We start from the raw sequence: 57,671 nt of genomic DNA on the forward strand, positions 1-57,671 counted from the left end.
AGCCAGTAGTGGGAGTGCACCACCTGGTACCAGCCCGGACGACGGGCCGCCTCCGACCGGAGCACGCCGGCGGTCATGCCGCACAGCATCCCCGGCAGGTCCCGCTTGTCCAGCCGCTCGAACGGGCCGGCCGGCACGTGGTGCACCAGCACGGGTGGGGTGACACCTGCCGGCACGTCATCGGCCAGGAGCACGGCGCGGCGGTCCTCCCGGGACAGCGGGGCGCCGTGCTCGTCGGTGCCGCCGAGCACCACCGTCTCCGGCAGCTCGGACGATGTGGCGCGCGTGAAGATCTCCACCCGGGCACCCCGGGCCGCCAGCGCCCGGGACAGCTCCAGCACGTAGACGTTCATCCCCCCGGCGTCGCCGGTGCCCGGCTGGTCGAGCGGGGACGTGTGCACCGAGAGCATGGCGACGCGCGGTGCGTGCTCGAGGGTCACCGGGTCATTCTCACCTTCGGTGCGGACGAGCGCGGGTCGGCGTGACGCGTCACACGGTTCCGGCCGCGGTGCCACCGACCGGGTCGACCGGAGGCTCGACGACCGGGGCGACGACGGGGACCACGCACGCCGGCACCGGCAACGACCGGGTGCACACCACGCCGCCGTCGCCGTCCAGCACGGTCAGCGCGCTGGAGTCCTGCTCGGCGACGATCGTCCAGCCGTCCACCACCTCGTGGTCCCGGGGGGTGCGGCCCGGCAGCGCGTCGTCGGCGCGGTGCGTCAGCAGCCCGTCGGAGTGACGCGTGAACCGGGACAGCACCTCCGTGCCGCGCACGCCGACCACCACCTCGTCGCCGTCGATCAGCACGTGCGCCGGCTTCACCTCCGCGCCCGGGCGGGCGGGGGCCGCGGTGGCCGGCAGCACCTGCACGGACGTGCCGGTGTCGGTGGCGCCGTCCCACGCGAGCACGTGCACCGACGCGTCCAGCTCGCCGGTGACGTAGGCGAACCGGCCGTCCGGGCTGAAGGCGAGGTGCCGGGGACCGGTGCCGGGCGGGAGCGTGGCGGCGACCCCGGCCGGGACCAGCCGCCGGCCGGCGACGTCCCGCGCGTAGCGGCGCACCTGGTCGGCACCCAGGTCCATCACCAGCACGTGGGCGCCGGACGGGGTCATGACGACGTAGTGGGCGTGCGGCCCCTCCTGGCGGTCGGCGCGCGGGCCGTGGCCGTCGCCGGGCAGCCGCTGCGCGGGCTCGTCGTCGGCGAGCGTGCCGTCGGCCGCGAGGCGCAGCGCGCCGAGCACCCCGTCGGCGTAGTTGGCGACGTAGAGCAGGGCGGCCTCGGCATCGAGCAGCAGGTGGCACGGGGCGGAACCGCCCGACGGCACCGTCGCGGTGGTCACCAGCGCGCCGTCCCGCACGGCGAAGGAGCTGACGGCGCCCGGCGAGCTCTCGTCGACGGCGTAGACCGTGCGGCCGTCGGGGTGGGTCGCGACGAACGACGGTGCCGGCGTGACCACCACCTGGTGCGGGATGCCGAGCATCCCGTCGAGCGCGTCCAGCTCGACCTGCCACACGCCCTCGCCGCGGCCGGTCGGCATGCCGAAGCCCGCACTGGGGTACGTGCCGACCCAGAGCATCGTCATGCCGGTCCTCCCGCCGCGGTGGCCGCGGCCGCCACCGTCGTGGTGGTCGCCGTCGTGGTGGTCGTGCTCCGATCCAGCCACGCCGACGGCTGCTGCACCAGTCGACGGAGCGCCGCCAGCGCCCCACCGGTCATCGCGGGGAACTCCCCGGCCCGCGCGGCACCCACGGTCACCGGCGACCACGGCGCCGTGATCACCAGCTCGTCGAGCGCTCGCGCCACCTCGTCGCGCACGTAGCCGTACAGCTGGCCGAACGTGCCGCCGAGCACCACCTGGTCGACGTCCACCACGTGGACCACGCCCGACAGGGCGATACCGAGGGCCCGCCCCGCACCGGCGACCGCCGCCAGGGCCCGGGTGTCGCCCGCAGCGCACGCGGCGACCAGCCGGTGCACCGGCGCACCGTCGGGGAGCCCGGCCACCCGCAGCATCGCCTCCTGCCCGGCACGCGCCTCGAGGGTGCCCAGCCGAGGCCCGCCCGGCATGCACGGGTCGACGACGACGTGCCCGATCTCGCCGCTCCAGCCGTGCTGGCCGCGGAACAGCTCGCCGCCCAGCACCACGGCGCCACCGATGCCGACCTCGCCGGACACGTACACGAAGCTCGGCTGCGGGGTGCCGCGACGCACCCGTGCCTCCGCCAGCGCGGCGAGCTTCGCCTCGTTCGCCAGCTCCGGCGGCAGGCCTGCCAGGGCCGGGTGCCGCACCAGCCGGCCGACCACGTCCACGTCGCGCCAGCCGAGGTTCGGTGCGACGCGCAGCGGCCCGGTGCCGGCGTCCACCAGGCCGGGCAGCGCGAGCGAGGTGCCGACCACGCGCACGCCCTGGCCGACGAGCCGGCCGAGCACACCGGTGACCAGCTCGGCGAGCCGGTCGAGCGTCTGCTCCGGCGACCGCGTCCGCTGGTCCCCCGCCTCGACCCGCTCGGCGAGCACGGTGCCGGCCAGGTCGACCGCCCGCAGGCCGAGGTAGTCGACGTTCACCTCCATGCCGATGCCGGCGAACGTGCCGCGCGCGGGCGCCAGCGGCACGGCGGGGCGCCCGGCACGCAGCGCCGGCCGCGGCAGCAGCTCGCGCACCATGCCGCCGCGGATCAGCTGCTCCACCAGCGAGGTGACGCTGGGACGGGCCAGCCCGGTCACCGCGGCCAGCTCGGCGCGGGACGGGGGCTCGCGCGCGTCGAGCACGTGCGCGAGCGCCACGGACAGGTTGTGCTCGCGCAGGTGCTCCTGACGGGCGACGCCCGAACGGGCGCCGCGGGACTGCGAGGCCCACGGGTCGGCTGCCGGCACGGGCTTGACCCTACCGCCCGGCCTCGATAAATTCATGGCGGGAACTAATACGCCCGGCAACTCGACGAGGAGCACTCCCCCATGACGCGTACCCCCACCCGTGACGACCACTTCTCCTTCGGTCTGTGGACCGTCGGCTGGGCCGCGCAGGACCAGTTCGGCAGCGCCACCCGCCCGTGGCTCGACCCGGTCGAGTCGGTGCACAAGCTCGCCGAGCTCGGCGCCGCGCACGTGACCTTCCACGACGACGACGTGGTGCCCTTCGGCTCCTCGGACGCCGACCGCGAGAAGATCCTGGACCGCTTCCGCGGTGCGCTGGCCGAGACCGGCATCACCGTGGAGATGGTGACCACCAACACCTTCAGCCACCCGATCTTCAAGGACGGCGCGTTCACCTCGAACGACCGCCGCGTGCGCCGCTACGGCCTGCGCAAGATCCTGCGCAACGTCGACCTGGCGGCCTCGCTCGACGCCGACACGTTCGTCATGTGGGGCGGCCGCGAGGGCGCCGAGTACGACTCCGCGAAGGACCTGTACGCCGCCCACGAGCGCTACGCCGAGGGCATCGACACCGTCGCCGCGTACATCAAGGAGAAGGGCTACAAGCTCCGCATCGCGCTGGAGCCGAAGCCGAACGAGCCCCGCGGCGACATCCTGCTGCCGACCGTCGGCCACGCCCTCGCCTTCATCGCCAAGCTGGAGAACGGCGACATCGTCGGCCTGAACCCGGAGACCGGCCACGAGCAGATGGCGGGCCTGAACTACACCACCGGCCTGGCGCAGGCGCTGTGGGCCGGCAAGCTGTTCCACATCGACCTGAACGGCCAGAAGTCGATCAAGTTCGACCAGGACCTGGTGTTCGGCCACGGCGAGCTGTTCTCCGCCTTCGGCACCGTCGACCTGCTGGAGAACGGCTTCCCGTCCGGCGGCCCGACCTACACCGGCCCGCGCCACTTCGACTACAAGCCCTCGCGCACCGAGGACATGCAGGGCGTGTGGGACTCCGCCGCTGCCAACATGGCGACGTACCTGCTGCTCAAGGAGCGCGCACAGGCGTTCCGTGCCGACCCCGAGGTGCAGGCCGCCCTCGAGGAGGCCGGCGTGTTCGAGCTGGCCCAGCCGACCATGGCGGAGGGCGAGACGATCGCCGACCTGCTGGCCGACCGGTCCGCGTTCGAGGACCTGGACGTCGACGCCGTCGCGGCGCGCGGCTTCCGGTTCGTGCGGCTCAACCAGCTCGCGCTCGAGCACGCTCTCGGCGCGCGATGAGCCTGGTCGCCGGGGTCGACTCGTCGACCCAGTCCTGCAAGGTCGTCGTGCGGGACGCCGCGACCGGAGCGCTCGTGCGCTCCGGTCGCGCGGCGCACCCGGACGGCACCGAGGTGGACCCGCAGGCGTGGTGGGCGGCCCTCCAGGTCGCGATCGACCAGGCGGGCGGGCTCGACGACGTCGAGGCGCTGGCCGTCGGCGGGCAGCAGCACGGCATGGTCGCCCTGGACGCCTCCGGCGAGGTGGTCCGGGACGCGCTGCTGTGGAACGACACCCGGTCGGCGCCGGCGGCGCGCGAGCTGATCGACGAGCTCGGCGGGCCGCAGGCGTGGGCGTCGGCGATCGGCTCCGTGCCGGTCGCGTCGCTGACGGTGACCAAGCTGCGCTGGCTGCGGGACGCCGAACCGGCGAACGCCGCCCGCGTGGCGGCCGTCGCGCTGCCGCACGACTGGCTGACGTGGCGGCTGGCCGGCGGGTTCGGCGAGCTCGGCTTCGAGGGCCTGGCCACCGACCGGTCGGACGTGTCCGGCACGGGCTACTGGTCGCCGTTCGACGAGGCGTACCGGCTCGACCTGCTGGAACGGGCGCTCGGTTCCGCCCCTGCACTCCCGCGGGTGCTCGGTCCGCACGACGTGGCGGGTCGCACGGCCGCCGGGGTGCCGCTCGGCCCGGGTGCCGGGGACAACGCCGCTGCGGCGCTGGCCCTGGGGCTCGGCCCGGGCGACGTGTCGGTGTCCATCGGCACGTCGGGCGTGGTGGCCGCGGTCGCCGACGCCCCGACCGCCGACGGGTCCGGCCTGGTGACCGGCTTCGCCGACGCCACCGGCCGGTACCTGCCGCTGGCGTGCACGCTGAACGCCTCGCGCATCCTCGACTGGGCGTGCCGGCTGCTCGGGGTGGACTACGACGAGCTGTCCCGGCTGGCGCTGTCGGCACCCTCCGGTGCCGACGGGCTGGTGCTGGTGCCGTACTTCGAGGGTGAGCGCACCCCCGACCGGCCCACCGCCACGGCGTCGCTGCACGGGATGACGCTGACCAGCTCGACCCGGGAGCACATCGCCCGGGCCGCCGTCGAGGGGCTGCTGTGCTCGCTCGCCGACGGCATCGACGCGCTGCGTGCCGTCGGGGTGCCCGTGCAGCGGGCCTTCCTGGTGGGCGGCGGGGCCCGGTCCGAGGCGGTCCGCCGCCTCGCCCCCGGTGTCCTGGGGCTCGACGTGCTGGTGCCGCCGGCCGGCGAGTACGTCGCCGACGGCGCGGCCCGCCAGGCCGCGTGGGTCCTGTCCGGCGGGGCCACTCCCCCGGCGTGGCAGCTCGGTGGCGAGCCGGAACGGTTCACCGGCGATCCCCAGCCGCACGTGCGGGAGCGGTACGCCGCCGCACGCGAGCTCACCCTCGAGCGGGTGCGCTGAGGGTCGCCGGAGCTCGGCCGTTCCCGGCCGGCGGCACGAGCCGGTCCGGGGTCACGACGAAGCGGCCGACGAGAAGGGGCCCGGTCACTCATCGGTGACCGGGCCCCTTCTCGTTCGGGGGTGCGAGCCGTCAGTGGGCGGCCTCGTACGCCGCGCGCACCTCGGCCGAGATCCGGCCTCGCTCGGAGACGTGGTGGCCGTTCGCCTTCGCCCAGTCGCGGATCGCCTGCGCGTCGCCGCGCGAGGCGCGCCCGCGGGGCGCTGCCGACGTCTTCGCGGCGCCGCCGCGGCCGCTCACCTTGCGTGCGTGACCGGTCCACTGCGCGAGCGCGTCGCGCAGCTTGGCGGCATTTTCCGTCGTGAGGTCGATCTCGTACGAGACGCCGTCCAGACCGAACGTGACCGTCTCGTCAGCAGTTCCGCCGTCGAGGTCGTCGACCAGGAGGACCTGGACCTTCTGTGCCATTGCGTGCTCCCGGGGGTCTCGCCAGCGCATTGTGCGCCGACGCGCCAAGGATGACACCCCCGTGAAAAGTCCGTCAAACGGTAGGAGGCCCGTCCACATTTTCTTCGCGGGACTGCTGCCGCTGCTGCGCATCGATTTGCGCCTGCGCACGGCGTTCGTTGCGGTCTGCATTCATCACGGCACGCAGGCCGAACCAGAAGAGCAGGCCGACACCGATCGACGGCAGCACCGCGGCGAGCACGCCACCCCACCCGGACATAGGACCTACCCCTGCGGCTTGACCAACGGAAACAGGATGGTGTCGCGGATTCCGAGGCCGGTGAGCGCGATCAGCAGGCGGTCGATCCCCATGCCCATGCCCCCCGACGGCGGCATCGCGAACTCCATCGCGGTGAGGAAGTCCTCGTCGATCCGCATCGCCTCGTCGTCCCCACGCGCCGCCAGCAGGGCCTGCGCCTCGAACCGGGCCCGCTGCACCACCGGGTCGACCAGCTCGGAGTACGCCGTCGCCAGCTCCATGCCACGTACGTACAGGTCCCACTTCTCCACCAGGCCCGGCTTGGACCTGTGGTCGCGGGTCAACGGAGAGGTCTCCACCGGGAAATCGCGTACGAACGTCGGCGCGACCAGATGGTGGCCGACGTGGTGCTCCCACAACGTCTCGACCATCTTCCCGTGGTTGCGCACCGCGGGGTCCAGCTCCACCTCGGCCTTCTCCAGCAGCTTGCGAAGATGGTCGTCGGAGGTGTCGTGCGTGATCTCCTCGCCGATCGCCTCGGACAGCGAGTCGTACATCGGCAGATGCGTCCACCGCCCGCCGACGTCGTATTCCGTGCCGTCCGCCAACGTCATCACGGTGGTGCCGAACGCCTCCTGGGCGGCGGTCTGCACCAGATCCTGCGTGAGGGCCGCCATGGTGTCGTAATCGCCGTAGGCCTCGTACGCCTCGAGCATCGCGAACTCCGGTGAGTGCGTGGCGTCCACACCCTCGTTGCGGAAGTTCCGGTTGATCTCGAACACGCGCTCCACCCCACCGACGGCGGCACGCTTGAGGAACAGCTCCGGTGCGATGCGCAGGAACAGCGGGATGTCGAACGCATTCATGTGCGTCTCGAACTGACGCGCGGCCGCACCCTCCGGCCGCGCCTGCAGCATCGGGGTCTCGACCTCGAGGAAGCTGCGCCGCCACAGGTTCTCGCGCAGCGAGCGCACGACGGCGGCCCGCGTGCGGACCATGTCGCGGGCGCCCTGCCGCACGATCAGGTCGACGTAGCGCTGGCGCACCCGCGCCTCGTCGGACAGCTCGGCACCCTCGTAGAGGTTGGGCAGCGGCCGGATCGCCTTGGCGGCGATCGCCCACTCGTCGGCCATCACGGACAGCTCGCCGCGCCGGCTGGACACTACGCGCCCGTGCACGAAGAGGTGGTCACCCAGGTCGACGTCGGCCTTGAACGCCGCGAGCCGCTCGGCGCCGACGTTGGCCTCCGAGAGCATGGCCTGCAGCCGCGTCCCCTCACCGTCCTGCAGCGTGACGAAGCACAGCTTGCCGGTGTTGCGCAGGAAGACGACACGGCCGGCGACGCCCACCTCGTCGTCCGTCTCCTGGCCCGGCTCGAGGTCCGGGTGGGCCGCGCGCACCGCCGCGATCGTCTGCGTGCGGGGCACCCCGACCGGGTACGGCGCGACGCCCTCGGACAGCAGCCGCTCGCGCTTCGCCCGCCGGATGGCGATCTGCTCGGGGACGTCGTCGGACGCGGGGGCGGCCGGCTGCGCGCGCTCGACGGGCGCGGCGGGCTGCGACGGGGTGGGGCTGACGGTCACCGCGCAATCCTAGGTCGCGGGGCCGGACGGCCCTGCCGGGCCGGTGCGACGAAGGACAGGTGCGACGTGGGGGCAGGCCGCCGGCGCCGGCCCCGTCAGACCGCCTCGTCGACCACCACGGACTCGGCGGGCCGGTCGGCGGACAGCGTCAGGGCACCGTGCCGGCCCCACGCCGTCACCGTGTAGTCGCCGAGGTACCCGTCGAGCACGAACCGGCCGTCGGCGTCCGTGCGGACGGGCGTGGCGGGCAGCCACCACTCGCCCTTCACCAGGGCGAGCAGCGCTTCGTAGGCCGGCTTGGGGGTGCCGTCGGTGCGGACCAGGCCCGCCGGGGCACCGAGCCACGAACCGTCGTCGGACAGCCCCCAGTACGTGGCCACCTGCACCGCGGGATGGGCGAACAGGGTGCGGTAGTGGCGCACCACCTCGTCGGCCTGCCGCGCCTCGCCCTCGGGGGTCGAGGGCCAGGACGGCACCTGGTAGTCGTTGAGGTCGACGATGTCGGCCGGCATCAGGTCGCCGGACAGCAGCGTGGTCTCGGTGAGGTGCAGCGGCAGCCCGAACCGAGCGAAGCGGCCCAGCACGTCGGCGGTCCTCTGCTCGCCCCAGTAGCCCTGGTGCATGTGGCTCTGCAGCCCCAGCGCGTCGATGCGGATGCCGGCCGCCAGGCAGTCCTCGATCAGGGCCTCGTACCGCGGCGACATGTCGAAGTCGTTGAGCAGCAGCCGCGCCGCCGGGTTCGCGGCGTGCGCCGTCTCGAACGCCAGCCGCGCGGTGGCCACGCGGCCGTCCCGCGCCGCGAGGCGGGTCAGCCCGTTCGGCTCCTTGTCGAACACCGGCATGATCACCACCTCGTTGATGGCGTCCCACGTGTCGATCAGCCCGGCGAAGTCGGTCACCTCGCGGGTGATCCGGGTCCGTACCGCCTCGGTCACCTGGTCCACCGACAGCTCGTCGAGCCACTGCGGGGCCAGCGTGTGCCAGGCCAGCGGGTGGCCCTTGAGCTCGACGCCACGGTCGGCGAACCAGCGGGCGGTGCGCAGCAGCCGCTGCGTGTCCGGCCGGCCGCGCTCGGGCTCGAAACCGCGCCAGTAGAAGGGCAGCGTCGCGGTGTTGAACAGCGCCAGCCACTGCTCGGCCAGCACGGGCAGCAGGTCGGCGCGGGCACCCCCGAACACCGAGCCGCCGGCCTCGACCTCGCCGTTGGCCAGCGGGATCAGGTCGAACCCGATGTTGCCGAAGCCGAAGGCGTGCCGCTGCTGGGCGACCACCACGTCGGCGTCCGCCAGCGGGCGACCGTCCGGGCCGAGGGCCGTGACGACGGTGCGGGCCGTGCGGTGCGCCAGCTCGGCGGGACGGGGGACGACGACGTCGTGCACGGACGCTCCTTCGCGTGGTGGGACGAGGGTCTGGCGGGCGGCACCCGGAGGGGCGCGCGGCCGTGCCGGCTGTGCCGACGGGCCGGTCAGCCGAGGGCGGCCACCTCGGCGGCGGACGGCGCGGGGACGGTGGCGGGGACCGTGGCCGGGACGACGGGGGACGGCACCGGCGCCGTGGACGCGCGCCGCACCAGCGTGGTGGGCAGCCGCACGTGCGTGGAGTCCACCGGGGTGCCGTCGAGCAGGGCGATCAGCAGCTCGATCGCGGTGGCGCCCATCTGCTGGATCGGCTGTCGCACCGTGCTCAGCGGCGGCGTCGTGGTGCGGGACTCCGGGATGTCGTCGAACCCGATCACCGACAGGTCCTCCGGCACCCGCAGCCCGAGCTCCCGTGCCACCTCGATGGTGCTGATGGCGGACAGGTCGTTCGCGGCGAACACGGCGGTGGGCCGGTCCGGCATCGTCAGCAGCTCCGTCGCCGGCCCCCGGGACGTCGGCTTGCGGTAGTCGCCGACCCGGACCAGCGCCGGGTCCACCGCGATGCCGGCGGCGGCGAGCGCCTGCCGGTAGCCCTCCTCACGGAGGCGGGAGGACTCGAGGTCCGGACGGCCGGCCACCAGGCCGATGCGGCGGTGTCCCAGCTCGAGCAGGTGCTCGGTGGCGCGCACGGCGCCGGCGAGGTTGTCCGAGTCGACCGTCGGCAGGCCCGTCGGGCCCTCGTGCGGGTCGATGGCCACCACGGGCACGGTCGACTGCACGTCGACCACCGTCGGGGTGACCAGCACAGCGCCGTCGATCAGCGTGCCGGAGAGCCGGGACAGGTAGCGGCGCTCCCAGCCGGCACCCTCGTTGTGGCGTCCTCCGGTGTAGGCGAGCAGCTCGTAGCCGGTGTCCCCGAGCGCCTCGGCGGCACCCTTGAGGATCTCGGTGCTGAAGGGCTCGAACTCGGCGACCAGGATGCCGATCACGTGCGTCTTGTGGGAGCGCAGGCTGCGCGCCACCAGGCTGGACTCGTAGCCCAGGTGGGCGATCACGTCGCGCACGCGCTCGGACGTCGAGCTCGCGACGCCGTAGCGGTCGTTGAGCACCTTGGAGACGGTGGCGACCGACACGCCGGCGGCCCGTGCCACGTCGGTGATGGTCACCCGGTCTGCCATGCGGATCAGCGTATCGCTACTAAAACGTTATCGATAACGTTTGACAGCCCTGTCGGACGGGTGTCAAAGTCGCTCCTGCGTCCCCCTCTCGAAGACGACGAGGAGTCCACTCGATGAAGAGACCCGACAGCACGACGGTCGCCACCACGATGGTGGTCCTCGCCCCCCGGGGCAGCGACGACGACCGACGTCGCGGCGCCTAGCACCGCACGCACCACCCGCCGGCCCGGACTGACGCTCCGGCACCGGCAGCGCACCGGTTCACCCCTCCGGGGGGACCTGACCACTTGAGTGCAGCTCAACGAAGAGGACAGATCTCATGAAGGCAAGGAAGTCCCTGGCGGCTGCGGCCGTCCTGGCGGCGGGCGCCCTCGTGCTCACCGCGTGCAGCAGCGGTGGCTCGGGCTCCGACTCCACGGCCAGCTCGGCCGGTGGCAGCGGCGCGAAGGTCACCATGACCTTCTGGCACAACTCGACCACGGGTGACGGCAAGGCGTACTGGGAGAGCACCGTCAAGGACTTCGAGACGGCCAACCCGAACGTCACCATCAACATCCAGGCCATCCAGAACGAGGACATGGACGGCAAGCTGCAGACCGCCCTGAACTCGGGCGACGCGCCGGACATCTTCATGGCCCGCGGTGGCGGCAAGCTCGCCGACGTCGTGGCGGCCGGCCAGGCGCAGGACCTCACCAAGTCGATCGACGCGGCCACCAAGTCGGCCGTCGGCGACGGCGCCTTCAGCGCGTTCTCCGTCGACGGCAAGGTGTACGGCATGCCCGTCGCGGTGCTGCCGGGCGGCATCTACTACAGCAAGGACCTGTTCACCAAGGCCGGCATCACCTCGACGCCGAAGACCATGGCGGACCTGAACGACGCGGTCACCAAGCTCAAGGCGGCCGGCATCGAGCCCATCGCGCTCGGCGCCAAGGACGCGTGGCCCGCCGCGCACTGGTTCTACTTCTTCGCGCTGCGCGAGTGCAGCAAGGACACGATGGCCGCGGCCGCCAAGTCCCGCTCCTTCAACGACCCGTGCTGGACCAAGGCGGGCCAGGACCTGCAGACGTTCGCGGCGACGAACCCGTTCAACCAGGGCTTCCTCACCACCTCCGCCCAGCAGGGCGCCGGCTCGTCGGCCGGTCTGGTCGCCAACCACAAGGCCGCCATGGAGCTCATGGGCGCCTGGGACCCGGGCGTGATCGCGTCCCTGACCCCGGACGGCAAGGCGCTGCCGGACCTCGGCTGGTTCCCGTTCCCGGCCGTCGACGGCGGCAAGGGTGACCCGGCGGCCATGATGGGTGGCGTCGACGGCTACTCCTGCTCGGCCAAGGCGCCGAAGGAGTGCGCGAAGTTCCTCAACTTCGCGATGCAGAAGCAGTACCAGGAGGGCTACTCCAAGGCCTTCCAGACGCTGCCCGCCAGCAAGGACGCGCAGAGCGCCGTCACCGACCCCGCCCTGCTCGACATCCTCAAGGCGTACAACAACGCGCCGTACGTCTCCGTCTGGCTGGACACGCTGTTCGGCCAGAACGTCGGCAACGCCCTGAACAGCGGCGTGGTGAACATGCTCGCCGGCAAGGGTGACGCGGCCGGCATCGTCAAGGCCACCAACGACGCGGCGGCCAAGGGCTGATCAGCACCATGAGCGACTCTCTGGGCGAGAACTCGCCGACACTCACGACGTCGCCCGAGGGTCCCTCGGCGGTCGGGGGCGGTGCCCGTACGGCACCGTCCCCGGCCCGCCGGCCGCGGCGAGGCTCCGGGCCCGACTGGCGCAAGCGGCTCGAGATCACGATCCTCGCGGGCCCGGCCATCCTGGTGTTCCTGACCTTCGTCATCTTCCCGGTGCTGATGGCGGCGTACTACGGCTTCTACAAGTGGAAGGGCTTCGGCCGGCCCACCAACTTCGTCGGCCTGCACAACTACGTCGTGATCTTCCAGGACCCGACGTTCCACCAGGCCCTGATGCACAACGGCTTCATCGTGGTGCTGTCCCTGATCATCCAGGGACCGGCGGCGGTGGCCCTGGCCCTGCTGCTCAACCAGAAGATGCGCGGACGCTCGATCATCCGCGTGCTGATCTTCGTGCCGTACGTCATCTCCGAGGTGATCGTCGGCACCGGCTGGTCGCTGATGCTGCAGACCGTCGGCGCGGTGAACGACGTGCTGATGAAGATCGGCCTGATCCACCACCCGATCGACTGGCTGTCCAACCCCAAGCTGGCGATCTGGTCGCTGATGCTGGTCATCAGCTGGAAGTACATCGGCTTCGCCGTGATCCTCTTCCTCGCCGGCCTGCAGTCGATCCCCGAGGAGCTGTTCGAGGCCGCCTCGATCGACGGCGCCAGCTACTGGCAGACGCAGCGGCGCATCACGTTGCCGCTGCTGGGCCCGACCATCCGCATCTGGGCGTTCCTGTCGATCATCGGCTCGATGCAGCTGTTCGACCTCGTCTACATCATCTGGGGCCAGTACGTGTCCTCCACGGCGGGCACCTCGACGATGGCGACCTACATGGTGACCAACGGCCGCAACGCCGGGAACTACGGCTTCGGCAACGCGGTCGCCGTGGTCCTGTTCGTGATCTCCCTGATCGTCGCCCTGATCTACCAGCGCTTCGTGCTCCGACGTGACACCGAGGGCGCGCTCACGGAAGGGAAGAAGTGATGGCGACGACGACCCTTCAGGCGCCGGGCCGGATCGCACGGACCCGGAAGGCCGACAGCGTCGGCTGGGGCAGCCCGCTGACGTACTTCATCGCGTTCGTCTTCGTGGCGATCTGCATCGGGCCGGTCATCTACATCATCATCGGCGGCTTCCGCACGAACGCGCAGATCACCACCGACCCGTCCGGGTTCCCCACGCACTGGCAGGTCAACAACTACCTCGAGGTGCTGCGCAGCAGCATCTTCTGGCGGCAGGTCAGCAACTCCGTGATCACCGCGGTGTTCACCACCCTCGGCGTCGTGGTGCTCGGCGTGATGGCGAGCTACGTGATCGCCCGGTACCAGTTCAAGGGCCGTGGCGCGATGTACTCCCTGTTCGCCGCCGGCCTGATGTTCCCGATGACCGTGGCGATCACGCCGCTGTACATCATGATCAAGAGCCTCGGCCTGATGAACACGCTCGCCGGGATCATCCTGCCGCAGATCGCTTTCGCCCTGCCGACCACGGTGATCATCCTGGTGCCGTTCCTGCGGGCCATCCCCAAGGAGATCGAGGAGGCGGCGTCCATCGACGGCGCCAGCCGGCTCGGGTTCTTCTTCCGGATGGTCGTCCCGCTGTCCGTGCCGGGTGTGGTGACCACCGGCATCCTCGCGTTCATCGCGTCCTGGAACAGCTACATGCTCCCGCTGTTCCTGATGAACAACGAGACGTCGTACACGCTGCCCCTCGGGGTGCAGGCGTTCGCCTCGCAGTACGCGGTGGACACCGCCCGCGTGCTGGCGTTCACGTCCCTCTCGATGATCCCCGCCCTGATCTTCTTCTCGCTGTTCGAGCGCCGCATCGTCGGCGGCCTGACCGGCGCCGTCAAGGGCTGACCCACCTCCTCCTCCCGGTGGCCGCGCCCCTGGCTCACTGCCTCACGAGCCGCGCGGCGCGGCCGCCCTGCCTTCACCTCCGCTGACCAGAGAGAAGTTGTGCCCGTGTCCGAGGACGTCCCCGCCGTGCCGGAGGTCTCGCAGCGCGTCCGCGCCCTGCACGCCCGCATGACGCTCGAGGAGAAGCTGGCCCAGCTGGTGGGCTACTGGCTGGACCAGAACGGCACCGTGGCGCCGATGCAGTCGGAGATGGCCTCGGGCCAGAAGGACTCCGGCCGGCTGAGCGAGATCACGGAGCACGGTCTGGGCCACTACACCCGGGTGTACGGCACCCGGCCGGTGGACCCCGCCGAGCGGGCCGCCTGGCTGTGGGCCGAGCAGCGCCGGCTCAAGCGGGAGACCCGGCTAGGCATCCCGGCGCTGGTGCACGAGGAGTGCCTCACCGGCCTGGCGGCCTGGCAGGCGGCGACCTACCCGACGCCGCTGGCGTGGGGGGCGTCGTTCGACCCCGAGCTGGTGCAGGAGGCCGGCCGGGCGATCGGCGACTCGATGCACCAGCTGGGCATCCACCAGGGGCTGGCACCGGTCCTCGACGTGATCCGCGACCCGCGCTGGGGGCGGGTCGACGAGTGCATCGGCGAGGACCCGTATCTGGTGGGGACCGTCGGCACGTCGTACGTGCGCGGTCTGCAGGACGCGGGCGTGCACGCGACGCTCAAGCACTTCGTCGGCTACTCCGCGTCGAAGGCGGGCCGCAACCACGCGCCGGTCAGCGCCGGGCCGCGCGAGCTGGCGGACGTGTTCCTGCCGCCGTTCGAGATGGCGGTGCGCGACGGCGGCGTCCGGTCGGTGATGAACTCCTACACCGACGTGGACGGCGTGCCGATGGCGGCTAACGCCGACCTGCTGACCACGCTGCTGCGCGACGAGTGGGGGTTCGACGGCGTCGTCGTCGCCGACTACTTCGCGGTGGCGTTCCTCGAGGTGATGCACAAGGTGGCGGCCGACCGCGGCGAGGCCGCGGCTCTGGCGCTGCAGGCCGGCATCGACATCGAGCTGCCGACGGGCGACGCCTACCTGGCGCCGCTGGCGGAGCGCGTGCGGTCCGGGCAGCTCGACGAGGCGTGGGTGGAACGGGCGGTGCTGCGGGCGCTGCGCCAGAAGGAGCAGCTGGGGCTGCTCGACGAGGACGCGTTCGAGGACGAGCCGCCGACGGACATCGACCTCGACTCGCCCCGGCACCAGGCGCTGGCGCGCCGGCTGGCCGAGGAGTCGGTGGTGCTGCTGGCCAACGACGGGGTGCTGCCGCTGAACCGGTGGACCACGACGCCGAGGCGGGTGGCCGTCGTCGGCCCCAACGCGCACCGGTCCGAGGCGCTGATGGGCTGCTACTCCTTCGCCAACCACGTGCTGGCGCACCACCCGGAGCTGCCGCTGGGGTTCTCGATCCCGACGGTGCTCGAGGGGCTCGGGTCCGCGTTCTCGCGGGCCGGCCTGGCGGGCTCCGAGCTGGTGTACGCCCGGGGCTGCGACCCCGAGGGGGACGACACGTCCGGCTTCGCGCCGGCGGTGGAGGCCGTGGCCGGGTCGGACGTGGCGGTCGTCGTCGTCGGCGACCAGGCGGGGCTGTTCGGGCGCGGGACGGTCGGCGAGGGCAACGACGCCGAGTCCCTGGAGCTGCCCGGCGTGCAGCGGCAGCTGGTCGAGGCGCTGGTCGCCACGGGCACCCCCGTGGTCCTGGTGATGCTGACCGGTCGGCCGTACGCGGTGGACTGGGCGTTCGACGGCGGTCCGGACGGCGGTGCGGTGCCGGCGGCCGTGCTGCAGGCGTTCTTCCCCGGTGAGGGCGGCGGCCTGGCGATCGCCGACGTGGTGACCGGCCTGGTCAACCCGTCGGGACGGCTGCCCGTCTCGCTCCCCCGGTCCACCGGTGCGCAGCCGTACTCCTACCTGCACCCGGTGCTCGGCGGGCCGTCCGACGTCACGTCGGCCGACTCGACGCCGCTGCGGCCGTTCGGCTTCGGGCTGTCGTACACGGACTTCGCGTACGACGACCTCGTCGTGGAGCCGTCCGTCGAGGCGGGCGGCACGTTCACCGCCGCCGTCACGGTGCGCAACACCGGCACCGTGGCGGGCAGCCACGTGGTGCAGCTGTTCGGGCACGACGTGCAGGCGACGATCACCCGCCCCGTGGTGCAGCTGCTGGGGTACACCCGCGTCGAGCTGGACCCCGGCGAGGCCGTCCGGGTCACCTTCCTGGTGCCGACCACGCGGTTCGCGTTCTCCGACCGGCGGCTGGTGCGCGTCGTCGAGCCCGGTGACGTCGAGGTGTGGGTCGGTGCCCACGCCGCTGCCTCCGGTGCCGGCGCGCGGACCGACGAGGCGACCGGCGGCGTGATCGCCAACGAGAAGGCGGTCGCACGCCGCACCCTGCCGGGCACCGCCACCGACCGTGCCGTCCTGGCGGTCACGGGCGACGTGCACCGGGTGAGCGGGGCCGACTCGCGCTGGGTCGAGGTCAAGCTGGCCGGGGCCTGAGCCGGCGCATGAGCACCGTGCACAACCCGCTGCTGCCGGGCTGCCACCCGGACCCGAGCATCTGCCGCGTCGGCGACGACTACTACCTGGTCACGTCCACGTTCGAGTACTGGCCCGGCCTGCCGGTGTTCCACAGCCGTGACCTGGTGTCGTGGGAGCAGATCAGCCACGTCGTCGACCGGCCCGGACAGCTGGACTACGACGGCATCGCGTCGTCCGGCGGCCTGTACGCACCGACGCTGCGCCATCACGACGGGCTGTTCTGGCTCGTCTGCACCCTCGTGGACCAGAAGGACACCACCCGTGGTGGCAACTTCCTGGTGACCGCCACCGACCCGGCCGGGCCGTGGTCCGACCCGGTGTGGCTGGACGCCGACGGCATCGACCCGTCGGTCTTCTTCGACGACGACGGGCGCGCGTGGCTGCACGGCACCCGGCTGGCGCGCGAGCCGCAGTGGCACGACCAGACGGAGGTCTGGGTCCGCGAGCTGGACCTGGCCACCCGGACGCTGGTCGGCCCGGAGACCGTGATCTGGAACGGCGCCCTCAAGGACGTCGTCTGGGCCGAGGGACCGCACCTGTACAAGGTCGACGGCACCTACTACCTGCTCGCCGCGGAGGCCGGGACGGAGTTCCACCACGCGGTGTCCGTCGCACGCGCCGACGCGGTGACCGGTCCGTACGTCGGCAACAAGGGCAACCCGGTGCTCACCCACCGGCACCTGGGCCACGGCTCCGCCGTGGTCGGCGTCGGGCACGCCGACCTGGTCCAGGCGGCCGACGGCAGCTGGTGGGCGGTGCTGCTCGGCATGCGGACGTACGGCGGCTACCACTACCCGCTGGGCCGCGAGACGTTCCTGGTGCCGGTGACGTGGGAGGACGGCTGGCCCGTCTTCGCACCGGGGCTCGGTCGGGTGCCCGACGAGGTCGACGTGCCGTTCGCCCTCGGGGGGCCGCTGGGTTCCTCGCAGGGTCGGACCTCGGGCGTGGTGCGTCCCGGCGACCTGCGCTGGACGTCCCTGCGCCGGCCGGCGGCGGACTTCGCCGTGCCGAACGAGGACGGCTGGGACCTCACGATGCGGCCGACGACGCTGGCCGACCCGTTCACCCCGGCCTTCCTCGGTGTTCGGCAGCAGCACGTGGACGTGGACGTCCGTGCGGTGCTCGACACCCCCGCCGTGCTCGGCGAGGAGGTGGGCGTGGCGATCCGGCAGTCGGAGGCCGACCACGTCCGGTTCTTCTTCACCGGCTCCACGCACGGCCGCAGCGCGGTCGCCGTGCACCGCCAGGGCGGGGTCGACACGACACTCGGCTCGGCGTCCATCGCCGGCAACGGTGCCGTGACGCTCACGGTGGAGGCGCGGGGCCCGGGGTACCGGCTGCTCGTCGCCACCGACGACGAGGTGCTGGTCCAGGTCGCCACGGCCGACGCGCGCACGCTGGACAGCGTCGCAACGGGCGGGTTCCTCGGCCTGTGGATCGGCGTCTACGCCACCAGCAACGCCCGCCCGACCAGGACGGTGGCCCACGTCCGGCGCTTCTCGTACGACCCCGTCACCGCCTGACGGCCCGCTCGGCGCCAACGCTTCACCTCTCGAGAGGTCTCTCCGGCCTCCACCGACGGCGGTACGCGCGCGCCGTTCCGCGTGCCGCGGGGAGCCGGTGTCCTTCTTTCGCGCTGTACGCCCGGTGTACGTACACCAGGCGTACAGCGCAGGAGGATGCCGACTCCCGCCGCGGCCACGTCCACGGCGGCCGTGGCGCAACGGGGAGCCCGCGGCGTCAGCGCAGGGCGGCGACCACGCGGTCGAGCAGGTCGTCGACCGCGTCCTGGTCGTAGCCCTCACGGAGCTTCGTCGCGGCGAATCGGAGGGCGGTCACGTCGTCGGCCGTCAGCTCGGGGCGCAGGCCGTGGGTCCGCGCGTCGATTGCCCGGACGCACCTGTCGATAGCGGCGTCGACCTGGTCGACGGCGTAGCCCTGCCGCCACCGGACCAGCGGGAGGGTCGTGGAGCGCAGCTCCGCGGCGGAGATGGGGCGGGCGACATCGGCCGGCATGGGGCGATCGTGGCACCGGCCATCGCGTCGCGGAGGGGGTTCGGCGGGTGGACCGTCACGGTCCGCGACGCGGAGCCGTCCGTGACGAGCCGATCCACGGAGCGCCCACGCTCGACGATCCCGCCGGTGCGGTCAGGCGGGGGCGTCGAGGTCCAGGGCCAGGTCGAGGATCGGGGACGAGTGGGTGAGGGCCCCGACGGACAGGTAGTCGACCCCGGTGCGGGCCACGGCGGCCGCCGTGTCGAGGGTGAGGTTGCCGGTGGCCTCGAGCTCGACCCGGCCGGTCTGCGGCTCGCGGGTACGGACTGCGGCGACCACCTCGGTCAGCAGCGGGACCGGCATGTTGTCGAGCAGCAGGAAGTCGGCGCCGGCGTCCAGCGCCTCCATCGCCTGGTCCAGGGTGTCCGCCTCGACCTGGATCGCCACGTCCGGGAACCGCTGACGGACCGCGCGCACCGCCGCGGCCACCCCGCCGGCGGCCACCACGTGGTTGTCCTTGACCATCGCGACGTCGTACAGGCCCATGCGCTTGTTGGTGCCGCCGCCGCACCGGACGGCGTACTTCTCGAGCGCGCGCAGGCCGGGGGTCGTCTTGCGGGTGTCCAGGACGCGGGCGCCCGTGCCGGCGAGCACGTCGGCGAAGCGACGGGTGTGCGTCGCGACGCCGGAGGCGCGGGAGACGAGGTTGAGCAGGGTGCGCTCGGCGACCAGGAGCACCTGCACCGGACCCGTCAGCTCGGCGACGACGGCGCCGCGGTGCAGCGCGGAACCGTCCCGCAGGTGCACGGTCACGGTCGGGGTCGGCAGGGCGAGCCGGTCGGCCACCTGCGCGAGCACGACGGGGACGACGACGACGCCGGCCAGCACGCCGTCGGCCCGGGCCATCAGCCGGGCGGTGCCCACCTCGTCGGGCGGCACCGTCGCCTGCGTGGTCACGTCCCGGCCGGGGGCGACGCCGAGGTCCTCGTCGAGCGCGGCCGCGACCAGGCGCTCCACGGCCGAGCCGTCGGGGCCCGGATCACCGGGGAGGACGCCGATCGGCGTGCCTGCCGCAGCAGCGGGTGTGCCGGCCACGGCGGTGCGCACGTCGGGCGCCGTCACGGGAGGGCCACCGGGGTGACCGTCAGCATGCCGTCCGCGTCGAGCTCCAGCTCCTGACGCAGTCGCCAGGCCTCGTCGGGCACCGGGAAGTCGGTCCGCACGTGGCCCCCGCGCGTCTCCTCGCGCAGCAGCGCCGCGGCGGTGATCGCCGTCGCCACCTGGTGCACGTTGGTCGTCTCCCACTCGGCCGGCTGCGGCTCGGCCACCGCCCGCCCGTCCTCGGGCGGCACGTACGCGTCGGTGCCCACCTGACCCAGCCGGTCGAGCGCCCGGCGCAGGCCCTCGGCGTCGCGCAGCACGCCCGAGCCGTCCGTCGCCACCCGCTGCACGCGTGCGCGGGCGGCGGCCGCGACCAGCGCGGGCTCACCCCGGCGCTGCACCGGCGGCACGACGGTCAGCGTGCCGGACGAGATCGCCTCGGCCACGTGGTTCGCGGCCCGGTGCGCGAACACCAGCCCCTCGAGCAGGGAGTTCGACGCCAGCCGGTTGGCGCCGTGCACGCCCGTGCACGCCGCCTCCCCCACGGCGTACAGGCCCGGCACGGCGGTGCGCCCGTCGAGGTCGGTCACCACGCCGCCGGAGAAGTAGTGCTGCGCAGGGGCCACCGGCACCAGGTCGGTGGTCCAGTCGACGCCGTGGTCGGCCAGTCGCTCGGTGATCGTCGGGAACCGGTGCCGCAGGAAGTCCGCGCCGAGGTGGCGCGCGTCGAGCCACACGTGGTCGGTGCCGGTCGCGGCCATCCGCCGGACGATCGCGTGCGCGACGACGTCCCGGGGTGCCAGCTCGGCGAGCGGGTGCACCTGCGGCATGAACCGCACGCCGTCGGTGTCCAGCAGGCGCGCGCCCTCGCCGCGCACCGCCTCGGACACCAGCGTGAGCTGTCCCTTCACCGCGGAGCCGAGCCACAGCACCGTGGGGTGGAACTGCACGAACTCGACGTCACCGAGCCGGGCACCGGCGCGCAGCGCGGCCGCGATCCCGTCCCCGGTGGCCTGCACCGGGTTGGTGGACGAGCGGTACACCTGCCCGATCCCGCCCGTCGCGAGGATCACCGCCGGTGCGAGCACCGCGCCGACGCCGTCCCGGCTGCCCTCGCCGATCACGTGCACGGTGACACCGGCGACCGGCCCAGGCCGTCCGTCGTCCCCCGGCGCGCCGGTCAGCACGTCCACGACCAGGGCGTGCTCCAGCACCTCGATGCCCGGGTCGTCCCGCACCGCCTCGATCTGCGCGACCAGCGCCCGGCTGACCTCGGCACCGGTCGCGTCGCCACCGGCGTGGGCGATCCGGTCGGCCAGGTGGCCGCCCTCGCGGCCCAGCGAGATGCTGCCGTCGGGCGCCCGGTCGAACACCGCCCCGCGTGCGGCCAGCTCGCGCACCCGCGCCGGGCCCTCGGTGACCAGCACCCGCACCGCTCGCTCGTCGCACAGCCCGGCGCCGGCCACCAGCGTGTCCGCCAGGTGCGCCTCCGGGGAGTCGGTCGGCGCCAGCGCCGCGGCGATGCCGCCCTGCGCCCAGACGGTGGAGCCCGAGGCGAGCACGTCCTTGGTCACCAGCACCACGCGCGGCACCCGGGTGCGCAGCTCCAGCGCGGCGGTCAGGCCGGCGATGCCCGAGCCGACGACGACGGCGTCGGCGTGGGTGGTCCAGCCAGGCTCCGGTGCCGCCAGGTGCGTCGCGACGTGCACACCGGTGCGGGTGGGCGCCGTGCGGGCGCCCGTCTCGGCGAGGGTCATCAGGTCAGCGTCCGATCAGCTCGACGTCGGTGTTGTCGATCAGCCGGGTACCGCCCACCCGGGCGGCCACGGCCAGCACTGCGGTGCCGACGGCGCTGTCGGGGACCTCGGTGAAGGTGTCGGGATCGAGCAGGGCGACGTAGTCGACGGCGTCCACCTGCTCGTCGAGCTGCTCGTCGAGGACTGCCCGGACGACGGCACGCACCTGGTCGGGGGCGCCACCGGCGGCCGCGCGCTCCCGACCGGCGGCCAGCGACCGGGACAGGGCCAGCGCCCGCTGCCGGTCCTCCGGGCCGAGGTACGCGTTGCGGCTCGAGAGCGCCAGGCCGTCGTCGTCCCGGACGATCGGCACGCCGCGCACGTCGACCGGCACGTCCAGGTCGCGCACCATCGCCCGGACCGCGGCCAGCTGCTGGGCGTCCTTGCGGCCGAACAGCGCGACGTCCGGCCTGGTCAGGTGCATCAGCTTGAGCACGACGGTCAGCACACCGTCGAAGTGCCCTGGCCTGACAGCACCCTCGAGCACCGTGCCGATCGGCCCTGCGGACACGCGCACCGAGGGCTCGCCGTCGGGGTACATCACCTGCGGCGTCGGGGCGAACACCACGTCGCCCGCTCCGAGCAGGCCGGGTCCGGACAGCAGCGCGAGGTCGCCGTCCAGGTCGCGGGGGTAGCGCTCGAGGTCCTCGCCCGGGCCGAACTGCAGCGGGTTGACGAAGATGGTGACGACGACGCGGGAGGCGAGCTCCTTGGCGGCGCGCACCAGCGACAGGTGCCCGGCGTGCAGCGCGCCCATCGTCATCACGACGGCCCGGCCGTACGGCGCCGCGACCCGGTCGGGTGCCGACGCGTCGAGCGCCGCCCACAGCTGCGCGACGTCGTGGACCAGCACCGGCGCGCTGTCCGTCATCAGTCCTCCTGCGGGCCGCCGTCGCCGGTCTGGGACCGGCCGTCCGGGGCGCCCGCCAGCACGTCCAGCAGCCGCTGGGCCGCCGCGGCATCCACCAGGCCGGCAGCCAGCGACCGCGCCGTGGCGGCGCGCGCGAGAGCACGGTACCCCCCGACCACGTCGACGGCCCCGGTGCGTCCGCCGAGGGCGGTCAGCTGCGCGAGGTGCTGCTCGACGGTGCCGGCATCACCGCGCCGCACGGGTCCGGTCAGCGCGGTGATCGCCCCGGCGCCGCCTGCCGACTCGGCCCGCAGGGCGGTGTCGAGCGCCGCCTCCAGCAGCGGGCGCAGCATCCGGCCAGGATCGTCCACACCGGCCGCCGCGAGCGCCTGCGCAGCCTGCGCCACGAGCACCACCAGGTGGTTCGCCCCGTGCGCCAGGGCCGCGTGGTACAGCGGACGGGCGCCCTCGGCGAGCACGACGGGCTCGCCGCCCACCTCGACGACGAGCGCCTGACCGATCGGCAGCACGGGCGCGGGTGCCGTCACGGCGAACGGGCAGCCCTCCAGCCGCGCGAGGTCCAACGAGGTGCCGGTGAACGTCATCGCCGGGTGCAGCGCGAGCGGGATCACCCCCGCGGTGCGCGCCGGCGTCAGCACGTCGGTGCCGAACCGGCCGCTGGTGTGCACCACCAGCTGTCCCGCCTGCCAGGCGCCGACCTCAGCCAGCCCGGCGACGAGTGGTGCCAGCGCATCGTCCGGCACCGCCAGCAGCACCAGCTCGGCACGCCGCACCACCTCGGGCACGTCGACCACCGGGACGCCGGGCAGCAGCGCGTCGGCACGGTCACGCGACTCCTGCGAGACGGCGCTCACCGCCACCACGGGGTGTCCGGCGGCCCGCAGGGCGCTGCCCAGCACCGCACCGACGCGGCCGGCGCCGACCACCCCGACCCCGAGCCGACCGGGGCGGGCGGCGGGGTCCACGGGCTGGGCGCTCATACGGTGCGGCTCACGACGTGCCCCGGCGCATCCACTGCTCCGGCCCGGCCGCCTGGCGAGCCTGCCGGGCGCGCGCCGCCTGCTCGTCCAGCAGCGCGGCCGCCGCCTGCTCGGTCAGGTGCTCCGCACGCGGCGACACCGGCCCGGGCGTGGAGTGCACCACGAAGGTCGCGACGCCGAGCGCCCGCTGGATCGGCCCCTGCCGCACGGCCAGCGACTGGGTGCGCTCGTGCGGCACAACCTCGACCGACCTCCACCACCGGCCAGACCGCACCAGCAGCGCCCGGTCGGTCACCAGCACGCCCCGCCGCCGCCAGCCGATCGGGTCCACCCAACGGGCGGCCCGCGGCGACGGCGTGAACCCGCCGTCGTCGCCCCTGCCGGTGAACGCGGCGTCGAGCACCGCCTGCGGGTCCGCGACGCCGAGGTCCGGCAGCACCAGCCACAGGGCCGTCATCGCCTCCTGACGCGTGGCGACGGGGTGCAGCACCGCCTCGTTCTCGCGCTCCTTGGCCTCCGTGCCGTAGCCGGCGACGTTGATCTGCACCCGCCACCAGTCGCGAGACCGCCACAGGAGCGGCTGGTGCAGCCGGACGGCCTGCACCCGGCCCGGCGGGACCGTCTGCGTGCGCGTCTCGGTGAGCCCGTGCCGCAGCCGGATGCCGTCCGGCGAGATGGCGGCGCGGAACGTGGCGGCGCCGTTCAGCCGGGACCACACCCAGCTGACGGCGCCGAGCAGGGCGGGCAGCACACCGAACGCGGCGTCGATGCTGTCGCTCACGACGATGGTGACGGTGATGGCGACCACGCCGAGCACCAGCCAGACGGTGCCGCCGGACAGCAGGATCGAGCCGAGCAGCCGCGGCATCGGCAGCTCGTACACCTGCTGCTCCGGTGCGGGCGCGAACGCCGGGGCGGGTGCGGCGGCTCCTCGAGGCGGCACGGCCGGAAGGCCCGGCGACGCGGACAGCGGGGAACCCGGCACCGCGCCGTCCGGGTCGGACGGGGCAGCCTCGGGCAGCCGGTCGACGACGGGGCCACCTGGTTGCGTGGGCGCGGTCGCCGGCGCCGACGGCCGACGCAGGCCGGCCGCGAGCGCCAGCAGCTCGGCGCGCAGCGCATCGGCCTCGTCCTCCCGCAGGAACGACAGCGACACCGCGGACCCGTGCCCGCCGGCCACCTCCAGCCGCAGCTCCGACAGGCCGACCAGCCGGGCCAGCAGCGGCTGCACCACGTCCACCGCCTGCAGCCGGTCCAGCCGGGCCTGCCGCTGCTGCCGGAACACGATGCCCTGCCGCAGGTGCACCGCCTCGTCCGTGACGGCGAACCGCATCGCACGCCACGCGAACGCCGAGTACACCAACGTCACCACGGTGACCAGCACCAGCACGCCGACCAGCGCCAGCCAGGTGCGCCCACCGAGCACGTGCGCGAGGTTGCGGACGTTGTCACCGGCCTGCGCCGCGAAGATCGCGAGCACGGCGACCAGTGCCTTCCAACCGCGCAGCAGCGGGGTGATCGGGTGCACCCGACGCCAGGCGTAGGCGTCCTCGCCGACCGCCTCTGCCGTGACGGGGGCCGGACCCGCGACCGAGGGCGTCTCGGCGGCGCTCACAGGCCCGCCAGCCGGGCCTCGCCGCGCGAGGCGAGGCGGTCACGCAGCCGTGCGGCCTCCTCGGGCGGCAGGCCGTGGATCGAGGCGTCGGTGTTGGGTGCTGCGGTGTGCAGCTGGACGGCCGCGATGCCGAAGCTGCGGTCCACCGGTCCGGCGTTCACGTCGACGTACTGCATGCGGCCGTAGGGCACCACGACCAGGGTCTTGAACATGATGCCGCGGCGGATCAGCAGGTCCTCCGCCCGCTCGGCGTAGCCGACGGCGCGCACCTGCCGCGGCACCAGCCATCCGAGCCACACGCCGACCGCCAGCACCGCGGCAGGCGCGATCCACGCCGCGGGCGCACCGGCGAGGACCGCCAGCACGACGCCCGCGACGAGGAGCGGGACGAGGACGATCGCCGCGACCGTCAGCCGCGCAGCGGCCAGCCGTGGGGAGACGGGTGTCCAGACGATGTCCGCCGGCTGGAACAGGGCGTCGGTCGAGACAGGGCCGGAGCTGGTCATGAGGCCATCCAAGCATCGGCCGCAACGGCTGCGGCCGGGACCTGCGCCGGTCCGGGTGCCGTCGAGGCCTGCGCCCCGATGCCGAGGCGGCGCCCCGACGTCAGCTCGGCGACGGGTCCGGCTCCGCACCGCCGGACTCCTGGCGCTGCTCGTCCTGCGGTGGCGGGATGCGGCAGAACCACTCCACCACCAGGCCGACCACCGCCATCACCAGCGCGCCGCCCGCGGCGACGCCGGCCGCAGCCGCCCGGGGGCCGCTCCCGGGCAGGTCCCGGGAGAGCAGCAGCGCCACCAGCTGACCGCCGTACCAGCCCACCAGCAGGGCGCCGGTGTAGCACGCCGCCTTGGCCAGCACCGCGGTCCGTGCCGCCCGGATCGGGTCGAGGTCCGGCCGGTGCCCGCGCAGGAACTGCCGCACCGCCCAGCCCATCGAGAACACCACCGCGGAGATCAGCAGCTCCACCACGGCCACCAGCCACGGCACCGTCGGCATGCCGGGTCCGCGACGGGACAGCTCCGTGGTGATCAGCGCGGCCAGCACCCCGACGACGAGCGCGACGAGCAGGAGGCTCTGCCAGCGGGTGCGCCGCATCACGGACCCCACGGCCAGGCGGGTCCCGCGTCGTCGTCGGCCCGGTCCTCGTGGGGTGCCGCCGCAGGGGCCGGCGCCACGGCGGGCCCGTGCGTCGAGGGTCCCTGCGCCGCGGGGCCGTGCCCCGAGACGTCCAGCGACCCGGTGTGCTGCACCGGCGCCGTCAGCCAGTCCAGGGCCATCCACCGCACGCCGTCACGGTCCGGTGCGGTGTCCGCCAGCTGGGCGACCGGGCCGCCGCCGAGCCCCGGCAGCACCGCGGCCGGGTCCACCTGCGCCCACGGCTGCAGCACGAAGGCGCGCTGGTGGGCACGCGGGTGCGGCAGCTCGAGGTCGTCCGTGACGGCCAGCACCGAGCCGTACACCACGATGTCGAGGTCCAGCGTGCGGGGTCCCCACCGCTCCAGCCGCACCCGGCCGTGCCGGTCCTCCAGCAGCTGCAGGGCGTGCAGCAGCTCCCGCGGCGCGAGCGTCGTGCGGGCCAGCACCACCGCGTCGAGGTAGTCCGGCTGCTCCGGACCGCCGACGGGTGCCGTCCGGGCGAGCGGCGAGACCTTGACCACCTCGAGGCCGGGCAGCTGGCCCAGCTCCGCGACCACCTCGCGCAGCGTCTCCTGGGACGGGCCGAGGTTCGAGCCCAGGGCCAGCACCACGTCGACCGGGGCCGCCGGGCGCTGGTCCAGAGTGTCGCCGGGCGCGGGGGCCGCGGGCACGGGTGCGGCCGGCGGCTCCGGTGCGGCCGGCTCGGGTGCGGCCAGCTCGGGTGCGTCGGCTGGCGTGCGAGGCAGGACCGTCGTCTCGGAGACGTCGTCCGGCACCGCCATCACGGGCTCCCACGACGGCACGGCGATCGCGTCGGACGGCTCGGTGGGGGCCGCGGCCAGCTCCGCCGAGCCCATCCCCGGCACGGCCACGGCCGGCATGGCGGCCCCGGGCACCGCAGCACCCGGCGCGGTGGTACCGGGCAGCATCGCGGCCGCGAGGGCGGCTGCCTCGGGACCGACGATGTCGGCGAACGTCGGGATCTCGAGCGGTGAGCTCGGTGCGTGCGGGGCGCGCGCCGAGGACGGTGCGGGCAGCGGGACGCCGGCCGGTGTCTCGGCGAGCGGCAGGGGCGCCGTGCGCGGGTGGGCGTGGGCGGCGGCACGGGTCGCGGCGCTGGCGGTGGGCGGCTCGACCGTCCCCTGCTGCGCGCGGTACGGCTCCGCGGCGGGCAGCTTGCGCCGGTCCCGGTGGATCTCGACGACGACGTCGCCGAAGGGCACGGTGATCGGCGCCTGCGGCTTGTGCACCGCCACGTCGACGGCCAGCACGCCCGGGTGGGCCAGCACGGTGGCGGCGATCCGCTCGGCGACCGTCTCGATCAGGTCGGCCGGCTCGCCGGCGAGCACCGCGTGCACCTCCTGTGCCAGACGGCCGTAGTCGACGGAGTACGTCAGGTCGTCCCGCGCCGCGGCGCGGCGCGTGTCCAGGTGCACGACGACGTCGCCGAGGAACTGCTGACCGTCACGCCGCTCCTCGGGCAGCAGCCCGTGCCGGCCGGTGGCCGTGATCCCGGTCAACCGGATCCGGTCCAGCTCGCGCCCGGCGTCGTCCACCACCGGCTGCTCACCGCTCACCGCGGGCCTCCTACCGTCTCGTCGTGCACGTCATCGTGCCCGATCCCGTCCTTGCCGCCGCCCCGGGCCGCGCGCCACGCCGCGGCGACCCGCACCGCATCGGCCGAGCCCCGGGCCTCGTGCACCCGGACGGCCCACACCCCGGCCGCCGCCGCGAGCGCACTGATCGCCGCCGTCGCCCCGTCGCGTTCCGCGGGCGGCACCGGCTCGCCGTCCGGGCCCGCCAGCAGGTGGCCGAGGAACCGTTTGCGGCTGGCGCCCACCAGCACCGGGAAACCCTCGGCCTGCAGCACGTCGAGGTGCGCCAGCAGCGGCCAGTTGCTCGCACCGGCCTTGGCGAAGCCGAGGCCCGGGTCCAGCACCACCTGCTCGTCCCGCACACCGGCGGCGCGCAGCTCGGCCAGCCGGGTGCGCAGCTCGGCCAGCACGTCGGCCACCACGTCGTCGTACCGGTCGTGGGCGTCCATCACGTCGGCGTGCCCCCGCCAGTGCATCGCCACGTACGCGACGCCGGACCGGGCCACCAGCGCCGCCATCTCGGGGTCGGCCAGCCCGCCGGACACGTCGTTGACCAGCAGCGCGCCGGCGTCCACCGCCTGCTCCGCCACCACCGCCCGCGTGGTGTCCACGCTGACCGTCGCACCGTGCGCCACCAGCTCGCGCACCACGGGCAGCACCCGGGACAGCTCCTCGTCCACCGGCACCCGCGGCGCGTTGGGGCGGGTGGACTCGCCACCGACGTCCAGCAGGTCGGCACCGTCGGCCAGCAGCTGCAGGCCGTGCGCCACCGCCGACGACGTGGTGAACCACCGGCCGCCGTCGCTGAACGAGTCCGGCGTGACGTTGACGACGCCCATCACCAGCGTCCGGTCACCGTCACCCAGGTGCGCGAGGGACGCCGGACCGCTGCGCGCGCCGGTGCTCACGGGCGTCACCCTACGCAGGCCGGTGCACGGGTCAGCGACCCAGCACCAGGGCCATCGCCTCGGCCCGGGTGGCGGCGTCACGCATCTGACCGCGCACCGCGGAGGTGACCGTGCGAGCACCGGGCTTGCGGACCCCGCGCATCGACATGCACAGGTGCTCGCACTCGAGCACCACCATCACGCCACCGGGGTTCAGCACCTCGACCAGGGCGTCCGCGATCTGCGACGTCAGCCGCTCCTGCACCTGCGGGCGGCGGGCGTAGACCTCCACCACCCGGGCCAGCTTGGACAGGCCGGTGATGCGACCGTCCGTGCCGGGGATGTAACCCACGTGGGCGACGCCGTGGAACGGGACCAGGTGGTGCTCGCACGTGGAGTACACGGCGATGTCACGCACCATCACCATCTCCTGGTGACCGGCGTCGAACGTGGTGGTCAGCACGTCGCGCGGGTCCTGGAACAGGCCGGCGAACGTCTCGCGGTAGGCGCGGGCCACCCGCGCGGGCGTGTCCAGCAGCCCCTCGCGGTCCGGGTCCTCGCCGACGGCGATCAGCAGCTCGCGGACGGCGGCCTCCGCACGGGCGGCGTCGAACGGCCGCACCGCGCGGCCGCCGTCCACCAGCGGACCGATCACCGAGCGCTGCTCGGGCGTCTCGTCGTCGGCCAGGTCGTCCTCGACCGGTGCACCCACGGCGCGGTCGCCCATGTCAGAGGCGCCCGGTCGTGTCGGTGGGACCGGGGGTGTCCGGCGTCCGGTTCGGCGGCACCTCGACCACCTCGACCGGCGGGTGCTCGTGGGTCGCGGCGGCGGCCTCGTCCTGCGGCACCACGTCGTGACCGTTCAGCGCGGCCCTCTCCGCCGCCGTCATCACGGGTCCGCGCTCGGACACCGCACGCTCCTCGCTGGACAGCCACACCTCGCGCGGCTCGCGCTTGACGACGTCGTGGAACACCTCGCGCAGCTGCTCGGCGTTCAGCGTCTCCTTCTCCAGGAGCTCGAGCACCAGGCGGTCCAGGACGTCGCGGTACTCGACCAGGATCTCCCACGCCTCGTCGTGCGCCTTCTCCATCAGCGCGCGGACCTCGACGTCGATCCGGCTGGCGACCGACTCGGAGTAGTCCCGCTGGTGGCCGACGTCGCGGCCGAGGAACACCTCGGACGACTCCTGGCCCAGCTTCACCGAGCCGAGCGAGGCGCTCATGCCGTACTGCGTGACCATCTTGCGGGCCACCTCGGTGGCCTTCTCGATGTCGTTGCTCGCACCCGTGGTCGGGTCGTGGAACACCAGCTCCTCCGCGACGCGGCCGCCCATGGCGTAGGCGAGCTGGTCGAGCAGCTCGTTGCGGGTGGTGGAGTACTTGTCCTCCGTCGGCATCACCATCGTGTAGCCGAGGGCGCGGCCGCGGGGCAGGATCGTCACCTTGGTCACCGGGTCGGTGTACCGCAGCGCCGCCGCCACCAGGGCGTGGCCGCCCTCGTGGTACGCGGTGATCTTCTGCTCCTTGACGTTCATCACGCGCGTGCGCTTCTGGGGGCCGGCGACGACGCGGTCGATCGCCTCGTCCAGCTCGCGGTCGCCGATGATCTTGGCGCTGGAGCGGGCGGTCAGCAGGGCTGCCTCGTTCAGCACGTTGGCCAGGTCCGCACCGGTGAAGCCGGGGGTACGGCGGGCCACCGCGGTCAGGTCGACCGCCGGCGCCATCGGCTTGCCCTTGGCGTGCACCTGCAGGATGTGCTCGCGGCCCTTGAGGTCCGGCGGCTCCACCGACACCTGGCGGTCGAAGCGGCCGGGGCGCAGCAGCGCCGGGTCGAGGATGTCCGGTCGGTTGGTCGCCGCGATCATGATGACGTTGGCGTTGACGTCGAACCCGTCCATCTCGACGAGCATCTGGTTCAGCGTCTGCTCGCGCTCGTCGTGGCCGCCGCCCAGGCCGGCACCGCGGTGCCGGCCGACCGCGTCGATTTCGTCGACGAAGATGATCGCCGGCGCGTTCTGCTTCGCCTGGTCGAACAGGTCGCGCACGCGGCTGGCGCCGACGCCGACGAACATCTCGACGAAGTCCGAGCCGGAGATCGAGTAGAAGGGCACGCCCGCCTCACCGGCGACCGCGCGAGCCAGCAGCGTCTTGCCGGTTCCGGGCGGGCCGTACAGCAGCACGCCCTTGGGGATCTTGGCGCCGACCGCCTGGAACTTGGCCGGCTCGGAGAGGAACTCCTTGATCTCCTCGAGCTCCTCGACCGCCTCGTCCACGCCCGCCACGTCGGCGAACGTCACCTGCGGCGACTCCTTGTTCACCAGCTTGGCGCGCGACTTGCCGAAGCTCATCACCCGGTTGCCGCCGCCCTGCATGTTCGACATGAGGAACCAGAAGGCGCCGAGGATCAGCACGAACGGCAGCACGAGGGACAGCAGGCTGCTCCACCACGACGACACGGCAGGCCCGTCGGACGTGTAGCCCTTGGGCAGGTTGGCGCTCTGCACGGCGTCCACGACGGTCGGGCCCTGCGGTGCGACGTAGAAGAACTGCACCTGCTTGCCGAAGTCGTGGTTGTTCTTGTTGAAGTCCTGCGTCAGGGTCATGTCGACGCGCTGGGCGGTGTCGACGATGCGCACCTGGTCCACCGTGCCGCCCTTGAGCAGCGCCAGGCCGTCCGAGGTGTCGATCCGCTGGACGGTCGGGACGCGCAGGGCGCTGAACGCGAAGACGATCAGCAGCAGGGCGATGACGACCCACACGACGGGTCCGCGGGCGAGGCGCTTGAGATTCATGGGCGATCGGGGCCGGGCCCCTCATCCTCCGGGTCGCAGGGCTGCTGGCCTCGACGGTACATGGTGAATCTGACGGTCCAGCAGCCGGGTCCGCCCTGTTCGCGCAGGGCTCAGCGCCCTCAGCGTCGTCTCAGCCGGCGTCTCAGCCGGCGTAGACGTGCGGCGCCAGGGTGCCGACGAAGGGGAGGTTGCGGTACCTCTCGGCGTAGTCCAGGCCGTAGCCGACGACGAACTCCGTGGGGATGTCGAAGCCGACGTACTTGACGGGGACGTCGACCTTCAGCGCCTCCGGCTTGCGGAGCATGGTGGCGATCTCGACACTGACCGGTCCGCGCGAGCGCAGGTTGCTCAGAAGCCAGGACAGGGTCAGGCCGGAGTCGATGATGTCCTCGACGATCAGCACGTGGCGGCCGGTCAGGTCCGCGTCGAGGTCCTTGAGGATGCGGACGACGCCGGAGGACTTGGTGCCCGAGCCGTACGACGAGACCGCCATCCAGTCCATCTGCACGGGCAGGTGCAGGCGGCGCACCAGGTCCGCCATCACCATCACGGCGCCCTTGAGCACCCCGACCAGCAGCAGGTCCTTGCCGGCGTAGTCGGCGTCGATCTGCGCCGCGAGCTCGTCCAGCCGGCCGTGCAGCTGCTCCTGCGTGAGGAGCACCCGCTCCAGGTCGGCTCCCATGTCGGCAGCGTCCACCGCGGCTACTCCTGTCGTGAAGGGGAGGGGGATTCGGTGAGGACGAGCCTGCCACACTCCCGGACGCCGACCATCCCGCCTGGCAGGTGCACGGGCCCCTGCCCGTGCCAGTCGACGAGCAGCGCGTCGAGCGCCAGGACGTGGCGGCGCGTGACGGAGCCGGGCGGGCACCCGGTGCGCAGCGCCGCCGCGTGCAGCGCGGCCCGCCGGACGCCTGGGACGGCCGCCGCGAGGGTGTCGGCGTCCCAGCCGACCGTCGGCACCCCGCGGGACGCCGCCTCGGCGAGCAGCCGGTCGGCGAGCTCGTCGACGGCGTCCGCCTGCTCGCGCAGCTGCTCGGCGGTCCGCGCGAGGGCCGGCACCACCCCGGGGCCGAGCACCCGGACCGCCGCCGGCAGCAGCTGGTGCCGCACACGGCTGCGGCGCGGACCGTCCGGCGCGTCGGCGTTGGTCGGGTCCTGCCACGGCACCAGCCGCTGGGCGGTGCACGCCGCGGCGGTGTCGGTGCGGCGCAGCTGCAGCAGGGGGCGCCGGAACGGGCCGCGGCGCGTCGGCATGCCCGCGAGCGAGCGGGCCCCGGACCCCCGTGCGAGCCCCAGCAGCACCGTCTCGGCCTGGTCGTCGAGGGTGTGGCCCAGCAGCACCGCGGCGGCGCCGGTGCTCCGCGCCACCTCCTCGAGGGCCGCGTAGCGGGCGTCCCGCGCGGCGGCCTCGGGCCCGCCGGAGCCGTCGACGGTGACCGGGACCACCAGCACGGGATCCAGCCCCAGCCGGCGGCACTGCTCCGCGGCGCGCGCCGCCACCGCGGCCGACCCGTCCTGCAGCCCGTGGTCCACCACCACCGCCCCGGCGCGCAGCGGGGGGACTCCCCCGGCCTCGTCCACGTGGCGTGCGGCACGTCCGACGACGAACGCCGTGCCGGCTGCCAGCGCGAGGGAGTCGGCACCGCCCGAGCACGCGACCAGCACCAGCGAGCCGGCCGGCAGGTCCGCCAGCTCGCGGCTGACCGCGAGCCGCACCGCCGCGACGGCGGCCGAGGGGCCGGTCACGCGCTCAGGGCCGGACGCGGGCGACCCACGCCGCGGGGTCGGCGATCTCGGCAGCCGTGGGGAGGGTGTCGGCGGACGTCCAGACGGCGTTGAAGCCCTCCGTGCCGACGCGGACCCGCACCCCGCGCACGAAGGCGGCGCCCTCGCGGTACTGCGCCAGCTTGAGGTCCATGCCGAGCAGCCGGCGGAGCAGCCGCTCGAGGCCACCGGCGGAGGCGCTCGCGTCCCGGCGGGCCTCGAACGCCGTCCGGATCCGGCCGACGGTCGGCACCACCGCCGGCCCGACCTCGTCCATGGTGACGTCGGCATGCCCCTCGAGCAGCGCCATCACGGCGCCCACCTCGTCGAACACCGCCCGCTGCGCCGGTGTGAGCAGGCCGAGCACCCCACCGCCCCGGCCGCCCGCGAGCGCCCGGCCGATCGCCTCGAGCAGCTCCTGCGCCTCCAGCCGACCTGTGCCGGGTGCCAGGTCGCCGAGCAGCTCCTGCGCCCGGCTCCGCAGGTGGTCCGCCAGCCACGGTGCCGCCGCGAACTGCAGGGCGTGCGTCAGCTCGTGCAGGCACACCCACAGCCGGAAGTCGGCGGGCTCCACGCCCATCGCCGTCTCCACCGCGAGCACGTTGGGCGCCACCAGCAGCAGCCGGCCCTCCGGCCCGGTGAACGGGTCGAACTGCCCCAGCACCTTGCCGGCCAGCAGCGCGAGCACGCCCCCGACCTGCGCCGCGGCGGCCTGCCGGGCGGCGGCCGGCACGACGACGGGGCTGCCGTCGGCGTGCCGGGACAGCGGGCCGAGCAGCGAGGCGAACACCTGGGTGTTGGCCAGGGCCCAGCGGGGACGGTCGACGACGAGCACCCGGGCGAGCTGCTCCGCCGGCCGGCCGTCCACCGGACGCATGCCGGTGGTGTCCAGCACCGGGGCGCCGGCGCGCGCCGCCGCATCGCGCAGCTCCGCGACCAGGGCGGTCAGCTCGGCGCGGTCGGCGGTCGGTCCCGGGGGCGCCAGGCGGCCCGCCACCCGGGCGGCGGCGCTCCAGTCGACCGGGCCCGCGGCGTCGTCGTCCACCATGACGCTCACGCTAACCCGGTGCGGCCCCGGGCCGGCCGGGACCGCGTCAGCGACAGCCGCACGCCGCGAGGCCGCTGACGAAGGTGTCGAGCGCCCGGCGCGGCGGGTCCTGCCCCACGGCACCGGTCTGGTCGGCCAGCACCGCGAACAGCAGCTGGCGCCCGTCGGCGGTGATCACCGTGCCGGCCAGCGACGTCACGTTCGGCAGGCTGCCCGTCTTGGCGCGCACCAGGCCGCGCGCGTCGCTCTGCGTGAACCGGTCGAACAGGGTGCCGGTCAGGCCGGCGATCGGCAGCTGCGTGGCGACCTCCGTCAGGGCCGGGTGCGATCCGTCGACCATCAGCTTGAGCAGCCGCACCAGGAGCGTCGGCGGCAGCGCGGAGCCCGACGCCAGGCCGGAGGCGTCCGTCAGGTGCGCGCCGTTGACGTCCACGCCCAGCGTCGAGACGGCGTGCAGCACCGCCTGGGTGCCGCCCTCGAAGCTGCCCGGCAGCGTCTGGTGCAGCGCGACCAGGCGCGACACCACCTCGGTGATCGTGTTGTCCGAGCTGTCCAGGAAGTAGCCGACCACCTGGTCCAGCCGTGCCGACCGGACCTCCCCCAGCACCCGGCCGTTGGCCGGCGCGGTGCCGCGGGACGGCGCCCCCTGCACCGTGATGCCCGCCTCCGTCAGCCGCTGGGCCAGGACGTTGGCGGCGTTCATCGTGGGGTCCGGGAAGCGGACCGAGTACTCGACCTCGGGGTGCACCCGTGCGTCGTGCACCGCGATCGGCGTCACCGGGGCGACGAACCCCTCGGACAGGTAGCTCGGGTCCCAGCCCGGCGATGTCGCCGGACCGCTGAACAGCGAGTCGTCCACCGACAGGTGGACCGCCGTCGTCCCGGTCAGCTTGAGTTCCCGCGCCACCTGCGCCGCCAGGTCGCCCAGGCCGGCGTGCCCGTCGACCGCGTTCGGGTCGCCCGCGCCCGGCGCGAGCAGCATGTCCCCGCCGCCGACCAGCACGATCGAGCCGCCGGCGCCGGCGACCACCCGGGTCGGCAGCGTCGACGCCGGGTCCAGGGTGCCGAGGGCGGCGGCAGCCGTGACCAGCTTGGCGGTGGACGCCGGCACGTGCGGGCTCGCCGAGTCGTGCTCCGCGACGACGTCGCCGCTCGCGGCGTCCGTGACCAGGACACCCACGCTCGGTCCCACCCGGGGGTCCGCGGCGAACGCGTTCACCGCGGCCTGCACGGCGGCGGTCGACGGCACGGGGGCCGCGGAGTCGAGGGCCCTGAGCGGGGCGAGCGACGCCGGGTTCGCCACCGGCAGGAGGGCACCGGGGGCGACGGGGAACGGCGAGGCGGTCGGCCCCGGCGGGGCCAGGGTCAGCACGCCCGGCACCACGTCGTACGCGTCGGCCGTCACGTACGCGGCTCCGGCGAGGACCACCACCAGGATGCTGGTGCCCACCACCCGAGCCGTCCTGGCCATGCTCTCCCGTTGCTCCCGTACGCCGCAGTCACGGCCGCTGCCACGGCAGCGGTCGCGGCCGCTGCCACGGCACCGCGCCTTCGGGCGGGCTGCCCACCGCCGGTGCGTCAGACTACTGTCCTAGAGCCGGGGCGCCACGGCGCCGCGCGACGACTTGTGCACCGACTACGAACCAGCGCCTGCCGCCGGGCGCGCGCGGAGGAGAGCTGTGGAGTTCGACGTCACGATCGAGATCCCCAAGGGACAGCGCAACAAGTACGAGGTCGACCACGCGACCGGCCGTATCCGCCTGGACCGCATGCTCTTCACCTCGACCCGGTACCCCGACGACTACGGCTTCATCGAGGGCACCCTCGGCGAGGACGGTGACCCGCTCGACGCCCTGGTGCTGCTCGAGGAGCCGACCTTCCCCGGCTGCCTGATCCGGTGCCGTGCGCTGGGCATGTTCCGCATGCGCGACGAGGCGGGCGGCGACGACAAGGTGCTGTGCGTGCCGATGGGCGACCAGCGCGCCGCCTGGCGGCAGGACATCGACGACGTGTCGGACTTCCACCGGCTGGAGATCCAGCACTTCTTCGAGGTCTACAAGGACCTGGAGCCCGGCAAGTCCGTGGAGGGCGCCCACTGGGTGGGCCGTGCCGACGCGGAGGCCGAGATCGAGCGGTCGCGCCAGCGGGCGATCGACGCGGGGTACTACGCGCACTGACGCACCCGCACGACGAGCGCTCGAAGGCCCGCACCACCGGACGGTGGGTGCGGGCCTTCGTCGTTCGTGCGCGCTGCCGCGCGGGCGGTGCGTCAGGGACGGCCGGCGAACGGCATGGTGCCCGACCAGCGGATCGAGGTGATCCGGATGGGCACGCCAGGCCTGGCGGCCTCCACCATCTGCCCGCCGCCGACGAACATGGCCACGTGGTAGATCTGGTCGGCGTCCGTGGTGTCGGACGACCAGAAGATCAGGTCACCGGGCCGCATGCTCGAGTAGCTGATCTTCAGGATCTGCTTGTACTGGTCGGCCGCGGTGCGGTTGATCCCGACGCCCGCCGCGGACCACGCCTTCATCGTCAGGCCTGAGCAGTCGAAGCCGTCGGGCCCGACACCGCCCCAGATGTACGGCAGCCCGACCTGGCCCTCGGCCCAGGACACGGCCGACTGACCCTGGCCGGCGGACCCGCGCGAGACGCCGGTGCCCAGGCCGTAGCGGTCGCTGGTCGGCGGGGCGGGCGGCGGGGTCACCGGGTTGGTGACCGGGGCCGTCACGGGGGGCGTCGTCACCGGTGGCGTGGTGACGGGAGGGGCGGTGGTGCCGCCCGACGTGCCGCCGCTGCCCGTGCCGCCCGCCGGCGGCGTGGTGGCCGGCGGGGTGGTGGTGCCGCCGCCCGACGGGGTGCTGGTGGGCGGCGTGGTCGTCGGCTGGGTCGACACCGGGGGCACGCGCGCGGCCTGGGCGGCGGCGTTCTCCCGCTGCTGACGAGCGGCGTCGATCGCGTCCTGGCGGGCGCGCTCCACGGTCGCCGACGTCTGCTGCGCGACGGCCAGGGCGTTGATCAGCTGGTCCCGCTCGGTCGACGCGGCGGCGATCTGCGCCTGCGCGTCGTCGGACGCCTTCTGCGCGGCGCCGAGCGCCTGCTGGGCGGTGTCCTTGGCGGCCGACGCCTCCGTTGCGGCCGCGGCGGCGTGGTCGCGCAGGGTGTCGGCGACGAGCGTCGCGGCGCGGAACCGCTGGACCGTCTCGTCGGCCTTGCCGGTCAGGTGCGTCAGCGTGCTGGTGCGCTGCGCGACGTCCTGGAAGCCGTCGGCGGACAGCACGGCCTCGAGCAGGTCCGCGCCACCGCCGGACCGTGCCATCTGCCGGGCGAGCGCGACGAGGTCCCGCCGGGCGGTCTCCGCGTCGGCGGCCGCCTGCGTGGAGCGCTGAGCGGCCTGGTCGGCGGCGGTCTGCGCGTTCTGCGCGTCGGACAGAGCCTGGGTGTACTTCTCGCCGGCCACCTGCACGGCGACGTCGGCCTGGTCGCCGACCACCGACAGCTCGGCCAGGCGCACCTCCATCTGCGCGACGGACCCCTTGGCCGCCTGCACCGCGGCCTGGGCGCTCTGCACGTCGGCGGCGGACGGGGGGGTCGGCGACGGCGACGGGTCGGCGAGCGCCCCGGACTGGTCGGCGAGGAGGAGCAGGGTCGCCAGCACGGCGGACGTCAGCGCGAGGCGGGATCGCCGGGCGGTTCGGTGGGGCCGCGGTGCGGGTGTCACGGGCTGTCTCGCCTCGATCTGGTGGCGGCCGTGCGGCCGCGCACCGGTGCTCATTCCGGGGGGTGCGTCACGCACGCTACCTGCGCAGATCCCAGAAGTGAACATCTGTCACACCGGCATCAGAAGTCACACGGGTGTGGTTCGGGACGGATCGGACACCGCGGGCTCCAGCTCGGTCCGGTAGCGCGCGCCCAGGCTGACGGCGACCTCGTCGGCCGGTGCCGGACGGGCGATGTGGAAGCCCTGCGCCAGGTCGCAGCCCATCGCCCGGAGCGCCACCATCTGGGCCGCCGTCTCCACCCCCTCGGCGACCACCTGGAGGCCCGCGCTGTGCGCGGCGTGCACGGCGAGGGCGACCAGCTCGCGGGAGCCGACGTCGTCCAGCGCGATCAGGCTGCGGTCGATCTTCAGCGCGGAGGCGGGCAGGTTCCGCAGCTGGCCGATCGACGTGTACCCGGTGCCGAAGTCGTCGATGTGGATGCCGACACCGAGCCGGCGCAGCGTGGTCAGCTGGGCCTGCATCACCGGCGAGCTCAGCGGGACGGTCTCCGTCACCTCCAGCACCAGCCGCTCGGGAGCGATCCCGGCCGCGACACACGCGCCGACCACGTCGTCGACGATCATCGCGGACATCAGGTGCCGCCCGGAGATGTTCACCGACATGTGCACGTGCGGGCGACCCTCGCGGTCCCACGCCGCGGCCTGAGCCGTGACCTCGTACAGCGCCCACCGCCCGATGTCGCAGATCAGCGAGCTCTTCTCGGCCAGCGGGATGAACTCGCTGGGCGGCAGCAGACCGTGGCCCGGTCGCTGCCACCGCGCCAGCGCCTCGTAGCCGACCACCGAGCCGCTGCTCAGCTCGAGCAGCGGCTGGTAGTGCATCACCAGCTCACCGGCGACCAGGGCGTGCCGGACGGCCGCCTCCGCGTCGGCGCGCTCGATCAGCTCCTTGCGCAGCTCCTCGCCGAACACCTGGACGCGCGCCCGGCCCTCGGCCTTCGCCTGGTACGCACCGGCGTCGGCCTCCCGCACCAGGTCGTCCGGGTCGACCATCCCCTCGCGCGAGAAGGCGACGCCGACGGAGGCGGACAGCCACAGCGCCTGCGGCTGACCCTCGAGCCGGAGCGGCCGCTCCACCGCCGCGACGATGCGGCTGGCCATGTCGACCAGGGGGCGCTGGGACGGCACCGCGCGCACCAGCACGACGATCTCGTCGCCGCCGATGCGGCCGACGACGTCCTCGGGTCGCACGACCTCGCGGATCCGGGCCACCACGGAGCGCAGCACCTCGTCGCCCACCACGTGGCCGAACGTGTCGTTCACCTGCTTGAAGTGGTCCAGGTCGACGTACAGCAGCCCGACGGGCGCACCGGGACGGACGCCGGCGAGCGCCTTCTCCACCTCGGCGAGCGTGCTCGCCCGGTTCATCGCCCCGGTCAGCGCGTCGTGCGTCGCCTCGTGCGCCAGCCGGTCCAGGACCACGCCGCGCTCGGCCGCCGCCGTCCTGGCGTCGACCAGCGCCAGCTGGAGCCGTGCGACGGCCAGGGTGGTCAGCACGGCGTAACCGGCGATGAGCGGCCAGGTGTCGTACTCCCGGCCCCTCAGGTGCTCCACGGTCTCGATGCCGGGGGCGACGAGCAGCGCGCCGAGCAGGCCCACCACCCGCCACGTCGACATAGTGGCCGGGCCCTCGGCCGGTTGGGACACCGCCCCGGCGGACCGGTGCAGCGAGGCCGCACCGGCCAGCGCGTAGGACGTGAGCCAGAGGGCGTCCAGCCAGCGGTCGGCGGCCGACGCCGCGGCGCCGAGCAGCGTGTAGGCCACGTCGGCCGTCATCAGCGTCGCCAACGAGCCGAACAGGAGCAGGTAGGCGAAGGGCCGGTGGCCGCCTGCGACGAACAGCCGCGACGCCACCGCGAGCAGCAGCAGGTCGGCGAGCGGGTACGCCAGGGAGAGCAGGGCGGGGAACGTCGAGCCCTGCGCGGCGAGGGTCGGCGCGCCGACGACCACCCACGCGATCAGGCCCAGACTGACCACCACCACGCCGGAGTCGATCCAGCCCGCGCGGTCCCAGCCGGTCCGGCGGCACCGCGCGAGCAGCAGCAGGGACACGGCCAGCACCGGGTACGCGGAGAGGTAGACCCCGTCGGCCGGGGACGGGAACGGGTCGACGTGCTGGACGTCCTGGTACCAGGCGTACATGCCGTCGCCGACGATCAGCAGCAGCTGGCCCAGCGCGAGGACGTACCAGGCACGGTGGCAGCGCGACTGCCGCAGGGTCGCACCCAGCACGACGGCCCCCACCGACACCAGGCCGATCGCCTGGTACAGCACGTCCCGGGCGAGCACGGACGGCACGAGGACCCAGGCCGTCGCCAACGTTGCGACGACCAGCAGGTAGCCCTTCCACCACCGGTCCACGTCCAGAAGATCGGCCTCACGGGCAAGCAGGTGAACAGTTGTCCAGGTGAGGTTCGCCCGCGGGGCCGGAGTTCACCCGGTCCGCCGTGGACGGTCGGAGTCCGAATGATGAGACGTCGGTTTCACGAGCCGGGACGGTGCCCGTAGGCTCCCTGCCATGTCCCGCCGAATGTGTCGCTGACCAGCGCACGTTCGGCTGTGCCCGCGGGCCGGTCGCGCCCCCTCTGGGACGCTCCCCCGCCTCGAGCCTCGGCTCGCACGTGCGCCACACCCCCGAGCACCACCCCGGGACGGTCGTCGGCTGCACTCCCTGTCCCGGGTCGCCCACCCACCCGCAGGACCGAGAGCAGGAGCGAGCACGACGATGAGCAACGAGAGCTGGAACTTCGAGACCCGCCAGATCCATGCCGGCCAGGTGCCGGACCCGACGACGGGCGCCCGCGCCCTGCCGATCTACCAGACCACGTCCTACGTGTTCGACTCGGCGCAGCAGGCCGCCGACCGGTTCGCGCTCAAGGAGCTCGGACCGATCTACACCCGCATCGGCAACCCGACCCAGGAGGTCGTGGAGAACCGGGTCGCCTCGCTCGAGGGCGGTGTCGGCGCCCTGCTGGTCGCGTCCGGCCAGGCTGCCGAGACGTTCGCGATCCTCAACATCGCGGAGGCCGGTGACCACGTGGTGGCCAGCCCGTCGCTGTACGGCGGCACGTACAACCTGCTGCACTACACGCTGGCCAAGCTGGGCATCGAGACGACGTTCGTCGACGACCCGCACGACCCCGAGTCGTGGCGCGCGGCGATCCGCCCCAACACCAAGCTCTTCTACGCCGAGACGATCCCCAACCCGAAGTCCGACGTGCTGGACATCGAGACGGTGGCCGGTGTGGCCCACGAGTACGGCGTCCCGCTGATCGTGGACAACACCGTCGGCACGCCGTACCTGATCAACCCGCTCCAGTGGGGCGCCGACGTCGTCGTGCACTCGGCCACCAAGTACCTGGGCGGGCACGGCTCGGCCATCGGCGGCGTGATCGTCGACGGCGGGTCCTTCGACTATGCGCAGCACCCCGAGCGGTTCCCGAACTACAACACCCCGGACCCGTCGTACAACGGCCTGGTGTTCGCCCGCGACCTCGGCGTCGGTGGCGCGTTCGGCGTCAACCTCTCCTACATCCTCAAGGCCCGCGTGCAGCTGCTGCGCGACCTCGGCTCGGCGGTCAGCCCGTTCAACGCCTTCCTCATCGCGCAGGGCATCGAGACGCTCTCGCTGCGCGTGGAGCGGCACGTGGCCAACGCCCAGAAGGTCGCCGAGTGGCTCGAGGCCCGCGAGGACGTGCTGGGCGTGCACTACGCCGGGCTCGAGTCCTCGCCGTGGCACGCGAACCAGCTGAAGTACGCGCCGCGCGGTGCCGGTGCGGTGCTGGCGTTCGAGATCGAGGGCGGTGCCGAGGCCGGCAAGGCGTTCGTCTCCGCGCTGGAGCTGCACTCGAACGTGGCGAACATCGGTGACGTGCGGTCGCTGGTGATCCACCCGGCGTCGACGACGCACAGCCAGCTGACGCCCGAGGAGCAGGCGCTGTCCGGCGTGACGCCCGGCCTGGTCCGGCTCGCCGTCGGGATCGAGCACATCGACGACATCCTGGCCGACCTCGAGGCGGGCTTCCGCGCGGCGAAGGGCGCCTGACCTCATGTGTGCCGACACGCCTCGCCCGTCCGCCGACCGTGCCCACCGGTCGGCGGGCGGGCGGGCGTCGTCCACCAGCCGGATCCCCCCGGCGCTGCGCCCGCCGGTGCGCGCGACGGCCGCCTGGCGAGAGGGTGACCCGGTCGGCAACCGCCGGTTCGCCGACCTCGGTCCGTTCGCGCTCGAGTCGGGTGGCCGGCTCCCGGCCGTCCGGCTCGCCTACGAGACGTGGGGCACCCTGTCGCCGTCGGGCGACAACGCGGTGCTGGTGCTGCACGCGCTGACCGGCGACTCCCACGTCACCGGCCCGGCCGGCCCCGGTCACCCGACCGAGGGCTGGTGGTCCTCCCTGATCGGCCCCGGTGCCCCGATCGACACCGACCGGTACTTCGTCGTCGCGCCCAACGTGCTGGGCGGGTGCCAGGGCTCAACGGGTCCGGCATCGCTCGCGCCCGACGGCCGGCCGTGGGGCAGCCGGTTCCCGCTGCTCACCGTCCGCGACCAGGTCGCCGCCGAGGTGCGGCTCGCCGACCTGCTCGGCATCGACCAGTGGGCCCTGGTGATCGGCGGCTCGATGGGCGGTCACCGGGCGCTCGAGTGGGCCGTGTCCGCGCGCGAGCGTGTGGCAGCCGTCGCGGCGATCGCCACCTGCGCCCAGACCTCCGGCGACCAGATCGCCGGCTTCCACACCCAGCTCGCGGCGATCACCGCCGACCCGGGGTACCGCGGCGGCGACTACTACGACGCGCCCGACGGTGCCGGCCCGCACGTCGGCCTGGGCATCGCCCGGCAGATCGCGCACCAGACCTACCGGTCGGCGCAGGAGCTCGACGAGCGGTTCGGGCGGATCCCGCAGGGCGGTGAGGAGCCGCTCGAGGGCGGCCGGTTCGCCGTCCAGTCGTACCTCGACCACCACGGCGACAAGCTGGCGCGGCGGTTCGACGCGAACACCTACGTGACGCTGACCCGCACGATGATCACCCACGACCTCGGCCGCGACCGGGGCGGGGTCGAGGCGGCCCTCGCCGGCGTGACCGCGCGTGCCCTGGTGGTGGCCGTCGACTCCGACCGCCTGTTCACACCGGCGCAGTCCGAGCGGATCGCCGCCGGAATCCGCGGTGCCGGCCCGGTGCGGTACGTCCGCTCCGAGTACGGGCACGACGGATTCCTCATCGAGGAGGACCAGGTCGGCGCGCTCGTCGCGGACTTCCTCGGCGACGACGTCCGCGTGCGCTGACCCGGACCGCCGCGCGAGACGGCAGCCTCACACCGGCCCCGAGGCCGACTCGGACCCGCGCCCGGTCGCAGCCCGTCCCCGTCCCGGACCCGCCCGCGGTCCTGTCCGGGACCCGGTCGTGGCCTTGTGCCGGTCGCGGTCTTGTCCGGGTCCCGGTCGCGGCCTTGTCGCGGCGTCGTCCCAGTCCCGGAGAGACATATCGCGGTGTACGCCCGATGTACGTACGCCGGGCGTACACCGCGAAAACACAGGCAGGCCCCCCGCGTCCGCCGGCCCTCGCAGGTCTCGGCCGCCGCACGGGTCGGCCGTCGCAGGTCTCGGCCGTCGCACGTGCCTGCCGTCGCACGTGCCTGCCGTCGCCCGTCCCTGCGGTCGCACCTCCCTGCCGTCGCACACCGCGGCCGGCCCGCGTTCGCGCCATCGCGCGGCCGGACCGTCGCCGGCCCGGGCGGGATCAGGCGTCCGCCTCCACCGCCGCCCCCGCGAACTGCGACTGGTACAGCCGGTAGTACGCGCCCATGGCGGTGATCAGCTCGTCGTGCGTGCCCTGCTCGACGATCGCGCCGTGCTCCATCACCAGGATCAGGTCGGCGTCGCGGATGGTGGACAGGCGGTGGGCGATGACGAACGACGTCCGCCCCTCGCGCAGCGTGGCCATCGCCCGCTGCAGCAGCCGCTCGGTGCGGGTGTCCACCGAGGACGTGGCCTCGTCGAGGATCAGCACCGACGGCTGCGCGACGAACGCCCGCGCGATCGTCAGCAGCTGCTTCTCCCCTGCCGACAGGTTGGCGGCGTCCTCCTCGAGCACCGTGTCGTACCCGTGCGGCAGCGAGTGCACGAACCGGTCGACGTACGTCGCCCGCGCGGCCTCCAGCACCTCCTCGTCGGTGGCGGACTGCCGCCCGTACCGGATGTTCTCGGTGATGGTGCCGGCGAACAGCCACGGGTCCTGCAGCACCATGCCGGTGCGTGCGCGGGCGTCGTGCCTGGTCAGCGTGGCGATGTCCTGGCCGTTGACCAGGATCCGGCCGCCGTCCAGCTCGTAGAACCGCATCAGCAGGTTCACCAGCGTCGTCTTGCCGGCACCGGTCGGACCGACGATGGCGACCGTCTGGCCGGGGTGCACGGTGAACGACAGGTCCTCGATCAGCGGCTGGTCGGGGCTGTAGGAGAAGTGCACGTGCTCGAACTCGATGGTGCCGTCACCGTCCGCCGGTGCCGGAGCGGGGATGGTGTCGGGGCTCTGCTCGTCCTCGTCGAGCAGCTGGAACACGCGCTCGGCGGAGGCCGTGCCGGACTGCACCACCGCGGCCATACCACCCAGCTGGGACAGCGGCTGGCTGAACATCTGCGCGTACTGGATGAACGCCTGCACGCTGCCGAGGCGCATCGACCCGTTGGCGACCATCAGCCCGCCGAGCACCGCGATGCCGACGTACGTCAGGTTGCCGACGAACGACATCCCCGGCCAGATGATCCCTGAGAGGAACTGCGCCGAGAACGACGCCTGGTACAGCTCCTCGTTCTCCGCCCGGAACCGCTGCTGGAACTCGGCGCGGCGGCCGAACACCTTGACCAGCGCGTGTCCGGAGAACGACTCCTCGACGCGGGCGTTGAGGCGACCCACCTTGCGCCACTGGATGCCGAACGCCTTCTGCGACTTCGGCCCGATGATCCCGAAGATCACGCCCATCAACGGCAGGGACACCAGGGCGACCAGCGCCAGCTTCCAGCTGATCGAGAACATCATGACCAGCACGCCGATCACGGTCAGCACCGAGGTCAGCGCACCGGACAGCGACTGCTGCATGGTCTGCGTGATGTTGTCGATGTCGTTGGTGACGCGGGAGATCAGCTCGCCACGCTGCACGCGGTCGAAGTACGCCAGCGGCAGCCGGCTGATCTTCTCCTCGACCTGCTCGCGCAGCCGCCACATCGCCCGGACCATCACCACGTTGATGACGAAGCCCTGGCCCCAGGTCAGCAGCGCACCCGCCAGGTACAGCGCCAGCACCGTCAGCAGCAGCCGGCCGAGCCGGTCGAAGTCCACGCCCGCACCCGGCACCAGGTGGTCCATCGCCGCCACCATCGCGGCCAACCGGTCCTGACCCTGCGCGTGCAGACCCGCCACCGCCTGGGCCTGCGTCATGCCGGGCGGCAGCAGCCGGGACACGAAGCCGGTGAACACCACGTCGGTCGCCCGGCCGAGCACCCGCGGTGCGAGCACCGTCAGCACCACGCCGGCCGCACCCATCAGCGTGACGGCGACCAGGGCGACCTTGTACGGGGCCAGCAGCCCCAGCATGCGGGTGAAGGACTCCTTGAAGTGGTCCGCCTTGCCCGGCGCGACGGCGGCGCCGAACGTGTCGGACGCGAGCCTGGCCTGCTCACCGAGCTCGATCTCGAGCTTCTCGTCCTCGGTCAACGTCTGGTCGCTCATGCGCCGGCCCCCACAGCGAGCTGGGACTCCGCGATCTCGCGGTAGGTCTGGTTGGAGGCGAGCAGCTCGGTGTGGGTGCCCGCACCGGCGATGTGCCCGTCCTCGAGCACGAGGATCGCGTCGGCGTCGGTCACCGTGGAGACGCGCTGGGCGACGACGATCTTGGTGACCTCCGGCAGCTCGCGCCACAGCGCCTGCCGCAGGCGGGCGTCGGTGGCGAGGTCCAGCGCCGAGAACGAGTCGTCGAAGATCAGCACGGCCGGCCGCCGCACGATCGCGCGGGCGATGGCGAGCCGCTGCCGCTGACCGCCGGACACGTTGGTGCCGCCCTGTGCGATGCGGGCGTCGAGGCCGCCGTCCATCTGCGCGACGAAGTCGCTCGCCTGGGCGATCTCCAGGGCCTTCCACAGGTCCGCGTCGGTCGCGTCGTCCCGGCCCAGCCGCAGGTTCGACGCAACGGTTCCCGCGAACAGGAAGGGCCGCTGCGGCACGAGGCCGATCTGCGACCAGAGCGCCTCCATGTCGGCGTCCCGGACGTCGACGCCGCCGACCCGCACGGTGCCGCCCGTCGCGTCGAACAGCCGCGGGATCAGCGACACCAGCGTCGTCTTGCCCGCACCGGTCGAGCCGATCAGGGCGACCGTCTGGCCCGGGCGAGCCGTGAAGGAGATGCCGGACAGCACCGCGTGCTCCGCCTCGGGGTAGGAGAACGTCACGTCGGTGAACGCGACCTCGCCCGGCGTCGGCAGCCGGTGCACCGGCTCGGCCGCCTCCGTCAGCGTCGAGCGGCTGGCCAGCACCTCGCTGATCCGCTCGGCGGACACGGCGGCGCGCGGCAACATCACGGTCATGAAGGACGCCATCAGGACGCCCATGAGGATCTGACCGACGTACTGCATGAACGCCAGCAGCGTGCCGATCTGCACCTGCCCCTCGTTCACCTTGATGCCGCCGAACCAGATGACGCCGATGACGGTGACGTTCAGCACGAGCATGACGAGCGGGAACAGCGCGACGAACAGGGAGCCGATCTTGCGGCCGACGACCATGATGTCGGTGTTCGCCAGCCGGAACCGCTCCGCCTCGATCGTCTCGCGGACGAACGCCCGGACCACCCGCACGCCGGTCAGCTGCTCGCGCATGATGCGGTTCACGGCGTCGAGCTTGAGCTGGTAGGACCGGAACAGCGGCACCATGCGGCTGATGACCAGCCCGGCGATGATCAGCAGCGCGGGCACGGCGACCGCGATGATCCACGACAGCCCGACGTCCTGCCGCAGGGCCATCACGATCCCGCCGATCGCCAGCAGCGGGGCGCTGACCAGCATCGTCGAGCCCATCATCGCCAGCATCTGCACCTGCTGGACGTCGTTGGTGTTGCGGGTGATCAGCGACCCGGCGCCGAACTGCGAGATCTCGCGCTCCGAGAAGCCGCTGACCTGGTGGTACACCTCGTCGCGGATGTCCCGCCCCAGCTGCATCGACGCGCGCGCCGCGAGGTACGTCGCGATGATCGCGGCCACGATCTGGCCCAGCGACACGGCCAGCATGAAGCCGCCGGTGCGCCAGATGTAGCCGGTGTCGCCCGCGGCCACGCCCTTGTCGATCACGCCAGCGTTGAGGCTGGGCAGGTAGAGCATCGCCAGCGCGGACGCCAGCTGGAACACCAGCACGCCCGCGAGCAGCGGTCGGTACGGGCGCAGGTAGCGCCACAGCAGTCGTGCGAGCACGGGTGTCTCCAGGGGAAACGGTGGGCTGGTCGAGGTGTCCGCGGACGACGAGGGACCTCAGCGAGACCCCCGTTCACGCTCGCCGTCAGCGTTCCACACCCCACCGACACGGCCGCAAGCCCTTATGCCCTGGGCGTGATCGCCGTGCTGGCCCCGTCCTCGACCCGTGCTGGACATCTGCCCAGCCGGCGGACCTGGCAGGCGATCGGCGCGCACCGAATGCAGCATGTGGTCATGCCGCTGCCCGCCACCGAGATCGCCCTGCTCACCGACACGTTGGCCCGCCAGTGGCGCCGCGTCCGCACCTGGGTGGGGGACGCGGTCGGCGACGACGTGCAGGGAGAGCCGTCGGTGCTGCCCGGGTGGACGGTCGCCGAGCTCGTCGCGCACCTCGCCCGGGCCATGGATGCCCTGGCCGTCTGCGTCCCGGCCGAGCCGACGACGGTGCCGGCCACGTTCGCGGAGTACCTCGGCAGCTACCCGGACCGTGCCGAAGAGGTCGCTGAGACCGCCCGGATCATCGCGCGGCAGATCGAGGACGCTCCGCTGCAGTGGGCGGACGCCCGTGCGACGGCCGCGCTGCACGAGGCGGAGACGCTGGGGCCCGACGACGTCGTCGTGCAGGGCCGCCGCGCCCCGGTGCTGCTGAGCACGATGCTGGTGTCCCGCATCCTCGAGCTGGTCGTGCACGCGGACGACCTGCTGCGCTCGGTCCGCCGCGTCCGCGGCGCCGACGCCGCGCCCGACCCCGTGGACCCGGTCGCGCTTCACCTGGTGGCCGAGGAGCTGCTCGACATCGTCGTCGCGCGCGGCGGCTGGGACCTCGAGGTCGCGGACGCGCGGACTTGGCTCCGGCTGGCAGCCGGCCGGGTCCCGTACGACGTCGACACGCTCACCCGCGCGCTGCGCCCCCGCTTCGCGTCCGACGCGGTGCCCGACCTCGGCCGGATGCTGCCGCTCCTCTGACGTCCTGCCCGGTCGCGGCGCACCCCGGCCCCGGCGCACCCCGGACCCGGCGCACCCCGGGCCGGTGGGCGCCTCGCGGCCGCCGCTACGGTGACTCCCATGCTCGCCGCGTACGCCGCCCGGTCCGACGCCGACGACCCGCTGACCGCCCTCGAGGTCGGGGAGCGTCCCGACCCGCAGCCGAGGGACGGCTGGACCGTGGTGACCGTCAGGGCGGCGGCACTGAACCACCACGACCTGTGGTCGCTGCGCGGCGTCGGCCTCCCGGCGGAGCGGCTGCCGATGATCCTCGGCACGGACGCCGCCGGGACCACCCCGGACGGGCGCGAGGTGATCGTGCACGGCGTGATCGGCGGGCCGCACGCGCCCACCGGTCAGGCGGTGCCGGCCGACGAGCCGCGCAGCCTGCTGTCCGAGCGCTACCCCGGCACGCTCGCCGAACAGCTCCTCGTCCCGACGGCCAACCTGGTGGACAAGCCGGCCGACCTGTCCTGGGAGCACGCCGCCTGCCTTCCGACGGCGTACCTGACGGCCTACCGGTCGCTGTTCCGCAGCGGCGCTGCGACGCCCGGTCAGCGGGTGCTGGTGCAGGGCGCGGGCGGCGGGGTGGCGACGGCCGCGGTGCTGCTCGGCGCCGCCGCCGGGCTGGAGATGGTGGTGACCAGCCGCGAGGCCGCCAAGCGGGAGCGCGCGCTGCAGCTCGGTGCGGCCGAGGCGGTGGAGACGGGCGCGCGGATCGGTCGGGTGGACCTCGTGCTCGAGACGGTCGGCGCGGCGACGTGGGCCCACACGATGCGGTCGGTCAAGCCGGGCGGCACGGTGGTGGTCGTCGGGGCCACCACCGGCGAGCCCGCCCGGATGGACATCAACCGGCTGTTCTTCCAGGAGATCTCCGTCGTCGGCGCCACCATGGGGTCGCGTGACGAGCTGGCCCGCCTCGCGGCGTTCTGCGCCCGCACCGGCGTACGCCCGGTGATCGACCGCACGTACCCGCTGACCCAGGCGGCGGACGCGCTGGCACGGCTGGCGGGCGGGGGTCAGTTCGGCAAGATCGTCGTGACCCCGTGAGCCGCTGGCTCCCCGACGTCCTGGGCGACGGGTTCGAGGCGCGCACGCTCCACCTGGCGCCGGACGACGAGGGCGACGTGGTGGCCACGCTGGTCCGCTACGCGCCGCCGACCGACGAGCCGGTGCGGCCGTCGCGCGTGGTGCTCTACCTGCACGGCTGGTCCGACTACTTCTTCCAGACCGAGCTCGCGCGGTTCTGGCACGCGACCGGCGCCGCGTTCTACGCCCTCGACCTGCGCAAGTACGGGCGCTCGCTGCGTGAGCACCAGACGCCCGGCTACGTCGACGACCTGCGGGTGTACGACGAGGACCTCGAGACAGCGCTCGCCGTGCTGCGCGCCGACCACGGGAACGCCGCCCGGATCATGGTGATGGCGCACTCGACCGGTGGGCTGGTCGCCGCCCTGTGGGCCGAGCGGCATCCCGATGCGCTCGCCGGGCTGGTGCTGAACAGCCCCTGGCTGGAGCTGCAGGGCTCGTCGGTGGTGCGGCACATCTCGGCACCCGCGATCGGCCGCCTCGCGCGGTACCAGCCCAAGACGCCCCTGCCGAGCATCGACCCCGGCTACTACGCCCGCACGTTGCGGGCACCGGACGGTGAGTGGGAGTACGACGACACCTGGCGGCCGGTGCCGTCGTTCCCGGTCCGTGCCGGCTGGCTGAACGCGATCATCGTCGGCCACGCCGCCGTCGCCCGCGGGCTGCACATCCCCGCGCCGATCCTCACGCTCGCCTCGGCCCGGACGGTGATCAGCCCGCGCTGGAGCGAGGACATGCGTCGATCGGACGTGGTGCTGGACGTCGAGCTGGTCGCGCGCCGCGCGGTGCAGCTCGGTCCCGTGGTGACCGTCGTCCGCATCCCGGACGGGCTGCACGACCTCACGCTCTCCGCACCACCGGTCCGCGCGCGGTTCTACGCGGAGATCGACCGCTGGCTCGCGGCCTACGGCTGGTCCTGACCGGGGACCTCAGCGACCGGCGGCGTCGGCCAGCGTGGGGCCGCCGACGCCGAGGCGCCAGGCACGCCACCCGTCGACCAGCCCGTCGACGCCGGCAGCGCGCGCTGCCGCGGTGTCCGGGTCGGCGAACACCGACCCGTCGGGCAGCTGGATCAACCCGTCGGCGCGCAGCATCGCCTCGAACCGCTGCCCACGCCGCTCACGCACCCACACCAGCAGCGTCACCGCCTGCCGGCGCTTGGCCAGGCTGGTCAGCTCGGGCATGGGCCACTGCCGGTCGGGCAGCTCGGGGCTGCGGGGCGCCGACGCCGCGACGGACGGCCGTACATCGCCGCCCGCCGGCAGGAACTCCGGCGGCGCCTCGAGGCGAGGTGCCGGTGGCTCCGCCGGTGCGTACGCGGGCGGTGCGGGCCGCTCGCGACCGGCGGGTGCGGAGCCTGCGGTGGTGGAACCGGCAGGGGACGACGACGTCACGCCGGCCGCCGAAGCCGGAGCTGGGACCGGAGCCGGAGCCGGAGCCGGAGCCGGAGCCGGAGCGCCGGCGTACGGCAGCGCCGGATCGGTGGGGAACGACAGGTCGATGCTGGTGGGGTCCACCGGTGCCCGGTGCGACGTCACGCGCGCCGGCACGGCCTGGGCCGTCGGGAGCGATGCCTCGGTCGGGAGCGGTGCCTCGGCCGGGAGCGGTGTCTCGTGCGGGGTGGGGATCGGCGCCGTCGACACCCGGTCCTCGCGGACGGGCGCCGACCACTCGCCCCCGCCGCCGAGCCGCTCGTCCGGCACGCCGGCGACCGCCGCCCGGACCAGGCGCAGCGCCGTCGGCTCGACAGGCCGACGCTCCCGCTCGTGCACCGCCAGCGGGGACACGTCCAGCAGGCGGCGGTCGTCGGAGCCGCGCATCACACCGACCTGCAGCACGGTGATGCGGGTGTCGGCGGCTCGCAGCGCGCCGAGCGCATCAGCCGTCTCGGCGGCGACCTCCGCGCACAGCAGCACCACGCGCACGTGCGGGCGGTCGGTGGTGGAGGGGTGGAACGACACCTGCTCGCGGAAGCCCGCGTAGTCGACGGTGAACCGGGTGGGGTCGGCGTGGTAGGCGCGGGCGAGGTCACCGGAGGTGAGGCGTGCCGCGGTGCCGGCATGCCGGAGCAGCGTGACCAGGGCGTCGTCGTCCACCACCTGCATCGCCTCGACCAGCACGGGGTTGCCGGCTGCGTCCAGCGCCAGGAGCTCGGGCCCGTCGGCGTGCTCGGGCAGCACAGCCCGGGACCGCACGCGGAACAGCGGTTCGCCGACGACCACCGGCAGGTGCTCGTTGAGCAGTCCCCGCAGCTCGGCGACGAACGAGGACGCCAATGGCTGCATCGGCTGCAGCAGGCGCGCGCGCCCGTCGTCCATCTCGAAGATCGGCATCGCCCCGGGGCCCTTCTCACCGTCCGCCACGGCGTCGGACAAGGATCCCACAGCACCCTGCCCCGGCCGGGGCGCGACGCTGCTCCGTCCGAGCGAATCTCAGCCGACGGAGCCGCCTCCGGTCAGCCCGCGGCGCCGCCCTCGCCGAGCAGCCGCTCGACGCGCGCCACCTTGCCGTCGATCTCACCGCTGTGCCCGGGCCGGATGTCGGCCTTGAGCACCAGCGCCACCCGGCCGGCCCCGCGCCCGGCGGCCTCCGTCGCGCGCTTCACCACGTCCATCACCTCGTCCCACTCCCCCTCGATGGTGGTGAACATCGAGTCGGTCCGGTTGGGCAACCCCGACTCGCGGACCACCCGGACGGCCTCGGCCACGGCGTGCGACACGGAGTCCCCGGTGTCCATCGGGGAGACGGAGAAGGCGACGAGCATGTCCCCACCCTCCCCCGCCGACCCCCCGCCGTCCACCCACTGACGGAGTGCCGACGACCCACTTCTCCCGCCTGACCCGCCCGGGCCCCGCCGGCTGAGCCTCCCCGTGTGACGGCAACGACGCGATGGACACCGACGTGCCGCCGCCAGACCGCGGTGGTGTTTTCGGCTGTACGCCCGGTGTACGCACACGAGGCACACACCGAAGAAGGGCTTCCCGCTCCCGGCCGGTCGCGGCCTCGGCTGCCGCGCCCCGTCCGTGACCGATCCACAGCCCCGGCCGCCGCCCGAAGCCACCCCCGGAGGGCTGTCCCTGGGCCAGCCGGGCCCGCTCATGGCCCACGGTGATGGCGGCGCCAGCTGGGGCGCCGTCAGGAGACCGAGGAGGTGAGGACGGGTTGACGAGCTGGGCCTCGGAACCGGAGGAGGGCCCGTGGGCGGTTCGGTCCGCACGGATCTCGCTGCGCCTGCAACCGGCGGCGCTCGAGGCGCTGCGGGCCGCGGCCGAGCTGCGCGCGCAGGACCTCACGTCGTTCGTGCTCGGTGCCGCCCTGGACCGGGCGGCCGACGTGGTGGGGCGGGAGCGGAACAGCCGGCTCCAGCTGGCGCTGATCGCCGAGGACCCGGCGCGCTACCGAAGGGACCCGCGGATCCCGGACGATCCCGATCTGGTGGCGATGGTGGCCGAGGCGCTCCTCGCCCGGGACCGCCGACACCCCGGCGACGTGCCGACCGTGGACCCGACCCCCCGTCGAACCGCGACGGCACCGAGGGACCGCGACGTCGACCCCGCCGCCAGGTGAAGGACAGTCGCCGCCCCCGCGCACGCGGTCCCCCCGCACACCAGTCGCCTCGTACACGCGGCGGTCCCGCCCACGCCGGCCGCCCCCGCGCGCGGCGACCTCACGCGGCGCCTTGCTCCGCGGGTGATGGGTCAGGCGTCGGCGTGGGTGCTCGTGGGGAGGTGGGACGCGAGGAGCTGGGCGAGGTGGACGCCCTGGACACCGGCGAGGTGGTCGGCCTGGGTGCGGCAGGAGAAGCCGTCGGCCAGGTAGACGTCGCCGGGAGCGGCGGCCCGCAGGGCCGGCAGCAGGGCGTGCTCGGCGACCGCGACGGAGACGTCGTAGTGACCGGCCTCCATGCCGAAGTTGCCCGCCAGGCCGCAGCAGCCTGCCAGCTCCGAGAACTGGGCACCGGCCTCCCGCAGCAGGGTGCGGTCGGCAGTCCAGGTCATCACCGCGTGGTGGTGGCAGTGCGGCTGGACGACGGCGGTGACGCCGGAGAGGTCGGGCACCGTCCAGCGGTCCCCGGGGCCGATCGGCGCCGGTGCCGTGAGCAGCTCGGCCAGCGTGTGGGTGGCGCGAGCGACTGCGGCGGCGCGGGGGTCGTCGGGAAGCAGGTCCTTCAGGTCCGAACGCAGCACAGCGGTGCAGCTCGGCTCCAGGCCGACGATCGGGATGCCGTTCACCGCGAACGGCGCCAGCACGCCGAGCAGGTGGCGCAGGCGGTCCTTGGCACCGTCGAGCTGCCCGGTGGTGATCCAGGTCAGGCCGCAGCACGCGTCGTGGTCGGGGACGATCACCTCGTACCCGGCGGCGCGCAGGACGGCGACGGCCGCGCGCGGGACGTCGGGGGCCAGCGAGTCGCTGAACGAGTCGGTCCACAGCAGGACTGGCGGGCGACGGGCCGCCCGCTCGGCCGGCGGAGGCGTGCCGGCGACGACCACCTGGTCGCGACCCTCGGCACGGGCCCACGCCCGGAACGGCCGGTCGGCGAAGGTCACCATCTGCCGTCGGGGGTCCATGCCGCCTGCGCGCAGGACGGTCCGAGCCAGGGGGCGGATCCGGAGCGCGGCGTTGACCAGGGACGAGACCCCCGGCACGGAGGTGACCAGCCGGGTCCAGCGGGGCAGCCAGCCGAGCACGTAGTGCGACACCGGACGCAGCTTGTGCCGGTAGGCCCGGTGCAGCACCTCGGACTTGTACTGAGCCATGTCGACGCCGGCCGGGCAGTCGGACGAGCACGCCTTGCACGCCAGGCACAGGTCGAGGGACTCGCGGACCTCCGGTGCCGACCAGCCCCGCGACACGAGACGGCCGTTGGCGAGCTCCTGCAGCACGCGGGCGCGGCCGCGGGTGGTGTCCTTCTCGTCGTGCGTCGCCTGGTAGCTGGGGCACATGAAGTCGCCGGCCGCCGTGTTGTCCGCCCGGCACTTGCCGACGCCGACGCAGCGGTGCACGGCTGTGGTCAGGTCGCCGTCGTCGTGCGCGAAGGAGAAGCCGACCGCACCCAACCGGGCCGCGGCGGGTCGGCGGAGGTCGGCATCGATCGGTCGGGGGCGGACCAGCACGCCCGGGTTGAGCAGGTCCTTCGGGTCGAGCAGCGCCTTGAACTGCTCGAACAGGCCGATGGCCGCCGGCGAGTACATCACCGGCAGCAGCTCGGAGCGGGCCCGGCCGTCTCCGTGCTCGCCGGACAGGGAACCGCCGTGGGACGCGACCAGGGCGGCGGCGTCCTCCATGAAGGACCGCAGCGGTCCGCCGGAGTCCTCGAGGGGCATGTCCAGACGCAGGTGCACGCAGCCGTCGCCGAAGTGGCCGTAGGCCATGCCGTCCACGTCGTGCCGCTGCATCAGCGCGGACAGCTCGCGCAGGTAGGTGCCGAGATGCTCGGGCGGGACCGCGGAGTCCTCGAAGCCGGGCCACGCCTGTGCGCCTGAGGAGGTGCGGCCGGCCAGACCCGCGCCGTCGGCGCGGATGCGCCACATGGCGGTCGCCTCGGGGCCGGGCGGGAACAGGCCGACGGCGTCGGTGGCGGCATCGGCTGCGAGCGCGCGAGCCGTCGACAGCGCCTCGTCCAGCGTCTCGCCGCCCACCTCGACGAACAGCCAGCCGCCACCCTCCGGCAGGTCCGGCACGGCAGCGGCGCCGCGGACGCGGCGCACCACGTCGACCAGCCGGGCGTCCATCCCCTCGATCGCCAGGGGGGCGTGCGCCAGCAGCGCCGGGACGTCGTCGGCCGCCACCGCCATGTCCGGGTAGCCCAGCACCACCAGCACGGGTGCCGCGGCTGTCGGGACGAGCCGGACGGTGGCTCCGAGCACCGTCACCACGGTCCCTTCGGTGCCGACCAGGGCCTTGGCCAAATCGGTACCGCGCTCGGGCAGCAGGTGCTCCAGGGAGTAACCGGACACCTGGCGGCCGAAGCGACCCAGCTCGGTGCGGATGGTCGACAGGTTGGCTCTGACCAGGGCATCGAGGCCGGGGACCGCGTCGAGCGCACCGGCACCGGCCCCGGCCGTGAACCGCCGACCGGTGCCGTCCACCACGTCGAGGCTGATCACGTTGTCGCTGGTCCGGCCGTACGCGACGGCGTGCGGACCGCAGGCGTTGTTGCCGATCATCCCGCCGAGGGTGGCGCGGGTCCACGTCGACGGGTCGGGGCCGAACCGCAGGCCGTGCGGCGCCGACTCGCGCTGCAGCGTCGCCATGACGGTGCCGGGCTGGATGCGGGCGGTGCGAGCCTCCGGGTCCAGCTCGAGCACGCGGTTGACGTGGCGCGACCAGTCGAGGACCACGCCGGGGCCGATCGCATTGCCCGCCACCGAGGTGCCGGCGCCGCGGGACGTCACCGGGATCCCGAGCTCGCGGGCGACGCTCAGGGCGGCGAGGGCGTCGTCCTCGTCGTGCGGGAAGACGACGACGCGCGGCACGACGCGGTAGTTCGAGGCGTCGGTGGAGAACTCGGCGCGACGGCGGGCGGAGTCGTCGACCTCGCCGCGCACCGCCGAGCGGAGCCCGGCGACGAGGGCGTCGGTCGCAGTCGCGGTGGCCACGGCTGGCAGTCTCGCATCGCCTGACGGGCGGCGGACGGCGTGCCCGCTGAGCGGTCAACCGCGTGGGGTGTCAGCTGCAGCCCGGGTCGTCGGGGTACTCGGTGCAGGTGCCGGCGACCAGGTGGGCGCGCAGCTCCTGGACCTCGAAGGGGGCGCTGGTCGCGGTGGTGGTGGCCGTGCCGGCGACGGCGTGCCAGACGGTGCTGCCGACGACGCGGTACCGGCCCGTCCAGGTGGTGGTCAGGGTGATGGTCCGGGTGCCGAGCCGGCGGTAGACGTGGCTGGTGTCGTGGTGCGGCCACGGTGCGCCCGGGCTGGTGGTGGTCAGCGGCGCCGACCCGTCACCGAAGTCGTAGGAGAACCGGCTGGGGGTGGCCTCGACCTCCATGGGGTACCCGAGCAGGTCCGTCGTCAGGTGCACCACAGCGGGGTCGGTGTAGACGATCGTCTCCTTGTTGACCAGCACCCAGCTGCGCGCCGGCTGGACGTTCAAGGTCGGCGCCGGCAGCGGTAGACGGCGGAAGTCCTCGGCGGTCATCGGCGGGACGACGTCCTCCGGGCAGCCGTACCCGCGCACCAGCTGCCACGGCAGGCCGGTCCAGGGGACCGTGACCGCGGGTCGGGTCTGGCGCCAGAGCGGCAGCGTCGGCTGTCCGGTGTCACACACCAGCGGACGGCGGGTGGCGTTGTTCGCGGAACATCCCGGAAGCGCCGGATCGCCCCCGACGACCTCGCCGACGGCCGGCCCCGGCTCCGGGTTCGCGTCGGTCGACGAATCGCACAGCGGCGCCTGCATGTACCGCACCAGCACCCGGTCCGGCGCCGTGCCCCGTGCGGCCGCCACAGCCTGCGCCGCCTCCCACGCCGAGAGCTCGACCATGCCGCCGCTCGCTGCGCCGCCAAGCCGGGTCGTCCCGCCGTCGCCCGTACCTCCGGTGGCGACTCCAAGCGCCAGAGCCACAGCGATCACGGGGGAAGCGACGTGACTCACTCGGAAAGCGCCTTGTGATCGATGCCCCGAACGGTCCAGGAACCGTTCTCGAAGAGAACGACCATGTCGACGGAGTTGCCGCCCGAAGCGTAGTCATCGACAACCGTTCCCATGGAGTCGACTGTTTGCGATCTCGCTTCGTGGGTGACTGCCTGGATCTCGAAGAACCGGCCTACCGTGACCTCCGTTCCGCGAATATCGCGGACGTCGAGGTTCCCGCCTTTAACGCGCTGGCCTGCTGCGACCCTGGCTCGCACTTCCGCGCTCGCCTCTGAGCAGAAGGTGCACTGTGGGTGGCTCAGAGCATTCCACTCGGTGAGGTCAGCCGTTTGGTACACGTACGGGTACAGGAGCAGGAAGTACGTGGCAATCGCCTTGGCACCCTCGAGGGTGGGCGGCTGGTCCAGTGCGTCCGGCCGGGTGGGTGCCACACCGTCGGGCAGTGGCCCGAGCGTTGACAGCACTGTAGGTGTGGGCGTGGCGGACGGCGTCGTGGTCGGGGACACGGTCGGCGCCGTCGTGGCCCCCCAAGGGGACGCACTGGGAGGCCCGTCAGGACGGCCCGGTGCGCAGCCCGCGAGGGCCGCCCCGACCAGCAGGACCGCGACGAGCGCACGCGCGAGCGGACGAGAACCTGGGGGCATGCCCGGAATGTACTGGTTGACCCCAGTCACAGTGGGCGATTCACC

At 73.8% G+C, this 57,671-nt stretch carries 47 protein-coding genes (1 of these 47 only partly in view); 14 read left to right on the plus strand and 33 right to left on the minus strand.

Translation table 11 applies throughout. The features are described from left to right. The 3 genes in view from QMF98_RS14810 to QMF98_RS14820 are tightly spaced (at most 49 nt apart) and all read right to left on the minus strand, a layout consistent with a single transcriptional unit that may run on beyond the window. Positions 1-440, minus strand: the 5' end (the start) of a protein-coding gene (locus QMF98_RS14810) for a glycosyltransferase (protein WP_490715619.1). The gene continues 892 nt to the left of window position 1, outside the view; 440 of the gene's 1,332 nt are visible here — the first part of the coding sequence; the start codon lies at positions 438-440; its stop codon lies off the left edge, out of view. 49 nt (positions 441-489) lie between these two features. Further along, positions 490-1,587 (minus strand): lactonase family protein, encoded by a 1,098-nt coding sequence (locus tag QMF98_RS14815; RefSeq protein WP_337973697.1) that lies wholly within the window; start codon positions 1,585-1,587, stop codon positions 490-492. After that, positions 1,584-2,879, minus strand: a complete 1,296-nt coding sequence (locus QMF98_RS14820) for an ROK family transcriptional regulator (RefSeq protein ID WP_337973698.1) — start codon at positions 2,877-2,879, stop codon at positions 1,584-1,586. The genes QMF98_RS14815 and QMF98_RS14820 overlap by 4 nt, the downstream gene beginning before the upstream one ends. Positions 2,880-2,960: 81 nt before the next feature. Between QMF98_RS14820 and xylA the strand changes: the two genes are divergently transcribed. After that, positions 2,961-4,148, plus strand: coding sequence for a xylose isomerase (gene xylA, locus QMF98_RS14825; protein WP_263732432.1), 1,188 nt, complete (start codon positions 2,961-2,963; stop codon positions 4,146-4,148). Continuing rightward, positions 4,145-5,557: a xylulokinase gene (gene xylB, locus QMF98_RS14830; RefSeq protein WP_337973699.1), complete on the plus strand. Its 1,413-nt coding sequence runs from the start codon at positions 4,145-4,147 to the stop codon at positions 5,555-5,557. The genes xylA and xylB overlap by 4 nt, the downstream gene beginning before the upstream one ends. Positions 5,558-5,687: 130 nt before the next feature. Here the strand turns inward: xylB and QMF98_RS14835 are convergent, their stop codons facing one another. The 5 genes from QMF98_RS14835 to QMF98_RS14855 form a co-directional block, all read right to left on the minus strand. Beyond that, positions 5,688-6,023 carry a histone-like nucleoid-structuring protein Lsr2 gene (locus QMF98_RS14835; RefSeq protein WP_263732430.1) on the minus strand — a complete coding sequence of 112 codons (336 nt, stop codon included), beginning with the start codon at positions 6,021-6,023 and terminating at the stop codon, positions 5,688-5,690. A gap of 73 nt (positions 6,024-6,096) precedes the next feature. Then, a complete protein-coding gene (locus QMF98_RS14840; RefSeq protein ID WP_490715620.1) occupies positions 6,097-6,264 on the minus strand; it encodes a hypothetical protein in 168 nt (55 codons plus the stop codon). A 23-nt stretch (positions 6,265-6,287) separates the two neighbouring features. Next, a complete protein-coding gene (lysS, locus tag QMF98_RS14845) occupies positions 6,288-7,844 on the minus strand; it encodes a lysine--tRNA ligase (RefSeq protein WP_490715621.1) in 1,557 nt (518 codons plus the stop codon). A 95-nt stretch (positions 7,845-7,939) separates the two neighbouring features. Next, a complete protein-coding gene (locus QMF98_RS14850) occupies positions 7,940-9,223 on the minus strand; it encodes an endo-1,4-beta-xylanase (protein WP_337973700.1) in 1,284 nt (427 codons plus the stop codon). Between the two features lie 86 nt (positions 9,224-9,309). Continuing rightward, a complete protein-coding gene (locus QMF98_RS14855) occupies positions 9,310-10,380 on the minus strand; it encodes a LacI family DNA-binding transcriptional regulator (RefSeq protein ID WP_337973701.1) in 1,071 nt (356 codons plus the stop codon). A gap of 319 nt (positions 10,381-10,699) precedes the next feature. Here QMF98_RS14855 and QMF98_RS14860 point away from each other — a divergent pair, with 319 nt between their 5' ends. From QMF98_RS14860 to QMF98_RS14880, 5 genes are all read left to right on the plus strand, one after another. After that, on the plus strand, positions 10,700-12,013 hold the full coding sequence (locus tag QMF98_RS14860) for an extracellular solute-binding protein (protein ID WP_337973702.1): 1,314 nt from the start codon (positions 10,700-10,702) through the stop codon (positions 12,011-12,013). Between the two features lie 8 nt (positions 12,014-12,021). Beyond that, positions 12,022-13,047 carry a carbohydrate ABC transporter permease gene (locus QMF98_RS14865; protein WP_337973703.1) on the plus strand — a complete coding sequence of 342 codons (1,026 nt, stop codon included), beginning with the start codon at positions 12,022-12,024 and terminating at the stop codon, positions 13,045-13,047. After that, positions 13,047-13,922, plus strand: coding sequence for a carbohydrate ABC transporter permease (locus QMF98_RS14870; protein ID WP_291758256.1), 876 nt, complete (start codon positions 13,047-13,049; stop codon positions 13,920-13,922). Before QMF98_RS14865 ends, QMF98_RS14870 begins: the two co-directional genes overlap by 1 nt. Before the next feature lie 105 nt (positions 13,923-14,027). Then, on the plus strand, positions 14,028-16,460 hold the full coding sequence (locus QMF98_RS14875; protein WP_337973704.1) for a beta-xylosidase/alpha-l-arabinosidase: 2,433 nt from the start codon (positions 14,028-14,030) through the stop codon (positions 16,458-16,460). Positions 16,461-16,468: 8 nt separating this feature from the next. After that, positions 16,469-18,025, plus strand: coding sequence for a glycoside hydrolase family 43 protein (locus QMF98_RS14880; RefSeq protein ID WP_337973705.1), 1,557 nt, complete (start codon positions 16,469-16,471; stop codon positions 18,023-18,025). Positions 18,026-18,242: 217 nt separating this feature from the next. Here QMF98_RS14880 and QMF98_RS17045 read toward each other — a convergent pair whose 3' ends face one another. The 16 genes from QMF98_RS17045 to dacB form a co-directional block, all read right to left on the minus strand. Further along, the gene (locus QMF98_RS17045) at positions 18,243-18,518 is read right to left on the minus strand and encodes a DivIVA domain-containing protein (protein WP_490715622.1); all 276 of its coding nucleotides are present in this window, start codon (positions 18,516-18,518) and stop codon (positions 18,243-18,245) included. Between the two features lie 132 nt (positions 18,519-18,650). Next, a complete protein-coding gene (nadC, locus tag QMF98_RS14890; RefSeq protein ID WP_490715671.1) occupies positions 18,651-19,556 on the minus strand; it encodes a carboxylating nicotinate-nucleotide diphosphorylase in 906 nt (301 codons plus the stop codon). Positions 19,557-19,615: 59 nt separating this feature from the next. Then, on the minus strand, positions 19,616-21,355 hold the full coding sequence (locus QMF98_RS14895) for an L-aspartate oxidase (RefSeq protein ID WP_337973706.1): 1,740 nt from the start codon (positions 21,353-21,355) through the stop codon (positions 19,616-19,618). A 4-nt stretch (positions 21,356-21,359) separates the two neighbouring features. Next, positions 21,360-22,265 (minus strand): pantoate--beta-alanine ligase, encoded by a 906-nt coding sequence (panC, locus tag QMF98_RS14900; protein WP_337973707.1) that lies wholly within the window; start codon positions 22,263-22,265, stop codon positions 21,360-21,362. Then, on the minus strand, positions 22,265-23,245 hold the full coding sequence (locus tag QMF98_RS14905) for a Rossmann-like and DUF2520 domain-containing protein (protein ID WP_337973708.1): 981 nt from the start codon (positions 23,243-23,245) through the stop codon (positions 22,265-22,267). The genes panC and QMF98_RS14905 overlap by 1 nt, the downstream gene beginning before the upstream one ends. A 10-nt stretch (positions 23,246-23,255) precedes the next feature. After that, positions 23,256-24,860, minus strand: a complete 1,605-nt coding sequence (locus tag QMF98_RS14910) for a PH domain-containing protein (RefSeq protein ID WP_337973709.1) — start codon at positions 24,858-24,860, stop codon at positions 23,256-23,258. Next, complete coding sequence (locus QMF98_RS14915) at positions 24,857-25,366, minus strand: PH domain-containing protein (RefSeq protein WP_337973710.1); 510 nt, start codon at positions 25,364-25,366, stop codon at positions 24,857-24,859. Before QMF98_RS14915 ends, QMF98_RS14910 begins: the two co-directional genes overlap by 4 nt. 100 nt (positions 25,367-25,466) lie before the next feature. Next, positions 25,467-25,958, minus strand: a complete 492-nt coding sequence (locus tag QMF98_RS14920; protein WP_337973711.1) for a DUF3180 domain-containing protein — start codon at positions 25,956-25,958, stop codon at positions 25,467-25,469. Next, the gene (folK, locus tag QMF98_RS14925) at positions 25,958-27,577 is read right to left on the minus strand and encodes a 2-amino-4-hydroxy-6-hydroxymethyldihydropteridine diphosphokinase (RefSeq protein ID WP_337973712.1); all 1,620 of its coding nucleotides are present in this window, start codon (positions 27,575-27,577) and stop codon (positions 25,958-25,960) included. The genes QMF98_RS14920 and folK overlap by 1 nt, the downstream gene beginning before the upstream one ends. Further along, a complete protein-coding gene (gene folP / locus QMF98_RS14930; protein WP_337975652.1) occupies positions 27,574-28,434 on the minus strand; it encodes a dihydropteroate synthase in 861 nt (286 codons plus the stop codon). Before folP ends, folK begins: the two co-directional genes overlap by 4 nt. A 100-nt stretch (positions 28,435-28,534) precedes the next feature. Then, positions 28,535-29,209: a GTP cyclohydrolase I FolE gene (gene folE, locus QMF98_RS14935; protein WP_337973713.1), complete on the minus strand. Its 675-nt coding sequence runs from the start codon at positions 29,207-29,209 to the stop codon at positions 28,535-28,537. A 1-nt stretch (position 29,210) separates the two neighbouring features. After that, on the minus strand, positions 29,211-31,274 hold the full coding sequence (gene ftsH, locus QMF98_RS14940) for an ATP-dependent zinc metalloprotease FtsH (protein WP_337973714.1): 2,064 nt from the start codon (positions 31,272-31,274) through the stop codon (positions 29,211-29,213). A 142-nt stretch (positions 31,275-31,416) separates the two neighbouring features. Next, entirely contained in the window at positions 31,417-31,971 is a 555-nt protein-coding gene (gene hpt / locus QMF98_RS14945) for a hypoxanthine phosphoribosyltransferase (RefSeq protein ID WP_337973715.1), read from the minus strand. Between the two features lie 5 nt (positions 31,972-31,976). After that, positions 31,977-33,020: a tRNA lysidine(34) synthetase TilS gene (gene tilS, locus QMF98_RS14950; RefSeq protein ID WP_337973716.1), complete on the minus strand. Its 1,044-nt coding sequence runs from the start codon at positions 33,018-33,020 to the stop codon at positions 31,977-31,979. 4 nt (positions 33,021-33,024) lie between these two features. Continuing rightward, positions 33,025-34,086 (minus strand): zinc-dependent metalloprotease, encoded by a 1,062-nt coding sequence (locus tag QMF98_RS14955; protein WP_337973717.1) that lies wholly within the window; start codon positions 34,084-34,086, stop codon positions 33,025-33,027. Between the two features lie 46 nt (positions 34,087-34,132). Further along, on the minus strand, positions 34,133-35,557 hold the full coding sequence (dacB, locus tag QMF98_RS14960) for a D-alanyl-D-alanine carboxypeptidase/D-alanyl-D-alanine endopeptidase (protein WP_337973718.1): 1,425 nt from the start codon (positions 35,555-35,557) through the stop codon (positions 34,133-34,135). 208 nt (positions 35,558-35,765) lie between these two features. Between dacB and QMF98_RS14965 the strand changes: the two genes are divergently transcribed. After that, the gene (locus QMF98_RS14965; protein WP_263732407.1) at positions 35,766-36,263 is read left to right on the plus strand and encodes an inorganic diphosphatase; all 498 of its coding nucleotides are present in this window, start codon (positions 35,766-35,768) and stop codon (positions 36,261-36,263) included. A 92-nt stretch (positions 36,264-36,355) separates the two neighbouring features. Here QMF98_RS14965 and QMF98_RS14970 read toward each other — a convergent pair whose 3' ends face one another. Both QMF98_RS14970 and QMF98_RS14975 read right to left on the minus strand, forming a co-directional pair. Then, entirely contained in the window at positions 36,356-37,807 is a 1,452-nt protein-coding gene (locus tag QMF98_RS14970; RefSeq protein ID WP_337973719.1) for a C40 family peptidase, read from the minus strand. A gap of 126 nt (positions 37,808-37,933) precedes the next feature. Continuing rightward, positions 37,934-40,228, minus strand: coding sequence for a putative bifunctional diguanylate cyclase/phosphodiesterase (locus QMF98_RS14975; protein ID WP_337973720.1), 2,295 nt, complete (start codon positions 40,226-40,228; stop codon positions 37,934-37,936). A 364-nt stretch (positions 40,229-40,592) separates the two neighbouring features. On the opposite strand from QMF98_RS14975, the gene QMF98_RS14980 reads away from it, so the two are divergent. Together QMF98_RS14980 and metX are read left to right on the plus strand one after the other, a co-directional pair. Next, positions 40,593-41,912, plus strand: coding sequence for a bifunctional o-acetylhomoserine/o-acetylserine sulfhydrylase (locus QMF98_RS14980; protein WP_337973721.1), 1,320 nt, complete (start codon positions 40,593-40,595; stop codon positions 41,910-41,912). A 4-nt stretch (positions 41,913-41,916) separates the two neighbouring features. Then, complete coding sequence (gene metX / locus QMF98_RS14985) at positions 41,917-43,149, plus strand: homoserine O-acetyltransferase MetX (RefSeq protein ID WP_337973722.1); 1,233 nt, start codon at positions 41,917-41,919, stop codon at positions 43,147-43,149. Between the two features lie 454 nt (positions 43,150-43,603). Here the strand turns inward: metX and QMF98_RS14990 are convergent, their stop codons facing one another. Both QMF98_RS14990 and QMF98_RS14995 read right to left on the minus strand, forming a co-directional pair. Further along, positions 43,604-45,589: an ABC transporter ATP-binding protein gene (locus QMF98_RS14990; RefSeq protein WP_337973723.1), complete on the minus strand. Its 1,986-nt coding sequence runs from the start codon at positions 45,587-45,589 to the stop codon at positions 43,604-43,606. Further along, entirely contained in the window at positions 45,586-47,319 is a 1,734-nt protein-coding gene (locus QMF98_RS14995; RefSeq protein ID WP_337973724.1) for an ABC transporter ATP-binding protein, read from the minus strand. Before QMF98_RS14995 ends, QMF98_RS14990 begins: the two co-directional genes overlap by 4 nt. 234 nt (positions 47,320-47,553) lie before the next feature. On the opposite strand from QMF98_RS14995, the gene QMF98_RS15000 reads away from it, so the two are divergent. The 3 genes from QMF98_RS15000 (at position 47,554) to QMF98_RS15010 (ending at position 50,312) form a co-directional block, all read left to right on the plus strand. Next, on the plus strand, positions 47,554-48,285 hold the full coding sequence (locus tag QMF98_RS15000) for a maleylpyruvate isomerase N-terminal domain-containing protein (RefSeq protein WP_337973725.1): 732 nt from the start codon (positions 47,554-47,556) through the stop codon (positions 48,283-48,285). 99 nt (positions 48,286-48,384) lie between these two features. After that, positions 48,385-49,353: a zinc-binding dehydrogenase gene (locus QMF98_RS15005; RefSeq protein WP_337973726.1), complete on the plus strand. Its 969-nt coding sequence runs from the start codon at positions 48,385-48,387 to the stop codon at positions 49,351-49,353. Next, positions 49,350-50,312 carry an alpha/beta hydrolase gene (locus tag QMF98_RS15010; protein WP_337973727.1) on the plus strand — a complete coding sequence of 321 codons (963 nt, stop codon included), beginning with the start codon at positions 49,350-49,352 and terminating at the stop codon, positions 50,310-50,312. The genes QMF98_RS15005 and QMF98_RS15010 overlap by 4 nt, the downstream gene beginning before the upstream one ends. Before the next feature lie 9 nt (positions 50,313-50,321). Here the strand turns inward: QMF98_RS15010 and QMF98_RS15015 are convergent, their stop codons facing one another. Together QMF98_RS15015 and QMF98_RS15020 are read right to left on the minus strand one after the other, a co-directional pair. Continuing rightward, positions 50,322-51,767, minus strand: a complete 1,446-nt coding sequence (locus QMF98_RS15015; protein ID WP_337973728.1) for a restriction system modified-DNA reader domain-containing protein — start codon at positions 51,765-51,767, stop codon at positions 50,322-50,324. A gap of 80 nt (positions 51,768-51,847) precedes the next feature. After that, on the minus strand, positions 51,848-52,156 hold the full coding sequence (locus QMF98_RS15020; RefSeq protein ID WP_337973729.1) for a thiamine-binding protein: 309 nt from the start codon (positions 52,154-52,156) through the stop codon (positions 51,848-51,850). A gap of 398 nt (positions 52,157-52,554) precedes the next feature. Here QMF98_RS15020 and QMF98_RS15025 point away from each other — a divergent pair, with 398 nt between their 5' ends. Next, the gene (locus tag QMF98_RS15025; RefSeq protein ID WP_337973730.1) at positions 52,555-52,959 is read left to right on the plus strand and encodes a type II toxin -antitoxin system TacA 1-like antitoxin; all 405 of its coding nucleotides are present in this window, start codon (positions 52,555-52,557) and stop codon (positions 52,957-52,959) included. A gap of 131 nt (positions 52,960-53,090) precedes the next feature. On the opposite strand, the gene QMF98_RS15030 is transcribed toward QMF98_RS15025, so the two are convergent. The 3 genes from QMF98_RS15030 to QMF98_RS15040 all read right to left on the minus strand — a co-directional run bounded on the left by QMF98_RS15030 (position 53,091) and on the right by QMF98_RS15040 (position 57,488). Next, positions 53,091-55,991 (minus strand): FAD-binding and (Fe-S)-binding domain-containing protein, encoded by a 2,901-nt coding sequence (locus QMF98_RS15030; RefSeq protein ID WP_337973731.1) that lies wholly within the window; start codon positions 55,989-55,991, stop codon positions 53,091-53,093. A 70-nt stretch (positions 55,992-56,061) separates the two neighbouring features. After that, positions 56,062-56,871 (minus strand): hypothetical protein, encoded by an 810-nt coding sequence (locus tag QMF98_RS15035; protein WP_337973732.1) that lies wholly within the window; start codon positions 56,869-56,871, stop codon positions 56,062-56,064. A 107-nt stretch (positions 56,872-56,978) separates the two neighbouring features. After that, entirely contained in the window at positions 56,979-57,488 is a 510-nt protein-coding gene (locus tag QMF98_RS15040) for a DUF6318 family protein (RefSeq protein WP_337973733.1), read from the minus strand. Between the last annotated feature and the right edge of the window lie 183 nt (positions 57,489-57,671).

It is taken from the genome of Cellulomonas sp. NTE-D12 (assembly GCF_027923705.1).
GTDB lineage: Bacteria > Actinomycetota > Actinomycetes > Actinomycetales > Cellulomonadaceae > Cellulomonas.

What these genes read in the sequence shown, in the direction of transcription:
- QMF98_RS14815 (WP_337973697.1), bottom strand. Translation starts at nt 1,587, where the DNA reads ATGACGATGCTCTGGGTCGGCACGTACCCCAGTGCGGGCTTCGGCATG.
- xylA (WP_263732432.1), top strand. Translation starts at nt 2,961, where the DNA reads ATGACGCGTACCCCCACCCGTGACGACCACTTCTCCTTCGGTCTGTGG.
- xylB (WP_337973699.1), top strand. Translation starts at nt 4,145, where the DNA reads ATGAGCCTGGTCGCCGGGGTCGACTCGTCGACCCAGTCCTGCAAGGTC.
- QMF98_RS14835 (WP_263732430.1), bottom strand. Translation starts at nt 6,023, where the DNA reads ATGGCACAGAAGGTCCAGGTCCTCCTGGTCGACGACCTCGACGGCGGA.
- QMF98_RS14855 (WP_337973701.1), bottom strand. Translation starts at nt 10,380, where the DNA reads ATGGCAGACCGGGTGACCATCACCGACGTGGCACGGGCCGCCGGCGTG.
- QMF98_RS14860 (WP_337973702.1), top strand. Translation starts at nt 10,700, where the DNA reads ATGAAGGCAAGGAAGTCCCTGGCGGCTGCGGCCGTCCTGGCGGCGGGC.
- QMF98_RS14865 (WP_337973703.1), top strand. Translation starts at nt 12,022, where the DNA reads ATGAGCGACTCTCTGGGCGAGAACTCGCCGACACTCACGACGTCGCCC.
- QMF98_RS14870 (WP_291758256.1), top strand. Translation starts at nt 13,047, where the DNA reads ATGGCGACGACGACCCTTCAGGCGCCGGGCCGGATCGCACGGACCCGG.
- QMF98_RS14880 (WP_337973705.1), top strand. Translation starts at nt 16,469, where the DNA reads ATGAGCACCGTGCACAACCCGCTGCTGCCGGGCTGCCACCCGGACCCG.
- QMF98_RS17045 (WP_490715622.1), bottom strand. Translation starts at nt 18,518, where the DNA reads ATGCCGGCCGATGTCGCCCGCCCCATCTCCGCCGCGGAGCTGCGCTCC.
- QMF98_RS14895 (WP_337973706.1), bottom strand. Translation starts at nt 21,355, where the DNA reads ATGACCCTCGCCGAGACGGGCGCCCGCACGGCGCCCACCCGCACCGGT.
- panC (WP_337973707.1), bottom strand. Translation starts at nt 22,265, where the DNA reads ATGACGGACAGCGCGCCGGTGCTGGTCCACGACGTCGCGCAGCTGTGG.
- QMF98_RS14905 (WP_337973708.1), bottom strand. Translation starts at nt 23,245, where the DNA reads ATGAGCGCCCAGCCCGTGGACCCCGCCGCCCGCCCCGGTCGGCTCGGG.
- QMF98_RS14915 (WP_337973710.1), bottom strand. Translation starts at nt 25,366, where the DNA reads ATGACCAGCTCCGGCCCTGTCTCGACCGACGCCCTGTTCCAGCCGGCG.
- QMF98_RS14920 (WP_337973711.1), bottom strand. Translation starts at nt 25,958, where the DNA reads ATGCGGCGCACCCGCTGGCAGAGCCTCCTGCTCGTCGCGCTCGTCGTC.
- folP (WP_337975652.1), bottom strand. Translation starts at nt 28,434, where the DNA reads ATGGGCGTCGTCAACGTCACGCCGGACTCGTTCAGCGACGGCGGCCGG.
- folE (WP_337973713.1), bottom strand. Translation starts at nt 29,209, where the DNA reads ATGGGCGACCGCGCCGTGGGTGCACCGGTCGAGGACGACCTGGCCGAC.
- ftsH (WP_337973714.1), bottom strand. Translation starts at nt 31,274, where the DNA reads ATGAATCTCAAGCGCCTCGCCCGCGGACCCGTCGTGTGGGTCGTCATC.
- QMF98_RS14955 (WP_337973717.1), bottom strand. Translation starts at nt 34,086, where the DNA reads ATGGTGGACGACGACGCCGCGGGCCCGGTCGACTGGAGCGCCGCCGCC.
- dacB (WP_337973718.1), bottom strand. Translation starts at nt 35,557, where the DNA reads ATGGCCAGGACGGCTCGGGTGGTGGGCACCAGCATCCTGGTGGTGGTC.
- QMF98_RS14980 (WP_337973721.1), top strand. Translation starts at nt 40,593, where the DNA reads ATGAGCAACGAGAGCTGGAACTTCGAGACCCGCCAGATCCATGCCGGC.
- metX (WP_337973722.1), top strand. Translation starts at nt 41,917, where the DNA reads ATGTGTGCCGACACGCCTCGCCCGTCCGCCGACCGTGCCCACCGGTCG.
- QMF98_RS14990 (WP_337973723.1), bottom strand. Translation starts at nt 45,589, where the DNA reads ATGAGCGACCAGACGTTGACCGAGGACGAGAAGCTCGAGATCGAGCTC.
- QMF98_RS15000 (WP_337973725.1), top strand. Translation starts at nt 47,554, where the DNA reads ATGCCGCTGCCCGCCACCGAGATCGCCCTGCTCACCGACACGTTGGCC.
- QMF98_RS15005 (WP_337973726.1), top strand. Translation starts at nt 48,385, where the DNA reads ATGCTCGCCGCGTACGCCGCCCGGTCCGACGCCGACGACCCGCTGACC.
- QMF98_RS15020 (WP_337973729.1), bottom strand. Translation starts at nt 52,156, where the DNA reads ATGCTCGTCGCCTTCTCCGTCTCCCCGATGGACACCGGGGACTCCGTG.
- QMF98_RS15035 (WP_337973732.1), bottom strand. Translation starts at nt 56,871, where the DNA reads ATGGTCGAGCTCTCGGCGTGGGAGGCGGCGCAGGCTGTGGCGGCCGCA.